43 protein-coding genes and 1 riboswitch (1 of these 44 running past the window's edge) are annotated in these 57,671 nt (G+C 37.4%); of the genes, 33 read left to right on the top strand and 10 right to left on the bottom strand.

The features are described 5' to 3' along the window. Nucleotides 1-25: the 3' end of a cysteine synthase CysM gene (gene cysM / locus ASE74_RS13340; protein WP_055909915.1), read on the top strand. The gene continues 848 nt to the left of window position 1, outside the view; only the last 25 of its 873 coding nucleotides appear in the window; its start codon lies beyond the left edge, outside the window; its stop codon occupies nucleotides 23-25. Nucleotides 26-187: 162 nt separating this feature from the next. Next, nucleotides 188-1,450, top strand: a complete 1,263-nt coding sequence (locus ASE74_RS13335) for an ATP-binding protein (protein ID WP_055909911.1) — start codon at nucleotides 188-190, stop codon at nucleotides 1,448-1,450. Nucleotides 1,451-1,652: 202 nt separating this feature from the next. Here ASE74_RS13335 and map read toward each other — a convergent pair whose 3' ends face one another. After that, nucleotides 1,653-2,453, bottom strand: coding sequence for a type I methionyl aminopeptidase (gene map, locus ASE74_RS13330; protein ID WP_055909986.1), 801 nt, complete (start codon nucleotides 2,451-2,453; stop codon nucleotides 1,653-1,655). A 259-nt stretch (nucleotides 2,454-2,712) separates the two neighbouring features. On the opposite strand from map, the gene ASE74_RS13325 reads away from it, so the two are divergent. The 3 genes from ASE74_RS13325 to ASE74_RS13315 all read left to right on the top strand — a co-directional run bounded on the left by ASE74_RS13325 (nucleotide 2,713) and on the right by ASE74_RS13315 (nucleotide 4,703). Then, nucleotides 2,713-3,288 (top strand): Crp/Fnr family transcriptional regulator, encoded by a 576-nt coding sequence (locus ASE74_RS13325; protein WP_055909908.1) that lies wholly within the window; start codon nucleotides 2,713-2,715, stop codon nucleotides 3,286-3,288. 238 nt (nucleotides 3,289-3,526) lie between these two features. Next, nucleotides 3,527-3,934: an ABA4-like family protein gene (locus ASE74_RS13320; protein ID WP_055909904.1), complete on the top strand. Its 408-nt coding sequence runs from the start codon at nucleotides 3,527-3,529 to the stop codon at nucleotides 3,932-3,934. Between the two features lie 4 nt (nucleotides 3,935-3,938). Further along, complete coding sequence (locus ASE74_RS13315) at nucleotides 3,939-4,703, top strand: hypothetical protein (protein ID WP_055909901.1); 765 nt, start codon at nucleotides 3,939-3,941, stop codon at nucleotides 4,701-4,703. A 14-nt stretch (nucleotides 4,704-4,717) separates the two neighbouring features. Here the strand turns inward: ASE74_RS13315 and ASE74_RS13310 are convergent, their stop codons facing one another. Then, nucleotides 4,718-7,180: a YfhO family protein gene (locus ASE74_RS13310; RefSeq protein ID WP_235526090.1), complete on the bottom strand. Its 2,463-nt coding sequence runs from the start codon at nucleotides 7,178-7,180 to the stop codon at nucleotides 4,718-4,720. Between the two features lie 268 nt (nucleotides 7,181-7,448). Then, nucleotides 7,449-7,967, bottom strand: a complete 519-nt coding sequence (locus ASE74_RS13305; RefSeq protein ID WP_055909896.1) for a sigma-70 family RNA polymerase sigma factor — start codon at nucleotides 7,965-7,967, stop codon at nucleotides 7,449-7,451. Nucleotides 7,968-8,234: 267 nt separating this feature from the next. Between ASE74_RS13305 and ASE74_RS13300 the strand changes: the two genes are divergently transcribed. Further along, nucleotides 8,235-8,921: a DUF2461 domain-containing protein gene (locus ASE74_RS13300; protein WP_055909893.1), complete on the top strand. Its 687-nt coding sequence runs from the start codon at nucleotides 8,235-8,237 to the stop codon at nucleotides 8,919-8,921. A 142-nt stretch (nucleotides 8,922-9,063) separates the two neighbouring features. On the opposite strand, the gene ASE74_RS13295 is transcribed toward ASE74_RS13300, so the two are convergent. Beyond that, nucleotides 9,064-9,294 (bottom strand): hypothetical protein, encoded by a 231-nt coding sequence (locus ASE74_RS13295; protein ID WP_055909890.1) that lies wholly within the window; start codon nucleotides 9,292-9,294, stop codon nucleotides 9,064-9,066. Nucleotides 9,295-9,778: 484 nt separating this feature from the next. Between ASE74_RS13295 and ASE74_RS13290 the strand changes: the two genes are divergently transcribed. Then, a complete protein-coding gene (locus ASE74_RS13290; RefSeq protein WP_055909888.1) occupies nucleotides 9,779-10,240 on the top strand; it encodes a PA2169 family four-helix-bundle protein in 462 nt (153 codons plus the stop codon). A gap of 75 nt (nucleotides 10,241-10,315) precedes the next feature. Here ASE74_RS13290 and ASE74_RS13285 read toward each other — a convergent pair whose 3' ends face one another. Both ASE74_RS13285 and ASE74_RS13280 read right to left on the bottom strand, forming a co-directional pair. Continuing rightward, nucleotides 10,316-11,047: a hypothetical protein gene (locus ASE74_RS13285; RefSeq protein ID WP_157255424.1), complete on the bottom strand. Its 732-nt coding sequence runs from the start codon at nucleotides 11,045-11,047 to the stop codon at nucleotides 10,316-10,318. 12 nt (nucleotides 11,048-11,059) lie between these two features. After that, a complete protein-coding gene (locus ASE74_RS13280) occupies nucleotides 11,060-11,746 on the bottom strand; it encodes a hypothetical protein (RefSeq protein ID WP_235526088.1) in 687 nt (228 codons plus the stop codon). Nucleotides 11,747-12,430: 684 nt separating this feature from the next. Here ASE74_RS13280 and ASE74_RS13275 point away from each other — a divergent pair. From ASE74_RS13275 to ASE74_RS13265, 3 genes are all read left to right on the top strand, one after another. Continuing rightward, nucleotides 12,431-12,832, top strand: coding sequence for a hypothetical protein (locus ASE74_RS13275; protein WP_055909879.1), 402 nt, complete (start codon nucleotides 12,431-12,433; stop codon nucleotides 12,830-12,832). Between the two features lie 196 nt (nucleotides 12,833-13,028). Continuing rightward, entirely contained in the window at nucleotides 13,029-13,409 is a 381-nt protein-coding gene (locus ASE74_RS13270; RefSeq protein ID WP_055909877.1) for a LytTR family DNA-binding domain-containing protein, read from the top strand. A gap of 11 nt (nucleotides 13,410-13,420) precedes the next feature. Next, the gene (locus ASE74_RS13265) at nucleotides 13,421-13,888 is read left to right on the top strand and encodes a hypothetical protein (protein WP_055909874.1); all 468 of its coding nucleotides are present in this window, start codon (nucleotides 13,421-13,423) and stop codon (nucleotides 13,886-13,888) included. 16 nt (nucleotides 13,889-13,904) lie between these two features. On the opposite strand, the gene ASE74_RS13260 is transcribed toward ASE74_RS13265, so the two are convergent. Beyond that, complete coding sequence (locus ASE74_RS13260) at nucleotides 13,905-15,038, bottom strand: sensor histidine kinase (RefSeq protein WP_055909871.1); 1,134 nt, start codon at nucleotides 15,036-15,038, stop codon at nucleotides 13,905-13,907. A 77-nt stretch (nucleotides 15,039-15,115) separates the two neighbouring features. On the opposite strand from ASE74_RS13260, the gene ASE74_RS24735 reads away from it, so the two are divergent. After that, nucleotides 15,116-15,265 carry a hypothetical protein gene (locus tag ASE74_RS24735; protein ID WP_157255423.1) on the top strand — a complete coding sequence of 50 codons (150 nt, stop codon included), beginning with the start codon at nucleotides 15,116-15,118 and terminating at the stop codon, nucleotides 15,263-15,265. Nucleotides 15,266-15,283: 18 nt separating this feature from the next. Here the strand turns inward: ASE74_RS24735 and ASE74_RS13255 are convergent, their stop codons facing one another. Beyond that, a complete protein-coding gene (locus tag ASE74_RS13255) occupies nucleotides 15,284-16,009 on the bottom strand; it encodes a LytTR family DNA-binding domain-containing protein (protein WP_055909870.1) in 726 nt (241 codons plus the stop codon). Nucleotides 16,010-16,132: 123 nt separating this feature from the next. On the opposite strand from ASE74_RS13255, the gene ASE74_RS13250 reads away from it, so the two are divergent. The 11 genes from ASE74_RS13250 (at nucleotide 16,133) to ASE74_RS13200 (ending at nucleotide 31,674) form a co-directional block, all read left to right on the top strand. Next, nucleotides 16,133-16,342: a cold-shock protein gene (locus tag ASE74_RS13250; protein ID WP_055909867.1), complete on the top strand. Its 210-nt coding sequence runs from the start codon at nucleotides 16,133-16,135 to the stop codon at nucleotides 16,340-16,342. 639 nt (nucleotides 16,343-16,981) lie between these two features. After that, a complete protein-coding gene (locus ASE74_RS13245; protein ID WP_055909864.1) occupies nucleotides 16,982-17,566 on the top strand; it encodes an RNA polymerase sigma-70 factor in 585 nt (194 codons plus the stop codon). 146 nt (nucleotides 17,567-17,712) lie between these two features. Continuing rightward, nucleotides 17,713-18,831: a FecR family protein gene (locus ASE74_RS13240; protein ID WP_055909861.1), complete on the top strand. Its 1,119-nt coding sequence runs from the start codon at nucleotides 17,713-17,715 to the stop codon at nucleotides 18,829-18,831. Between the two features lie 275 nt (nucleotides 18,832-19,106). Continuing rightward, the gene (locus ASE74_RS13235; RefSeq protein WP_235526086.1) at nucleotides 19,107-22,469 is read left to right on the top strand and encodes a SusC/RagA family TonB-linked outer membrane protein; all 3,363 of its coding nucleotides are present in this window, start codon (nucleotides 19,107-19,109) and stop codon (nucleotides 22,467-22,469) included. An 11-nt stretch (nucleotides 22,470-22,480) separates the two neighbouring features. Beyond that, entirely contained in the window at nucleotides 22,481-23,947 is a 1,467-nt protein-coding gene (locus tag ASE74_RS13230; RefSeq protein ID WP_055909855.1) for a RagB/SusD family nutrient uptake outer membrane protein, read from the top strand. 16 nt (nucleotides 23,948-23,963) lie between these two features. Further along, nucleotides 23,964-24,815 (top strand): DUF4843 domain-containing protein, encoded by an 852-nt coding sequence (locus ASE74_RS13225; protein WP_162235814.1) that lies wholly within the window; start codon nucleotides 23,964-23,966, stop codon nucleotides 24,813-24,815. A 19-nt stretch (nucleotides 24,816-24,834) separates the two neighbouring features. Continuing rightward, nucleotides 24,835-26,262, top strand: a complete 1,428-nt coding sequence (locus ASE74_RS13220) for a PKD-like family lipoprotein (RefSeq protein ID WP_055909847.1) — start codon at nucleotides 24,835-24,837, stop codon at nucleotides 26,260-26,262. 64 nt (nucleotides 26,263-26,326) lie between these two features. Further along, a complete protein-coding gene (locus ASE74_RS13215) occupies nucleotides 26,327-27,460 on the top strand; it encodes a TlpA disulfide reductase family protein (protein ID WP_055909845.1) in 1,134 nt (377 codons plus the stop codon). A 21-nt stretch (nucleotides 27,461-27,481) separates the two neighbouring features. Continuing rightward, complete coding sequence (locus ASE74_RS13210) at nucleotides 27,482-29,350, top strand: protein-disulfide reductase DsbD domain-containing protein (protein WP_055909842.1); 1,869 nt, start codon at nucleotides 27,482-27,484, stop codon at nucleotides 29,348-29,350. A 64-nt stretch (nucleotides 29,351-29,414) separates the two neighbouring features. Further along, complete coding sequence (locus ASE74_RS13205) at nucleotides 29,415-30,002, top strand: TlpA family protein disulfide reductase (protein WP_082458772.1); 588 nt, start codon at nucleotides 29,415-29,417, stop codon at nucleotides 30,000-30,002. 1 nt (nucleotide 30,003) lies between these two features. After that, nucleotides 30,004-31,674: a trypsin-like peptidase domain-containing protein gene (locus ASE74_RS13200; RefSeq protein WP_055909837.1), complete on the top strand. Its 1,671-nt coding sequence runs from the start codon at nucleotides 30,004-30,006 to the stop codon at nucleotides 31,672-31,674. A 501-nt stretch (nucleotides 31,675-32,175) separates the two neighbouring features. Here ASE74_RS13200 and ASE74_RS13195 read toward each other — a convergent pair. Then, nucleotides 32,176-33,447: a peroxiredoxin gene (locus ASE74_RS13195; RefSeq protein WP_055909833.1), complete on the bottom strand. Its 1,272-nt coding sequence runs from the start codon at nucleotides 33,445-33,447 to the stop codon at nucleotides 32,176-32,178. A 136-nt stretch (nucleotides 33,448-33,583) separates the two neighbouring features. Then, nucleotides 33,584-33,690, top strand: a riboswitch (SAM riboswitch). Between the two features lie 318 nt (nucleotides 33,691-34,008). Here ASE74_RS13195 and ASE74_RS13185 point away from each other — a divergent pair. Further along, the gene (locus ASE74_RS13185; protein WP_055909828.1) at nucleotides 34,009-37,215 is read left to right on the top strand and encodes a SusC/RagA family TonB-linked outer membrane protein; all 3,207 of its coding nucleotides are present in this window, start codon (nucleotides 34,009-34,011) and stop codon (nucleotides 37,213-37,215) included. Between the two features lie 11 nt (nucleotides 37,216-37,226). Further along, nucleotides 37,227-38,663, top strand: a complete 1,437-nt coding sequence (locus ASE74_RS13180; protein ID WP_055909825.1) for a SusD/RagB family nutrient-binding outer membrane lipoprotein — start codon at nucleotides 37,227-37,229, stop codon at nucleotides 38,661-38,663. Between the two features lie 362 nt (nucleotides 38,664-39,025). On the opposite strand, the gene ASE74_RS13175 is transcribed toward ASE74_RS13180, so the two are convergent. Further along, nucleotides 39,026-39,226, bottom strand: a complete 201-nt coding sequence (locus ASE74_RS13175; protein WP_055909822.1) for a hypothetical protein — start codon at nucleotides 39,224-39,226, stop codon at nucleotides 39,026-39,028. 333 nt (nucleotides 39,227-39,559) lie between these two features. On the opposite strand from ASE74_RS13175, the gene ASE74_RS13170 reads away from it, so the two are divergent. The 9 genes from ASE74_RS13170 (at nucleotide 39,560) to ASE74_RS13130 (ending at nucleotide 57,153) form a co-directional block, all read left to right on the top strand. After that, nucleotides 39,560-40,582 carry a GntR family transcriptional regulator gene (locus tag ASE74_RS13170; protein ID WP_055909819.1) on the top strand — a complete coding sequence of 341 codons (1,023 nt, stop codon included), beginning with the start codon at nucleotides 39,560-39,562 and terminating at the stop codon, nucleotides 40,580-40,582. 9 nt (nucleotides 40,583-40,591) lie between these two features. Next, nucleotides 40,592-42,184: a solute:sodium symporter family transporter gene (locus ASE74_RS13165; protein ID WP_055909817.1), complete on the top strand. Its 1,593-nt coding sequence runs from the start codon at nucleotides 40,592-40,594 to the stop codon at nucleotides 42,182-42,184. Between the two features lie 386 nt (nucleotides 42,185-42,570). Beyond that, nucleotides 42,571-45,822, top strand: coding sequence for a TonB-dependent receptor (locus tag ASE74_RS13160; RefSeq protein WP_235526085.1), 3,252 nt, complete (start codon nucleotides 42,571-42,573; stop codon nucleotides 45,820-45,822). Continuing rightward, nucleotides 45,822-47,753 carry a RagB/SusD family nutrient uptake outer membrane protein gene (locus tag ASE74_RS13155; RefSeq protein ID WP_055909815.1) on the top strand — a complete coding sequence of 644 codons (1,932 nt, stop codon included), beginning with the start codon at nucleotides 45,822-45,824 and terminating at the stop codon, nucleotides 47,751-47,753. Before ASE74_RS13160 ends, ASE74_RS13155 begins: the two co-directional genes overlap by 1 nt. Before the next feature lie 18 nt (nucleotides 47,754-47,771). Continuing rightward, entirely contained in the window at nucleotides 47,772-49,007 is a 1,236-nt protein-coding gene (locus ASE74_RS13150; RefSeq protein ID WP_055909813.1) for a DUF5000 domain-containing lipoprotein, read from the top strand. A 28-nt stretch (nucleotides 49,008-49,035) separates the two neighbouring features. Continuing rightward, nucleotides 49,036-50,256, top strand: a complete 1,221-nt coding sequence (locus ASE74_RS13145; protein WP_055909812.1) for a DUF4998 domain-containing protein — start codon at nucleotides 49,036-49,038, stop codon at nucleotides 50,254-50,256. Between the two features lie 254 nt (nucleotides 50,257-50,510). Further along, on the top strand, nucleotides 50,511-52,850 hold the full coding sequence (locus ASE74_RS13140; RefSeq protein WP_055909809.1) for a glycoside hydrolase N-terminal domain-containing protein: 2,340 nt from the start codon (nucleotides 50,511-50,513) through the stop codon (nucleotides 52,848-52,850). 2 nt (nucleotides 52,851-52,852) lie between these two features. After that, entirely contained in the window at nucleotides 52,853-54,895 is a 2,043-nt protein-coding gene (locus ASE74_RS13135; protein WP_055909806.1) for a hypothetical protein, read from the top strand. 47 nt (nucleotides 54,896-54,942) lie between these two features. Next, complete coding sequence (locus tag ASE74_RS13130) at nucleotides 54,943-57,153, top strand: alpha-galactosidase (RefSeq protein WP_055909803.1); 2,211 nt, start codon at nucleotides 54,943-54,945, stop codon at nucleotides 57,151-57,153. The last annotated feature ends 518 nt before the right edge of the window (nucleotides 57,154-57,671 follow it).

Genomic DNA, 57,671 nt, shown 5'->3' with positions numbered 1-57,671 from the left:
CTTAAGCAGTGATCTTTTTGGTTAATATTTTAGTTGCTTTAGGATTTTTGATTGTATGCCAACATTTTAATTGACCTAATCAAGTATTTATAACAATAAATTCTACATTGAGGATGTTTAAAACTTATTTCTACGCTAACTTTTAGGATAAAAATAATATGATATATTTGCTAATTAAATTAGCATCATGTCGGTAAAGGTTAACATTACATCCAAAGGAATTCAAAAGGTACTTAAAAACTACAATGAAAAACAAGCTATCGCTGAATATATCTGGAATGGCTTTGATGCCAATGCAGATACCATCAGGATAGATTATGTTGCCAATCCGCTTGGCCTTTTAGAAAGCCTTAGTGTTGCTGATAATGGTTATGGAATTAACTTCGAACGCTTACAACAAAAGTTCGATCCCTTTTTTGAATCCGAAAAATCGATTCAAATTGTTGCGCCAAAGCATACTTCAAAAATGCATGGACGTAATGGCGTTGGCCGGCTTACCTTTTTTACTTTCGCGCATGATGCCGTTTGGCGAACCTCTTACAAAACAGAGCAGGGCTACCAGCAAGGCGAAATAAAAATCAGTACTGGTGGATTGAACAGTTACAGTCATGATTTTACCGAGACAACTCATGCTATTGGCGAAACAGGTACAACTGTTGCTTTTAGTAACTTGAAAATCAGCGTGCAAGATGTTGAAGAAACCGTGCTTCCATTTTTGATCAACGAATTTTGTTGGTTTATTGAGCTTAACAAACACAAAAACTACGCAATTATTGTAAATGGCGAGGCATTGGATTTTAGCAGCAACGTTAAAATTTTAGAAGAATTTAATCTTTTTTATCCCGATTCTGCGGTTACATTTAAGGTGAAGTACGTTCATTGGAAAGAAAACCTGCATCGAGAGTTATCCAAATACTATTTTTTAGCGGGAGGCGAGGAGATATATAAAGATTATACTACGCTTAACAAAAAGAGCGATGATTATTTTCACAGCATTTATATTGATAGTGATTTCTTTCGTGATTTTGATTTTAAGAGTTTCGAAAATGAAGGTCAGGTAGCCATATTTGGTGCTGCAAAATCTTCTCCTGAATATCGGTTCCTGATTAAAGAGCTTACCGAATACCTGAAACATAAGAGAAAGCCGTTTTTAAAAGAATACGCCAGCCGTTTGATAGAAAGTTATGATCAGGATGCCATATTTCCAGCTTATTCATCTCCAACGGAAACAGCACAACATAAGGAACCATTGGTTAATTTAATAAAGGCATTATACGAAATAGAACCAAAGCTGTTCAGTAGCTTAAATACCGACCAAAAAAAGACATTGGTACGGTTGATTGATCTGCTGCTGCGCTCGGGTCAACATAGCCAACTGTTGGAAATGTTTAATGGATTGATTGAACTGGAACCTGAAGAGCAAAATGAATTGCGTTTGCTGCTGAATTAAGGCGATTCATTATAAATTATATAGAAAATAAGTTAATATGGGTCTTCGACTCCGCTCAGACTGACAAATTTCAAAAAAAATAGACATCACTGAAGCAAAGCGTAGTGTATAGATCTATTACAATTGAATTTCTGCGTATTATTCCGTTATTATTGGAAAGTGGGCAAAAAAAAGCCACAATTTGTGTTGTGGCTATATCCAATTAATAATATGAAGTATTCAAATTGCTGTTCTGCTTTTCTGCGGCCTCAATTGGTGCATAATCTGATAGAATAAGTGCTTCACCTTTTTTAACGCAAACATCATGTTCGAAATGTACTGATGGACTTCCATCAGCCGTTCTGATGGTCCAGCCATCTTCATCCAGAAAAACATCTTTTTTACCCATATTAATCATGGGTTCTATGGCCAGAACTAAATTTTCTCTTAGCAGCAAACCGTTGCCTTTGCGACCGTAGTTTGGTACCTGTGGATCTTCGTGCATATCCTTACCCAAGCCATGTCCAACCAAATCACGAACAACGCCATAACCTTGTTTTTCGTTATGCATTTGGATTGCCGCACCGATATCTCCGATGCGTTTCCCAACTACGGCTTCTTTAATGCCTAAAAACAAAGATTCTTTAGTGGTTTTAACAAGATTTAAAACCTCTTTAGAAACCTCACCAATTATGAATGTATAAGCGTGATCGCCATGAAAACCATTTTTGATTGTGCCAACATCAACAGAAATAATATCACCGTCTTTCAACTCATCTTTTGTCGGAAATCCATGCACCACAACATCATTTACGGACGTAATGATGTGAAAAGGAAAACCGTTAAAATTAAAAAAAGAAGGAACTGCACCATGATCAAGTATATATTCATTGGCCAGTTTGTCAATCGCCAAAGTGGTAATGCCTGGTTTTAATATTTTGGCTATTTCTGCTAGTGTATCGCTCACAAGTAGTGCACTGATTTGCATCAGTTCTACTTCTTCGTTGGTTTTGTATAAAATCATTGGTGCAAATTTAATAAAAGAAGTTGGAAGGCTGAAATATTGGATCAGTGTAAGATTTAAGCTATTATGAGATATAAACAAACTAGAAATTAAACCCACTGGAATAATTTTAAGATACTTTTCTAAAAAAAAATAATGGCTGAGATTTTTTTTAAGCGAGCTGTCAATCATTTGTTTTACCTATTATCTGATAGCATGATATATTGCGGTAAAACCTTAAAATATTGTACTAAATTTGCCCTTCGATACCCATTTCAGCATGTACGAAATTATTACGCAATCGTTAAGTAAACTGGTCGATTTTACCGAAGAAGAGCTTTTTTTATTTATGCAACGCCTTAAACCTTTAAGTTTAAAGAAGCACAGCTTCTACCTAAAAGATGGTCAGGTTTGCAAAAGCATGGTAATTGTTTACAAAGGCGGCATGCGGGTTTTTACACGTAATGAAAAAGGCGACCAAACCTTAGGTTTTGCCTTTGAGGGGGAATGGATTGGCGATTATGAAAGTTTTTTACTTCAAACACCTTCCGATTTTTTTATTGAGGCCTTGGAAGATTGTGAAGTATTTACTTTAAGCTTTGCTGATATGCAGTCACTTTATTTGCATAGTCAGCGCTTTGAGCGTTTTGGACGGATTATAGCCGAAAATTTATTTATTGAAACCGCAAAGAGCAAACGTAACCTCATGGCGCAATCTGCTGAAAACCGTTATCTTAACCTTATTGATACTAACCCGCATATTTTAGATAGATTGCCCCAACATTTAATTGCTTCGTATTTGGGCATTCAACCACAAAGCCTGAGCAGGATTAGGGCGAAATTGACCAAAAAGTAGTTTTAAGTTGGTTAATGGTTTCTAAATGCATACTTATTTGGTTAATTAAAGCTATACTACCTCCTTTAAACGCTTCCCACAGATCAATACCTTAATGTTCTTGCTGTAAAACATTATTGCGGTTTAATCTTCACCTATGTTAACGATTTCGTTGTGTTTATTAACGCAATATCATCTTTAACCCAAATGATTATCGGCAGCTTTGTGCTATTAAAACATCTGAATCTTTTTAAATCATATGGATACACCACAGGTTTTCTCTATTGCCAGTGCGCTTGCTGCCTTGCAATGGTTGTTATTAATCTTTGCTCCAAAATGGAAGGTAACCGTATGGCTCGTTCGTTTTGCAGTTATACCTTTAGTGCTCGCTATAATTTATAGCATTTATATTATAGGCTTCTTTAACATTGAAGGTGGCGGATTTGGCTCTCTAAAGGAAGTACGTACACTTTTTGCAAATGATCAACTTTTACTAGCAGGCTGGGTACATTACCTCGCTTTCGACCTCTTGATTGGTTTTTCCATTATAAAATCGGCAAATGATAAAAAAATTTCCCATTGGCTGGTCATTCCTTGTTTACTCCTCACTTTCATGTTTGGCCCCTGCGGTTACCTGCTTTATCAAATTATTAAAAAAACAAAATAATAACATGAAAAATCTTTTCACGCGGATCAAGATTGGTAGTCCTGCTTTATATTATTGCGGTTTAGGTCATTTAATTTTATTTCTGCTGATGTTGCTTATTGCCTTATTTGATCACAGGCAGTTAATGGGCATCAATCTCTGGATTAAACCCATTAAATTTGCAATTTCTATCGCCATATATTGCCTAACCTGGCCACTCTTTTTACAATATTTTCCTTTTGAACGGTTAAAAAAATACTTCGCTAACTTTACAGTGTTTGCCATGTGTTTCGAAATGATTGCCATTGCTACCCAGGCTGCAAGAGGAGAGTTATCTCATTACAACATTACAAGTACTTACAATGCTCTAGTGTTTGGTACCATGGGTATTGTAATTGTTTCGCAAACGCTTTTCGCCTTATTAATTGGCTTAACGTTTTTTAAAGTAAAGGCTGTTGCCATAAATCCGGCTTTACTGTGGAGCATCCGTTTAGGCATAATCATGACTGCCGTTTTCGCTATGGAAGGTGGTATTATGGCTTCCCGCTTGGCTCATACCGTTGGGGCAGCAGATGGAGGAGTGGGGATACCACTGCTCAACTGGAGTAAGGTTGCCGGCGATTTACGCATTGCCCATTTTATGGGACTGCATGCTTTACAGGTTGTTCCGCTGTTTGTTTGGTTAACAAAAGTTAAAACAGCCCGATCAGCTGTGCTGTTTTCGGTGATTTACTTTTTTTTGATATCATTTTTGTTTTATAATGCATTGATGGGCAATCCTTTACTTTAATGGGTTGCAATGATTTAACTCAATGTTGATCGCTTTTTGAAGTTTAGATAAATTCCGGTGCCAATTAACAACACAAGTATAAAAGATGCTGCGAATGAGATTTTTTCTCCAACATAATAAGCGTTTGGATGGAAAATAAATTCGATTTTATGCTTTCCGGCAGCAATTTGTGCACCTCTTAAAATATAGTTTACGCTAAAATAAGGCTTTTCAACACCATCTATAAACATTTTCCAACCTTTATTATAGTATACTTCCGAAAAAACAGCGGTATTGGCCTTTGGTGCAGTGCTTTCATAAACAAGTGTATCAGGCGAATAACTGGTCATCTTAATCTGTCCGGCAGGCAGCTCATTGTTAGGGGTTTCCTGGGTGATGAGGCTTTTGTATTTTTCATTGATAATTACATCTGTTTGTGGCACTAGCGTACTTAGTGCATCCATTTCTGCATCAGCGTTTTTTACAAAAGTAATATGGTTCACAAACCAGGCGTTGCCGCAGGCTTTTGGATTGGCCATTACCTTAAGCTGTTGTGCAGAATCGGCTGTAATTATATACTTGGTATTCAACATGCCCAGAATATTAAGATTAACACCTTTTTTAAATTGTATTTCTACAATTTCGTTGAATTTTTTTAGCCTTGCTGCAGAATAACCACCTATCGATTTGTGAAAATACGGTGTGGTTGCATCACTTAAAATGTCTTTGGTTAAATCGATAACCTTATAATTCAAGTCGCTATCTTTCCATATTTCTAAATCAACAGTTCTAGGCTCAGGGGTATTGGTAATGGATTTTACCACAAAACTTTCTTTATTTACGTACCGCTTATCAACCGTGTAAAGGTCCGTTAACATAATCAATGCTATAGCAATTGGAAAAAATACCGGGTTTATTTTATCTTTAAGGTATAACCACAGCAATGCAAAGGCCCCTATAATGTAAGCCAATGATCTAATGGCATCGCTTTGTGCTAGCCATTTACGGTCTTCAACTAGTGCATTTCCGATTGTATTGGCTTCGGGTGCCCCAATTTTAAATGCTGTAGCAATCTGATTAAGCATTTCATTATGGTTGGCACTCTTAAATGATAAAAAGAGGGTAGGCACTAGGGCAATCAATAATGTAAAACCAGCTGTTATGTATAAAGCCGGAAATATTTTCTTTAGCAATATTTTTTTATCGCTGGTATTCATTACTTCTTGCAGGCTTAATATCGCCAGCATCGGGAAACATAGGCCAGCCACAGCAAGGATAGATTCTACCGCCCTGAATTTGTTATATAAAGGTATATGGTAAAAAAACAGATCGGATAAAAATGGCCAATTTTTGCCAAAAGAAAGTAGCATGGTAAAAATAACAACTGATAACAGCCACCATTTAATACTGGATTTAACAATGAAAAGGCCTAGTACAAAGAAGAAAACAATGATTGCACCAAAATAAAAAGAGCCTTCAGTAAAAGGTTTTTCGCCCCAATAAAGTGCCGGCATACTTTGGGCAATGCCTAATGCCTGATTTTCATCAGCTCCTAAGGTTCTGAGTGATTTAATAAGGTTAGACTCCGGATTTGTATTCGGTCGGGAACTTCCGCCATACGCATTTGGAATTAAGAAAGTAATGCATTCGCCAATACCCTGGCTCCATTCATATGCATAATCTCTGGGCAATCCGGTTGTTTTTTTAGTGCTTGTACTACTCAGCTCCGAAGTACCCCTGATGGTTTCTTTTCCATACTCATAAGTGCTCCATAAAGAAGATGTATTTACCAATATGGCCAACAGGGTAGCCGCGGCTGAAAATCCCACTGATTTTAGGAATAATGGAATCGATTTATCAATAAAAGCTTTATAACATTCAACCAATACGAACAGCAATATTGCCATCATTAGATAATAAGTCATTTGGATATGGTTTGCCCTAATTTCCATAGCGAGAAAGGTGCTCAATAAAATTGCACCCTTAAAGTATGATCGTTTAAAAATTAGAAGAACCCCTGCTAAAACGGGGGCAAAAAATGCGATGGCGAAGATTTGGCTGGAGTGGCCGGCACCGATAAGTATAATGTTGTAAGATGAAAAGCCAAATGCAAGCGCTCCGGCGAAAGATAGCCATGGATTGACTTTTAGCACACAGAAAAGCAAGTAGGTGCCGAGCAGCAATACCATAAAAATTCCCGTCGGGGCAGGCATGGCATAGCTAATTACTTTAACAATCCAAGTTGTAATATTTGCCGGGTAGGGTGCCCATATCTGAAAGGTGGGCATACCCGCATGGATTTGATTCGTCCATAAAATGGTTTCTCCTTTTTCTTTGTAGTGGTTAATTTCGGTTTGGGTAGATTGTGCCCGGGTTACATCATTTTGTCCTAATGTTTTACCCATAAAAGATGGACTAAAAAAGAGAAAGCAAACAACAAAAAGTAAAAATACAATAAGGAAATGTATAGAATTATTGCTCAACCAGTTTTTCATCATAACAGGAGTGTTTAGAACACTAAAAATATGATTTTCGATTGAAAATGAATGAATTATTAACTAAGGTATAATACTTGAATTGCAATATCCATCTTTTAAGCTGAATTGGAGGGCAAAATTCTTGCGAGAGTAATATCCATGCTCTTGTTGATTACTTAAATAGCCCACATTGATTAATGCAGGCTATTTGTTAAGCTTTTTAGAAATGTAAAATCTATAAATGCAAAAACGGGTTGTAATGGATAATTTTAAGAACTAACCCGTTTGCTTAAAGCTGATAGTTTCCACGGTAATTTTTCAAATATTTCTTAAGTTCCAGTCGGGCCTGGTGAATGCGTGTTTTTACTGTCCCCAACGGCAAATCAAGTTCTTCGGCAATTTCATGGTATTTATAGCCTTCAAAATACCTTTGAAATGGAATACTAAGCGCGGGTACTACGCTATTAAGTGCCCGTTGAATATCGTTGATCACAAAACCGGATTCGGCAGCATTCCGGGTGGAACTTTTTAGCAAATGTGCACTGGAAATTTCTTCCTCCGTAGTAACCGTTTCACTGCGTTTTTTGTTCGAACGGTAGTTATTGATAAAAGTATTGCGCATAATTACATAAAGCCAGCCTTTAATATTTGTACCCTGATCGAAATTATGACAGAAACGGATGCCTTTTAGCAACGTATCCTGTACCAGATCTTTAGCCTCGTCGGGATCTTTTGTAAACTGCATGGCATGCGAATGAAGTGCTGTTGCATGAGAATTTGCCGCTAAGCTGAATTCATTTTGATTCATTGTTTTTTAATGTTTAAGATCTTAACTATCAATTTGGTATGCCAGATCTATTGTGTAATATACTTTAACTCCAATATGATCACTTGAAGGAGCAACAAAACAAGTTAAATTTGGTTTACCCATAACTGGTTTTTTTATCAGATAAGCTTAAATAGGGTATTTATACGAGGGAAAAATTATTGATTTTGAATAATTGAATGTGAATAATTGAGGAATGGAAAACCTTATCTTTGAAATTAAATATTTTGTAAATTCAACAAAAAATCAATGCCTGCAACGCCTATAAAAATATATCCCTCATGTATCGGTTTTTTGGAGAAACTGAAAAGTAACAATAACCGCGATTGGTTTAATGCACATAAATCCGAATATCAGGCAGAACAGGCCCACATCGAAAATTTTGCTTCAGGATTACTAGCAGCACTCAATCTGCACGATGTAATTGAAACGCCTTCGGGCAAAAAGAGTTTGTACCGCATTTACCGCGATACCAGATTTTCTTCAGATAAAACACCTTACAAAACACATTGGAGCGGAAGTTTTAAACGTGCAGGTAAAAGTAGGCGTGGAGGCTATTACTTCCATATTGAAAAAGGAAACAGTTTTATTGGTGGCGGATTCTGGGGGCCATCTCCGGCTGATTTAAAGTTAATAAGGGATGACATTGCTTTTGATGATCAGCCGCTGCGCGATATTTTAAATAGTAAAAGCTTTATGGATGCCTTCGGCAATTTAGGAGGTGAGCAATTAAAAACAACACCAAAAGGTTTCGAAGCCGAACATCCAGCTATCGATCTTTTACGCTTTAAGCAATTTCTACTGATTAAAAGATTTGATGACGAAACGGTATCAAAAGATGATTTTGTGCATCAAATGGGAAAGGGATTTAAAGATATGAGGCCATTTTTTGATTACATGAGCAGTTTACTGAGTGGTGATGCAAATGGCGAATAGTTGGTTGTTTAATTGCCCCGAAAATAACTCGACAGGTTAAACATTATTCTATATCCACTGAATAACATTAAATTGTTATCCAGTGGATATGAAAATCAAATTAATAAATCCAGATGTTCAACTTCTGGTAAAAAAATCTTGTTTAGCTGTTTACCACTTCAAAACCGCCATACATGGCCATTTCTGCAGAATGATGAACCGTTAACTTTAATTTCATACGTTCAATCAGTTCTTTAGCAAAAGTGATACTGCGGTGTACATCATTATTGCCTCTTATTTCAATTCCGCGCGCCAATAACTTAAATTTATTAGGCTCGAATTTTTCGATAAACTTTTCTAAGTCTGTACTAATTTGAGTATTCGTGTTTTTCATATTGATAGTTTAATGCTCTATACAATCTGATAACACAGGCAAATGTTTTAAATGATTTATCAACAAACACGGTGTTTTACACAAAAGTTGTTGTTAATTTATGTAAATAATTGATAATTAATTATTTATAGTTTTTGCGCGCCTTATATATTTCTTACAACCTCGCCGATTTCTGTTCTCGTTTGAATCATTATCCTTGGAAAGCTGCCATTATAATAAATAAAAAATTTTGTATGATTTTTTAAAACAATTTAAAACCAGTTGCGTTTAGTATGTAGTTTGTTTGGTTAGTTTTATCGGTGGATGCTTATAAAACATAATTATATAGCCTCATAGTAATATGGGGCTTTCTCTTTTTACACGTTTTTTTTGCGATGTCTCCGCGAATTTCCATTCAATAATTTAAAATAAATTTGGTTGTAAAATAACTTAAACTATCTGTTCAATTTGCTGTTGTTACTTTAAATTATCTACAATATATATTATGGAAAATCAAGAAAAAACAGTAGAGGTACTTAACGACCTGATTCAAATTAACAATGATAGAGCAGATGGCTTTGATAAAGCAAGTGCAGATTTAAAAGATGTAAATATTGATTTAAAAGCAACTTTTGATAAGTTTTCATCTGATAGTAGGGCTAATGTAACCGAACTTGCCGGTTTGGTAGGACGAAACGGTGAAAACCCTGATACAGGCAACACCATCTTAGGCAGCTTACACCGTGCATGGATCGATATTAAGGCAAGCTTTGGTGGCGACGACAGACACAGTATTTTAGCTGAATGTGAACGTGGTGAAGATGCCATTAAAAAAGCCTACCGTGATGCACTTCAGGAGAATGAGCTTGGCGAAGCAATCAGAACTGTATTGTTGAAACAACAAGAAGGAATTAATGCCAGTCATGATGCAATTAAAGCATTGAGAGATGCACATGCTGCATTGTAAGATTGAGGATATAAATAAAGAGCCGTTCAGATTTCGAATCTGAACGGCTTTTTTTTGCAGTTTCAATTTAATTTATTAAAAGTTGCAGGCTGCAGGCATATCAATTGTTAAATTATAATTTGTCTGGTCTATCTTTTGCGTTACCCTATAAGTTTCGGCACCATATACAATCTGAAATTCATATGTTCCGTTCTGTTCAAGTAAATTTGTGCTAATTTTTCCTTTATCCATATAGCCCAGGTATTGAAAAGCAGCATTGCTCCCCGATTTTTTAAAGTATACATAAACACTCGGTCTAATTTCCAAATCTGTACGGTTTGGGCATCTGCCGGTGAAAGTGAGTGCTACATTATTATACACTGGTGGCGGTGGCGTTACAATTGGAGGCGTGGTTGAGCCAATTTTTGTAAGCTGAATATTTACCACCTGCTGTTTGTTCTCTGCTTTAAAAATAACCTGCCGCGCTTCTTTATTATAACCTGGCGCATTAATTTCTACGTTAACATTAATGGGTTGATCGGCCGTAGGGGCAATGGTAGGTCGAAGGCCAATAGTTACGATTCCCGAGCTGAGTTTAATTTCTTTATTACCCGAAAGTTCGTAAATGTCTTGCGCAGCAGCACCCGAAAGTGTGATTGTAGCGTTGGCAGGAGCAGGATTGCCATTTTCTCCATCGGTGACATTTATCAATGCGGTATATTTTATTACGTCAGTATCGACAACTATTTTAATGTTTTCTGTAGGCTTTGTGCAGGCAGCTAATGTTAACATAATTAACCCCATTTGCAGTTTTTTGATTGTAAACATAATCCATAGCATTTATAGTTTATAACTGAAATTGACCTGAACGATGGGCAGCGACCGGTAATCTTTAATATTTGATTGAAACTGCGGAGTTTGAGATGAATTACCTTCCAGCAAGCCTGTACCTGTAATATCGGCTTTAGGTTTACTGAGGTAGTATGTGCCCAGATCGAAATTAACATTAAACCTATTCTGCGGGAAAGTGTGTGCAAACGCTACCCCAAGGTAGGGGGCAATCCCTTTCCAGTTCACATTTAAATCAACGTAACCAATCTGATCGTCCGTAAGTACCAGATCACCGTATTTGTAATCATCAGAAGGGATTATCCGAAGGTCGCCTTTTGCTTTAAAGAAATAACCAAAACCACCGACCAATCTAAACCAGGTTGCTTTCTTAATGGGAACATAATCTGCTAGTTCATGCACATTATAGAAATCGGCAGATAAATTAGAAGTAGAATTGAATCCCGAAACTTTAAAAACGTCGTTTGCTTTAAAAGGAATGAAATTAAATCCACCACGGAGGGAAAGTTCAGGTAAAATACCATAAGCAAACTCGGCACCTATACCTTGCGTACCCACATTAAGCTGAACAGATTTTTGGTTTAGAAGCGAGGGCGCTGATGAATTTATTTGTGCGTTTAAATTTCGACTGATCAGAAATAAAAACAAAATCAACAAATAGCGAGCTAAGTACATCATAAATAGGATTAAGGTTGATAACTATTGGACAATTTTAGCAACGATTAATGTAGATCTTATTAGGGAACAGTATTCCTTTAAAGAAGTTTAAATTATTTTCAGCTGAACGGGATGAACAGCATTGTATTGAATTAGAATGACTTATATACACCAGTTTAAAATGGTTGGTATTATAAGTAATCTTTATAACCAAGTTTCTGTGCTATTTTTTGGCTTAATTATATTCACTTTTAGCCCTGCATTTTGTGAAAAATTAAAAATCAATCGGTTTATAACAAAATTGTTACTTTAAATTTGCTTGGATCCCCTGTGCTTTAATTACGATAATAATTCATTAAAAATCACTTTACCGTTAAAATGCTTCTTTTTTATTTTAAATATTGAATTTGAATGAATTCCTGAAGCTGTAAACCAATAAAAAATGTACTTTTTTCTGAAATTCTAATTTTTTAGCTAAAGTTTTCGAAAATGATAATATTTCCGCAAATCCAATAGAATAACTATTTTTGTCATCAATCAGGTCAACCTGATAAAGTCTATTATCCCGTCCTAATTACCAAAAATGCGAACAAACAATGTTTATCGTATTCAAGCGCTAATAGCTGTTTTTTATAAACTGCAATACATCACGCGGATAACTTTATTTGTACCTGTATTTCAAACCGTTTATATGATCCCGATGCTATGAGTAGTTTTACATTCGAAATCCACAATAAAAAAAACGATCAAATTTCAATTATAGATGTTACAAGCTCTGGTGGAGCATATTCTATCAACATTGATGATGTGTTTAGCGGCACCATGATAGAAGATAGCGAAGCCCCAACAGGATATTTCACCACAGATAAAAATCTTTTTCCCTTTATTGAACACATTGCCGAAGGCTTAAACACCCATAAAAACAGAATTTCCCTCAATGAACTGTTAGCCGCAATGGTTGGCATTTTACAATTAATTTCTTTCCTGTTTGGTACGGTGGTTACATTTAAACTGAAAAAACTTTTTAGTAAGGCTAAATTGGGAATGCTATTACCTGCAATACTAGAATTTATAGGTTTAACTGAAGGATCTGTTAGTGGATTTTAATACTTAAATCAAATCCACCATAAATGCAACCTTTTTAAAGTAAATTTTAAGTATAAATACCTAAAGTAAATCTGCACAAATACTTTATTGGGTTTAATAAGACATCCATTACCGTAATATTACCTTTTCTTTTCATAGCTATTGTAATTGATATAGATTTTAGCAAGATTTGCAGAGTCTATTTTAATTTACAAATATGTATTACAACTGTTCTATAGTTGATGATGAGCAGCATGCAATTGAGGCTTTGAACGATTATATCAAAGAGATCGACTTTTTAAAGGTTACCAGTATATTTAATAACCCGCTAGATGCTTTAAATACAATAGGGAAAGGAGAAATGATCGATTTTCTTTTTTTAGATATTGATATGGATGGAATGGCAGGTACCGAATTATCAAAACATTTAAGGGATAAGGCCCGTTTTGTGATTTATGCTTCATCAAACTTAGAGCATGAGGTTAGAATGCTCGATTCTAGCTTCGAATGTTATCTTGGCAAACCAATATCTATGAAACGTTTCGCCAGCACTATCGAAACACTTGTACGCATCAACAATCTCCCGATATCGAACTGATACAAAAACATATGATCGAACTTAATTACGTATTTAAACAAGAAGGTTTAGCAGATACATTATATCAGTTAATCCGTGCCAGCATGGAAGATCCATGGCTGGTGCTCTCCGGCAATAATGTACTTGGTATTATTGATCGGGTAGATAATTGTTGGGTGCAGATAGCGGGCAACGAAGTTTCTGAAGCGGCAATAAACGGTATGGGTAACTTCATCAGCAAGCAGCAGTTTAGTTGGTTACCCGGCTTAGTTAAAAAACAATGGCTGGATTACGTTTTGGAAGTAACCGTTATAAGCAAAAACAACTATGAAGTTATTTGCAAAGAAAATATTTGCATTAAACGCTTTAAGCAACGGTTTATTCCAGGAATACATGCGCTGGCCAGAAGGGAAGAAGAGATTGTTTTCAAAGTATCTTCCTTCAATAAATCCAGTTTTTATGAGGTAACCAAAGCCCCTGCAATTGACAGGTTTGTATAATTATTTTTAAAATGAATTAATAAGTTAATGCTTCCATATTGGTAGGGAATGCTTCCTGTAAAGCTTTTTCTTTAATCGCTATTGTTAAAGTATAAAAACCATCTTCATCAACATAAGTATTCATTTCTGCTTGGTTACCATAGGTATAATTCAATCTTGTTCTGATATTATCTAAACCTGATCCAAAACCCACTTTGCTTTTTACCGATGCAGGCAAATTCCTGCTTTCAATTTTTAAGGTATCGTTATCCATATACAGATCGATAGTGGCTTTATTATCACTATCAAACAAATTACCATGTTTAAACATGTTTTCCAGAAGCGTTAACAATACCAATGGAATAAATTTGATATCCAGTACATCAGGTGAGGAAGCCATTTCTATAAAAACCTGACCTTGGGTGAGCTGATGAAGCTTTATCAGGTTTTGGCATTGCGCTATCTCATCACTTAATTTTATATAACCATCATTATGCTCTGTATTGGCGGCAAAACGCATCATATCCGATAAATAAACCATAACCTGGGCATCCTCAGGATCATATTGTCTTATTTTTTGGTGAATAAATTCTAAGGTGTTAAACAAAAGGTGGGGATTGATCTGTGCTTTCAAAAAAGCATTTTTAGACATTAAAAGTTCTTTATCGGTTCTTTCTTTATCAATAAGCATTTTAAAACGCTGTTTTTCAACACGTTCTTTTTCAGCTCTTTCGTTTAAGTAACGTTTTATGAAGAAGTAACCAGTTGAAAAGAGCATAAAATATGTACTTCTATAAAGGAGTTTAAAGATTCTAACGGTAAGTGTTGGAAGAGTCCCTGTTAATATATTAGTATATACATATAGTAAGTGGTCAATTCCAAAAATCAATCCAATATAAATGCATATTTCAAGTGCAACAATAGGTAGGATTTTCCATAAGGAACTGTTGGGGAAAGCTGTTACCTTTTCTAACAACCATGTATGTGCGTAAAATAGAAAGATATTAAATGAATAATGTATAACGTAATTACTAAACGTTCCTACAGCTCCAGCAAAAGCAAAAACCATAATTGTTTCCCAAAATATAAATACACACCATGAAATCAGGTGTATTTTATATTTACTTAGCCAGTTTACTAATGAGCTTTTCCTCGCGTTTAAACTATCCATAAAGAATTCTTTACTATATATGTAATCTATAACGTTACAGCGCTTCTACACTTCTAGTTTTCATAAAAAAAAATGATATGAGAGCTAAGAAGATTGTTAAAAGAACACTATTTGTATTTAAAAAAAATGTTTATTTCGATATCAAATCTGATCCCACTACATCTGATCCTACAGGTACCTCCACAACTTCATTAACTGGTATTTATAATCTAAAGCATTGCAAATAATATTACTATCAGCAGCCGCTATTTTTTACGGCTGCTGATAATGAGTTTTTCTGAGATAAAATCACGAAAATCGTTGTGATAAATATCCCCTACAGAAAATGTAGTCTGGTTTGATAATGTTATTCGTGTTCCATCTATATGTGTAATGTGTTCAATTGCAATTATATAGGCCCTGTGTAATTGTATAAATCCCTTTTTAATGCTAAGCTGTTCTTTTACATCTTTTAAACTCAGGTAAGCAATAATTACTTTATCTTTTGTGTGGATTTTGATGTAGTTATGAAAACTTTCGAAAGCGATAATGTCCGCATAACGCACCAATACCGCCTTATGGTCTTCTGCTTTATTTTTTACCAGGAAAAAGGTATCCTCTTCAGCATTTTCCATTTCTTCGCCAAAAAGCCTGTTAAGGGTTAGTGCAAACTTGGCATAGCCATAAGGTTTTAGCAGGTAGGCATCTCCTTCAGCTTCAAATGCTTCAAAAGCATATTCCTGGTGCGAAGTTGTGAATATTAGCTTCCGGGTTTTTGATCTCACTGCTTTTGCCAGCTCCAAACCAGAAATTTGCGGCATCTGCACATCCATAAAAATCACATCCACAGTTTCTATTTTTTGCAATTCTCTTAATGCAGTTAATGGATCTGTATAGCTTCCTACAAGTCTCATATTTGGCGTTTCTTCAATGTATTTTTCAAGTCCCGCTATAGAACTTAACTGGTCATCAATGGCTATACACTTAATCATCTCCTAATCGTTCTTTTGCATCCATAACGAAATTACACCTTTTCATAACGAAAATAGTACGTTTTATCCTCATTAGTTTCAAAATTTCATTTTCCTGGCTAAATTAATGTAAAAAAGTGTCTTATGAAATATACAGGAATTATTAAATGGTATAACCCCGTACGCGGCTTCGGGTTTATAGAGCTTGAAAGTGGTGCAGAGATGGTTTATGCCGACAATCAACAGCTGAAAGGAATTTTTAAACCATTATTATTGGTGGGTACAAAAGTGCGTTTTAACCTTAAAAGAGGTAATATTGGCTGTCAGGCTACCAATATTGTGGTACTAAATTAAGTTACTAACTGGTAATTTAACCGATTTATAACGAAAATATACCGATCTGTGTAACCAATTTCTTAAAATGTTTTTTGCAAGCGATATTCGCTTTCGGTTTTACAGATAAACAAAATAATCTAACCGAAACCTCTGTTAGGCTAAGCTTAACATAAATAATGCTCGCTCAACATCTACCTATCAATACCTAATTAATGTGCTTTCCTATCTAAATTGATACTCTCCTTTTAGATATGGATATTGGCAAAAATTGAAAAGCCAATGGTTCATTCTTTGAGTATTCGCCGCTCGGCTTCACTATGGTTTTATGAAGAATAAACGCAGCTTTAACAGTTGAGGATATTTCTTTTGCATTAATATCTTTGATTTTTCATTAAAAGTTTTAATTCCTGATTTTTTGGATAATTTGAATACGAATTACGCAACACGGAGGCTGTAATTTTATCATACCAATGTTGTGTTTAGTTATTTATAGACTTATTCCAATTACAAAAGCACTAATAACTGTAGAACTTAATTATTTCACCGGATATTCTACATATTTCTTATTGAAATTTGCAAATATCAAGATATAAGTAAGATAAGCCCCAAATAACGCAATGAAACCGATTGTATTTATATTATCTTTGTGTTATCCCTATGCGTATTTACAGTTCATATTCTGACAGCGAATTGGCATTCTTGTTAACTCAAGGTGATGAACTGGCATTTACCGAAATCTACAACCGCTTTTATGGGCTTCTTTTTATTCATGCCAGCAAACGGTTAAACGACGAAGAAGAAGCGAAGGATGTGCTCCATCAGTTATTCGAGTCGCTTTGGGTAAAACGCATGCAGGTAGCACCCGACGGTAATTTATCCGCCTATTTATATACTGCCGTCCGCAATAGGGTTTTAGATGTGTTTGCCCATCAAAAGGTAGAAAATAAATATGTCGATTCTTTACAGGATTATATCGATCAGGACCATGTTTTGACGGATTATCTTGTTCGCGAAAAACAAATGGCTTTATTAATCGAGAAAGAAATTGATGCTTTACCGCCAAAAATGCGCGAAATATTTATTTTAAGTAGAAAAGAGAATAAATCGCATAAAGAAATTGCTATTCAATTAGGGCTTTCGGAGTTAACTGTTAAAACTCAGGTTAAAAATGCATTGAGAATTCTTAAAACCAGGTTAGGACTGGTTGTTTACGTTGCTTTACTGTTTAAAACATACCGATAGCTATAATACTTCCTTATCATAGTGCTGTTTTTTCTACAAAAAAGAGTAAAATCAAATTATTTATAAATAAAAATGATTTTCGCCTACCCCCAGCGTTATGGCTTCGCCGTATATACAATAATCAACCAAACTAGATTTCTTTTTTAATGGAGAAAAACGCAAAAAAGCTTTTAGATAAATATCTTATGGGCAACTGTACAGCAGAAGAAATTGCTGTGGTAGAAGATTGGTATCTCCAACTGCGTAATGAAGCTGTTGCTCCGGCACATACAACCATTGAAAACAGTAAAGCAGAAGTTTGGAATAGTTTAAATCCACGCCCTAAGGCATTAAAGTTAATTACGTTCAAAAATGTTGCCATTGCAGCAAGTATTGTTTTATGCTTTGCTATTGGAACTTTTTATTTCATTCAGCATAAGGACGCGCCTTTAGTGGCCAAAACGGAACTGAAAGATATTCAGCCTGGCGGTCAAAAAGCTATGTTAACACTGGCAGATGGTACTGTTGTTGATTTGGACGATGCCAAAAATGGTCAGATTGCCAATCAGAATGGTATCATTATCCGTAAGGCTAAAAATGGTCAGCTCGAATACATTATTAAAGAAAATCCAAACGCATCCACTGCAGGGGCAAATACAATTAGCACACCTCGTGGCGGGCAATACGAGGTAACCTTGCCTGATGGTACAAAAGTATGGCTTAATGCTGCCACAAAACTTACTTATCCTTATGCCTTTGCTAAAAACGAAAGGGTGGTATCGTTAAGTGGTGAAGCATATTTCGAGGTTTCAAAAGATCATACACGTCCTTTCAGGGTTAAAACAGATGCACAAACGGTAGAAGTTCTAGGAACACATTTCAATATTAACGCTTATGGGGATGAATCGACCATAAAAACTACCTTATTAGAAGGTGCGGTAAAAGTGAGTGCGGCTACAGGTATAGTAAATTTACATCCTGGAGAGCAATCGCAATTTTTTCCAAACAGCGCAAAGTTAACGCTTAATGCGCAAGTGGATACAGATAAGGAAATGGCCTGGAAAAATAATATTTTTTCGTTCGATAATGATGATTTACAGAGTGTTATGCGTCAGATTTCGCGCTGGTATGATGTAGATGTGGTTTACCAGGGCAAAATTGCGCCTGAAAAATATGTGGGAGAGATACCAAGGAATAGCAACCTGGCCGAGGTTTTTAAAATATTGGAGCTTAACCACGTGCATATTGAGGTAAAGGGCAAAGTACTTACGGTATCAGGAAATTAAATAAGAAGGGCTTTTCTATAAACAGCCAAGAAAATCAACCAACCAATTTACAAACTAACTAAACTTTATGATGAAAAAACTACCAGAAATTTAGCATTATACCTTTAATACAAACCGAAAGCGCGACAACGCTTCCGGTAGAAATTTGGACAAGCAGCTTGCTTCGAACCCAGCTGCTATTTTTTAACCTCATTCATTACAAAGGTATGAAATTAACTACCCTTTACAACCCCGCATGCGAAGTGCGGAGGGTAAAGATTAAATTTTTATTGGTCATGAAATTGACTACAATCTTATTACTTGTTGGTGCCTTACATGTGTCGGCAGCCACTTTTTCTCAAACCGTTACCATATCCCGGAGAAAAACTTCGTTAAAAAAGGTTTTCAAAGAGATTAAAAAGCAAACGGGTTATTTCTTTTTCTACAAAGGCCAGGTTTTGGAAGATAAACCTGATGTTACTGTTGAGCTGATTAAGGCTTCGTTAGTGGAAGCACTTAATACCACTTTAAAGGATCAGAACCTGAGTTACAATATCGTAAACAAAACCATCGTAATTAGCGGCAAGGAAAATTTACCAGCTGTTGCAGTACGTGCAGCCGTAAAAGTTGAAGTAAAGGGTGTAGTTACTGATAAAGCCACTGGCGAAACAATTCCTGGTGTAAATGTTTCTGTTAAAAATGGAGCAAGTGTTGGCCTAACAAACGATAAGGGTGAGTTTAAGGTTAATGTTGATGAAGGCAGTATTTTGGTTTTCAGTTATGTAGGTTACGATGTATTAGAAGAAAAAGTCATAAGCGGTAAAACGTTTAACATTAAGCTTAGCCCTAAATTAACACAGATGAACGATGTGGTGGTTACGGGTTATCAAACCATTAAAAAGGATAATTACACCGGTAATGCGATTACTATCAAAGGCGAAGATTTAAAGAAAAACAATCCACAAAATTTATTGAAAAGTATCCAGAGTTTTGATCCATCATTCAAGGTTTTGGATAATAATTTATTTGGTTCAGATCCAAATGCTTTGCCAAAAATTAATGTAAGGGGTGCAACTGCGCTTCCATCTATAGAGGATACGGAAAACATACTAGATCGGAATAATCTTTCCAGTAATTACAATCTTCCGGCCTTTATGTTGGATGGTTTTGAAGTTACGCTGCAAAAGGTAACTGATCTTGATATTAATAGAATAGAATCGGTAACGTTATTAAAAGATGCTGCCGCAACGGCAGTTTATGGATCTAGGGCCGCTAATGGAGTAATCGTTATTACGACTAAAGCACCCGTAGCCGGAAAATTACAGCTTTCCTATAACTATGAACTTACTGTAAATGCTCCTGATTTAACCGACTATCATGTTTTAAACGCCAGCGATAAACTTAACTACGAAAAATTAGCAGGCTTATATGATGCCAGTAATAATGCGGGCTATAATCAAGATCAATTGGATGCAGAATATTTTGCCAGGTTAAAAAATGTAGCGAGTGGGGTAGATACTTATTGGTTATCGCAGGCACTAAGGAATGCCTATCGGCAAAAACATTCCCTTTATGTACAGGGGGGGGATCAGAAATTCAGATATGGGGTAGATCTTCGTTATGAAACTACTCCTGGAGTAATGTTGAAATCAGATCGTAACCGATATAGCGGAGGAATGAACTTTACTTACAATCCAACATCAAAGTTGCTTTTCCGGAACGAGGTTACCATTACACAGGTAGATGGTAACAACTCTCCATATGGCGACTTTTCTACCTATGTACGTATGAATCCTTACTATCCTAAAACAAATGCAAACGGAGATATGATTCAGGAACTTGCCACCTGGCAAGTGGATACACACGACGGTAACAACGGGCCACAGATTAAACCGAGATACGTATTTAATCCACTTTACGAAGGTAACTTAGCCAGCTTTGATAAATCATCAAATTTGGAAGTTATTGATGCCTTTTCTGTGGATTGGAAATTGAGCCCTAGTTTAACCTTCAAAAGTCAGATTAGTTTAAATAAGAGCAAAACCACTGGTGATAAATTTGTTTCGCCCTTAAGTAATGTGTTTTTCGAGTATGCAGCAGATAAATTGAATAATAAAGGATCTTATACTCTTGTAGAAAGTGATCGTTTGGCTGTTGATGGGAAAGCTACTTTGGGATACAATAAACAGGTGGGAGATCAATACTTCAATCTGGTTTTGGGTACAAATGTGGTAACCTCAAGAAGTGATGATAAATTGGTTGAAGCTCAAGGTTTCTCTAACGATCGTTTTACAAATATTGGTTTCGCACGTATTTATAAGGAAAATTCGGCACCAGGGGGCAACGTTTCAGAAAATCGATTGGCTGGTGCTTTCTTTTCAGGCAATTACTCCTTTAAAAATAAATATCTTTTAGATGCTTCCTTCCGTTATGAAGGTTCATCAGCCTTTGGCTCAAATAAACGCTTTGCGCCTTTTTGGTCAACAGGTATAGGTTGGAATATGCATCGTGAGGCTTTTCTTGCAGATTCTAAAGTAATCAGTCAGCTGAGATTAAAGGCCAGTACAGGTATTGTAGGTTCGGTATCATTTCCGGCCTATTTATCACGCTCAATTTATCAATATGATCCATCAAACTGGTATTCTACCGGTTTGGGTGCGCAAGTATTAGGTTACGGCAACAGCAACCTGCAGTGGCAAAAAACAAAAACTTATGATGTTGGCATCGATTTAGGCCTGTTTCAGGACCGCTTTGTAATATCTCCACGTTACTATTATAAGTTGACCAAAGGTTTAATTACAGATATTGATCTTTCTCCATCAACTGGGTTTACTACATATAAGGAAAACCTCGGCGATATGGCAAACGAAGGCTATGAACTTTATTTAACTGCTAATGCTTATCGATCACAGGATTTCAATATCAACATTACTGGAAATTTAGCACATAACGTAAATACTTTAGTAAAACTTTCCAATTCGTTAAAAACTTTAAATGATAAAATTGACCAATATCAGACGAACCCTGATAAAAAAGCACAATCTACACCTTTATTGCGCTATAATGAAGGCCAATCCCTCTCTTCTATATATGCAGTTAGATCATTAGGTATTGATCCTCAAACCGGAAAAGAAATTTTTGTGAAAAAAGATGGGTCAATTACCTATGACTGGGACGTAAAAGACATTATGCCTGTTGCAGATGGGGCACCTAAAGCCGAGGGTAATGTTTCTGCAAATATTGGTTACAAGAGTTTTATGCTAAGCTTAAGCTTTTATTATCGTTTCGGAGGATATACCTACAATCAAACATTGGTAGACCGGATTGAGAATGCAGATCCACGTTTTAATGTGGATAGCAGGGTATTAAACGAACGATGGATTAAACCTGGAGACCAGACTTTTTTTAAAAATATAGCTGATTTGTCCATTACAAATGTATCCTCAAGATTTGTTCAAAAAGATAATCTGATGGAATTACGTTCCATTTATCTTTCGTATGATTTTAAAAGGGAAATGATCAAAAAGTTTGGCTTCCAAAATCTCCGTACTGCTCTGACTATGAACGATATTTTCAGAACCTCCAGCATAGAAATGGAGCGGGGAACGAGTTACCCATTTGCCAGAAGTTTAACTGTTTCATTGCTGGCCTCATTCTAAACATTAAGAAAATGAAAAAATATTTGTTAATCATCTTTGCCATCATTGCCTGCACATCGTGTAAGAAATTTTTGGATATTCAGCCGGAATCCGATGTATCTAAAGAAGAATTATTTACAACTGAAGAGGGTTTTAAGGAGGCTTTAAACGGAGCTTACGTTGGTTTTGCTAGTCCAAATTTATATGGAGGCAACTTAACCGTGAGCAATTTGGATATAATTGCACAGAATTATCAGTTTAACGATGCAATTTTGCAAAAAGTAGCTGCATTTGATTATACCGTTCCTGCATGGATGAGCAAAATCAGCATCATTTGGAACAATTCTTATAAAGGAATTGGTAACGTAAATCAGATCCTGGAGGTTATAGATGAGCGAAAAGGCATTTTTAGGGATGGTAATTATAATATTATTAAAGGTGAGGCACTGGCATTACGAGCATACATGCACTTCGATCTGTTGCGTATGTTCGGGCCATCCTATAAGAACAACCCAACTTTTAAGGCAATCCCTTATGTTACTACAGTTTCGACCAAAACCACACCATATTCTACTGTAAGTGAAGTTATTGATCGGGTTATTAATGATTTGCAACAAGCAAAAGCTTTGCTTAAAACCAGCGATCCAATTATTCCAGCTTCTTATGTGGTGGGCTATCCTAAAGGCGAAAAGGCAACTGAACTTAAAAATAGCTCTCTTTTTCTACAAAATAGGAGGCACCATATTAATTATTATGCTGTAGCCGGAGAATTAGCAAGGGTGTACCTGTATAAAGGAGATCAGACAAATAGTTTAAGCAATGCAAAAGAAGTAATAGAGTCTTTAAAGTTTCCATGGACGGTTAAAGAGGATTTCTTTGCGGCTGATGTTGCCAAACGCGACCGGATATTTTACAATGAGATTTTGTTTGGCTGGTTTGCATCTAAAGCATCGATAGATCAGGCTAACGGATTATTTGCAAAAGATAATCCCGATTATTCGGCCACAACAGACCAGATTAATACCATATATAATTTGGGCACTGTTGGTGCAGACGATTGGCGTTATAAACAATGGTTTAGATTAATAAAAGCAGCGAATGTTTCCGATCGGTTCTATCTTCAGAAATATGTGGTTAATTCTTCTCCGATAGAAAACCTGCACCCTATGGTGTTACCTGCTTTGCGTTTGAGCGAAATGTACCTTATTGCTGCAGAAGCAAGTTTTGATACAGATGCTATAAAAGCATTAGACTATTTTAATACACTTAGGGTTCACCGCGGTATCGGAACAGGATTATCAGCAGGTATTTCTAAAACAGATTTTGTAAAGGAACTTGAAGGAGAATACCGCAAGGAGTTTTATGGTGAGAGTCAGAACTTTTACATGCATAAGCGCTTAAACCTTAATATCGTTACTACTTCAGGATTGATATATGCTCCTTCGGATAAGCTTTTCGTTTTTCCACTTCCCATTGATGAACAGGCTTACAGAAATTAATTTAACAGACACAAAGATGAAAAATAATATTATTTATATTTTGCTTTTGAGCATGACTTTCTTTGCCTGCAAAAAGAACGAAATGTTGCCTTATATTTCTAACGACAACGTTTATTTGCATTATCTAGATAAAGATGGCAATCAGGATACCACCACACTCAGTTATTCTTTTGCCTATCGGCCAGGTTTGGCTCAAGATACCATTTGGGTACCAATTATTGTTACTGGTCCAAGGGTTTCTCACAGCCGCCAGTTTTCACTGTCTATCGTAGATTCAGTTACCACTGCAATAAAGGGTACACATTATGAGCCATTAAAGCCATTTTATACATTACCTGCAGATTCAGGTACCCTTAAGATTCCTATTATACTGAAAAATACTGATGAAGCTTTGGCTAATAAATCAGTTCGATTAGGCTTCAGTACTATTGGTGGAGGTGACTTTCAGGCAAATCTTCCTTTGTATTTACGCAGTAAAAAGGTGCTTTTTTCTAACCGTTTAGAAAAACCAAGCTGGTGGATTTACTGGGAGTCTCAACTTGGCGAGTATGGAAGGTTAAAGCATCAATTGTTTTTAATTTCGTCAGGTACTGTCGATCTGGTTGATATGTCTAAACCCAATGCTTATTTAGAAATTCCCCGTACACTTTACTACATCGAAAATTTTCGAGTTTTCTTGAAAGACCCAGCTGCCTGGATTTTAAAAAATCCTGATAAAGGTTTCGTATTTACACCAAAAACTGATGGGAGCAAAGATTACGATTTCTACAATACGTCCTCGCCGAGCAAACGTTATACCGTAAAATATTTTTCATTGGTAAATGGTTATTTTTTTATTGATGAAAACGGCAAACAGATTATTATCTAACAGCTAAAAAGAAATGAAGATGAAATTCAAATTGTTTTTTTTACTGGCCATATTGGCCGGTTTATACACGGCCTGTAAAAAGGATCTTGGTAATTATGATTACCATCCGCCCTCAGAACCTACCCTTAGTAAATTTAAGGATTCTACTTTTTCAGCCCTTTTGGGTGATTCATTGATCTTAAATCCGAAAATCATATTGGCAGATGCCGATCCATCAACTGATTTGTCATATGAGTGGAAAATCAATGTTCAGGAAGAAGCAAGAGAAGCGGTATATACTGGTTCTCCATTAAAATTGGTTTACAATCTTGGTCCAGGTTTGCGCTCTTCAAAATTGATTATTACCGATAAACGCAATGGGTTAAAGTATGTTATTCCTTTTAACATTATGGGAAGTACCGAGTTTACCAAAGGAAAAATTGTGTTGAGTGATGATAACGGAACCACCAAACTTTCATTTGTGAAACCAGATAACAAGACTGTTATTGCGGATATATATAACGCCTTTCATAAAGAAACTTTACCATCAAACCCTGTAGAGCTTTATTTTGCCGATCCACTTCCTTACCAACCAATTACACAGCAACAGTTTTGGGTATTATGTAATGATCAAAATAAGAAAAGTCCCTTCTTGGATGCAAGTACTTTGTTACGGAAAAGCTATCTCAATGATCAGTTTTTTACCCCCCCAGCTACCATCTTTCCCGGACATATAGAATCTTACCAGGGAACTGTGCCAACAGGTGTAATAAACGGCAAAATGTATGTGGGAGTGGTTTCTACCGCACCTTTTGCACCAGATTATGGCAAATTTGCAAATGAACAGGCGGGTGATTATAATTTATCTAAATATTTTACTTTCACTGGCGCATTCTATTTTGCCTTTGACATCAAAACTAAAGGGTTTGTAACTTTTGCCGGTGATGGAAGTTATCTTGGTAAGGATTATGTTGTGGATCCTGCCGGAACCAGTTTCGATCCTAAAAATATTGGTATGGATTTGCTTTACATGAAAACTGGTCCAGCAGGTACATATTATGCATATTTCAAAGCAACAGATGGTACAATCTATGAATTAAGCTTCACCTATCAGTTCGATTCCGTTAATAGAAAAATCAAAGCAGAATATAAACGCGTATTTAAAGGGGCTTCACTTGTAACAGTAGATACTAAATGGCAACGTAATAGTTTAAATGTCTTTTACTTTACCTCCAATGATAAAATATATCGTTATAACCCACTTAACGAAGAATTACGTGCACTGGATGCTGATTTTGGCGGGAAAAAAGTATCAATGTTAAAAATCAGTAATGATGATAACACCCTTACAGTTGGCACAACCGGTTCAATTTACACCCTTGATGTTAGTGTAGGCAAGAACGGGATTATCACACAAACCATTACCGGAATTCCAGGTGCCCCTGTAGATATTATAATCAGAAAATAACTATTTCATGCCTGAGTACCTTAACCCTTAGGCATGAATTTACTCAACTTATAAAAACATATAGATGAAAACTATAAAATTATCACTATTGGCGTTATTGTTCCCGGTTTTGCTGTGGGCGCAAACACCTAATTTTAGCTTAACAGGCAAAATAGGCACTTTGGGTGCCCCTGCCAAAGCCTATATCGATTACATGGATAATGGCGTAAGCCATGAAGATTCTGTAGCACTGGTAAATGGCAACTTTAAATTTTCGGGCCATATTACTGGCAATGCCTATGCGCGTATGGCGTTAGATCATACTGGTGGTGGCAAAGGAAAGGCCGTTTATACAGGCGATGTGATTTATTTTTATTTTGGAAAAGAACAGGTGACCATTACTTCTAAAGATTCGCTGGATAATGCCGTATTTACAGGTTCAAAAGTTTACCAGGAATACGATGTTTACAACAAAGCAATTGGAGGTACCATTATGGCACTTACCAAAGCTGTAAACATCGATTTTAACCGTGGCACACCCGAACAGCAAAAAGATACCGCTTACATGAAAGCGGTAGATATGCGCTATAGAAAAAACATTCAGAACAGAACCGATAAACAGTTTTTGTTTGCAAAAGAACACCCAACTTCATTTTTCTCATTAGTAGCACTATCAGAAGCTGCCGGAACTAAGGTTGATGTAGCTAAAGTTCAGCCGCTGTTTAATGCCTTGAATAAAGAATATCGCGAAACTGACATGGGAAAAGAACTGGCGCAGCGCATTGCCGCAAGTGGCATTACGGCAATTGGAAATGCAGCACCACTTTTTACACAAAATAATGTTGTAGGCAAACCAGTTTCATTGGCCAGTTTAAAAGGTAAAGTAGTTTTGGTAGAGTTTTGGGCAAGCTGGTGCAGTCCATGTAGAGCAGAAAACCCAAATCTGGTAAAGCAATATCAGACTTATAAAGATAAAGGCTTCGAAATTATTTCAGTTTCCCTTGATAATGTAAAAGAACGTTGGCTTGAAGCCATTGAAAAGGATGGTTTAGACTGGATCCACGTATCAGATTTAAAAGGCTGGAACAACGAAGTGGGCCGTTTATATGGTGTACGTGCAGTTCCTGCAAGTTTTTTGGTTGATGCCCAAGGTAAAATTATTGGCAATGGCTTACGTGGCGAACCTTTAAACAAGAAACTGGCAGAAATATTTAATTAAATCAGGGACAAACAAGTAAAGATGAAAAAGATACTGACGGTATGCCTCATGTTAATTTCGCTGCTCACATTTGCCAGCGGAAAACGTCGTGATAAAATTGCTTTAAGGGTTTTGTACGTTGGGTATAATCCCGATAAACCTATGCCCGAAAATGTGGTTTACTATTCTACCACACCAGGTATAGTAGATAAAGTTTACAAAACAAGAATGGCAGATTTTAAAGCTTTTCTTGAGCAGCGGTTTACTGAAGTAAGCGTGGTGGATGTGGCTGATTATAAGGTAGAAATGTCTGATGAGGTTGATGTTACCTTAATGGATGCTGGTCCGGTTGCGCTGCCTGCAAATTTTAACCGTCCGATGGTTTTGATGCATGCCATGGCACCGAATGTAGGTTTGCCCTTAGGTTTAAAATTTGATTGGTATTGCCAGTGTCTGGATAATGAAGCGTTGAACATTAAAACCAGTCACCCTATTTTTAATACGCCAAACGCAGTTAAGTTAACTTTAGTAAAAAAAACAACTCCCGGTTCTTTTTTTAATGGGCACCAGGCTGCCACAACGCCAAAGCAAATGGATATGTGGCAGGTGGTAAAGCAGGGTTTTTCATCCAAAGAGCCTTATTTAATCGGGATGGTTTCGCATGGCGAAGGCTTTAACGATTCTCCTGATGCTGAATCGATTTCGGGAGGGGTTTGCCTTAAAAATGCTGAAGCCGTGGCATTGGGTCGCCAGGGAAATTATTTTATGTGGGGTTTTGCAGGTTCGCCTGATTATATGACGGATGAAGCGAAGGATGTTTTTGTAAACAGCATTTGTTATATTAAAAAGTTCGATCATTTATCAGCTATTGTTAAAAAGGTACAGATTGAAACCAGGAGTGGGATTGATGAATTGGTATACCGCCTGAACAAAGACCTTTATAATCAGGCTATAGTATCCCGAAAGGAAGGTAATCTTCGGATGCTAAAAATGCAACAGGAATTAAAAGATAAAAAGGCAAAAGGTGAAGACATTGGCCATGGCAACGAAATGTTTTTAAAAATGCCGATCACCAACGATACGCAATCGTTCGAAGATTATGTGAAAGGTTTTGCTGGCGATAGTTTATTCAACATTTATGGTACCAATATCAATCAATACCACCAATATTACCGCCAAAATTATGAATATTTTTATCCTTCGGGTGTGTACAGCTTGCAATTGGATCGCGATGCACAAAAGTTGGGGATTTCCAACCGAAAAGTTGCCCTTTTGGATAAATGCGTAAGCCTGCTCGAATCCAATACAGATGTTGCAATGGCCCAACGCCTTTTGGAGCGTTATACTGTAGAAAAATTTAATAAGGCAGCAGATTGGCGAAAATGGCTTGACCAAAACCGCAACAATCTGTTTTATACCGAAGCAGGTGGCTTTAAATTTATGGTAAACACATTCGGCAAAAATGTTTCTCAAAACCAGCTGCAAAGTTATCACTTACCAAAAGAAATTTTGAGTGCAGAACCCACAACGGCTGATCCTGTGGCTGTTTCTGCAAAGTTTATTCCAGGTAATGGCGATAAAAAAGGTAGTTTGCTAATTGAGGCCAAAATTTTAAAAGGCTGGCATATCTATGCTTATGTAGCAAAAGATAATCCTTTTGTAGTTACCGAAACCAGACTCGAACTCCCTGAAGGTGCAGTAGCAGATCACGAATGGAAAACAACAGCAGCTGTGCCATACCCTGGTAATGAAGGTATGTTTATTTTTGAAGGAAAGGCAGGCTTTAGGATTATGGTGGATTACAGCAAGGCAAAAGCCGGTACTAAAATTAAATGTGGTTTGTATTACCAGGTATGTGATGAGACCAAATGTTATCCACCGAAAGAAAAAATATTGGAAATAATTATTTAATCTACCTATGCGCTCGGCATGGCCGGTAAAATGGCCTTGCCGTTTTTAAATTCCTTAATCAAATATGAAATTCTCATTAAAGCCTTACTTTTTAGCCTCGCTGTGCCTGTTTGTATGTTTTTCAGCATTGGCACAAAGCCCGGTAAATAAATCCGATTCCTTACGAAATAAGCTTTTATCAGAAATGATTGCAGAGCCAGCACCTGGTTTCACTTTAAAAGACCTGGATGGAAATGCCGTATCACTAAAAGATTTGAAAGGGAAGGTAGTTGTACTCGATTTTTGGTCTACATGGTGCGTGCCCTGCAAAAAATCTTTTCCAGCCATGCAATTGGCTGTTAGTGCCTACAAAAACGATCCCTCAGTGAGGTTTCTGTTTATCCATACCTGGGAAACGACCAAAACCCCGCTCGAAGATGTAAAAAAGTATATAGAAACATCTGGTTTTAAATTTCAGGTGCTAATGGATCTTAAAGATGGTTTGGGGCACAATACCGCTGTTGAAGCTTATGGCGTTAATGCCATTCCCGCAAAATTTGTAATCGATGGCCAAGGGAATATTGTATTTAAACTTACCGGCTTTACCGGAACAGATGCCGCTGCACTTAAAGAAATTTCTGAAAGGATCAGCCTGGCTAAAAATCATAAGTAAAATGAAAAACAACATAAGGGCAATCGCATTAAGCGTATTGCTATTGATTAATTTCAATGCTAGCGCTCACAAGAAACAAGTTGCTAAATTTGAGCATACCATAACCGAAGCCCTAAAAAAAGCGTACCCGGCAAGTGTGAGAATGTGGGGTTTTGATGTGCAACAGAACCAAAGAACCAGCGGCCAGTTTAGTGGCGTGGTGGTAAGTGCCGATGGCTATATTTTAACAGCCGCACACACCATTTTACCTGGAAAAAACTATAAAGTGTTTTTCCCTGATGGACGTGAATGCATTGCGCTGGCTTTAGGTAAAATCGACAAAAAAAATACGCCCGGCATACCTGATGTAGGCTTGATGAAAATAACAGATAAGGGTGTTTATCCCTTTGCAGAAATGGGTTACTCGGCAAGCTTGGTCAAAAATGAACCTTGTATCAGCATTTCATATCCTGAAAGTTTGAATCAAACTAAGCCAACTTTAAGGTTAGGGGAAGTTGCCGAAGTAAAAAACGAATATGGCTTTATCCGCTCAACCTGTAAAATGGAACCCGGCGATTCTGGCGGACCGTTATTTGATTATTATGGCCGGGTAATTGGTTTGCACAGTGCCATTGATGTTTCAGAAGATATGAATTTTGAAATCCCTGTTGATCTTTATCGCCGTTATTGGACAGCCTTAAACCAAGAGGTATTTTACACTGCATTTCCGGATAAAAAAGATAGTGTTGACGTTGATCCTTTAGCAAAGGTGCTTCAAAAAGATACCAAACAGAAGGCGTTGCACCCGGATTTCGATTCACCCAAAATTACTAATAGTACGTTTTTAATAAAAAGTAAATTAAAAGGGATTGAACAGGAAGGAGCAGGCACATTATTGAATATTAAAACTACGGCTGGAACCAAAAAGCAATTTGTTTTAGCTAAAAATACTTTAATTGGTGAAAATCCGCATTTTTTTATAAACGGAGTTGCTGTGATACTAAAAACAATTGAGAAAGATCAGGAAAATGATCTTGTTTTACTGGAAATGGAACAAAAAGTGTCTGGCGGTATCGAATTAAACTTGGCTGATTCTGTTAAAATAGAAATGGGTACATTCCTTTTTACCATTAACCATGATGGCAAGCTGATGCAAAGTATTTTAGGTAGTTCGCTTTTTAATTTGCCAAAAATAAATAGCCAGCCGTATTTAGGTGCAATGGTGGTGTACAATTCTAGTCCAGCTCAATTCTCATTAATTAAAGAGGGAAGTCCGGCAGAAAAAGCAGGTATAAAAGTTGGAGATGAACTGATCAGCATTAACGGAAACATTGTAAATACCGCTAAGGAATTTGCACCTGAAATGTCTAAATTTTGGGCAGATGATGAAGTTGCTTTTGAATGGAAAAATGATACAGGTAAAATGCATAAAACGGTTAAGCTGGATGGCCGGGGCCAATCGGTTTTCAATCATCCGGCAGAAAAATTTGAAGGGGGTAAATCTGTGAGGAGAGATGGTTTTAATGCTATTTTTACCCATGATGCAGCCATTAAACCGAACCAATGTGGTTCTCCGGTATTCGACTGGCAAGGTGATTTTTATGGAGTCAATATCGCAAGGTTTAGCAGAACAACCACAGTTGTGGTGCCTAAAAAGACAATTGTTGATTTTATTGCAAAGGTTGTTCAATAGGGATTTTGTGAAGGATCGCAGAACCTGATTTGGAATTTTAATGCTATATAATGCTAGTGTTGTAAGATCCCCGCCTGCGCGAGGATTACGGAACGGGATAAAATACTCGTTTATTGATCATTTTGACCGTGGTGGTGAAATCTTTAGACATAGTTCAAAGATTTCTCGGCTACGCTGTGCTTCGCTCGAAATGACGATTGAAAATTAATTGTCATTCCCACTAGATTGGGAATCTTAATGCCCTTTAATGCTTTTGTTGTAAGATCCCCGCCTGCGCGAGGATGAGGGAACAGGATAAAATGGCGACTAAAATTAATCGTCATTACAACCCGATAGCTATCGGGTTGATTGGGAATTTTAATCCTCTATAATGCTTGTATTGTAAGATCCCCGCCTGCGCGAGGATGACGGAACGGGATAAAATACTCGTTTACTCGTCAATTCGACCATAGGAAGAAAACTTTCTCTAATGGTCGGTGTCCCACCGACCATTTATTAATGCTATTTCTTCAATAGCGTATCAATCTCCGTAGTAAATTCATTCACAAACTCATCATAAAATTTCCCTGTTGCAGGGCCATTAAAACCGGTATGTATCTGTGCTACATTACCTTGTTTATCAATAATGATTGTGGTTGGGAAAGAGAGAAAAGAATCGAGGGCTGGCAAAGATTCAGATACCACCTGTTTATCAGCAGTACCGGCGAGTACCTGATCGTACTCAATACCAAAGCGTTCGCGGAAGCGGTTCATTACTTTTTTAGCATATTCAGGCTCGGTAGAGCGCTCGTAATGCAAGGCAATTATTTCAACACCCCGTTTTTTGTTTTCTTTATACCATGGTGCAATAAAAGTAGCTTCATCAACACAGTTAGGACACCAGCTCCCTGTTATTGTTAATACCACAACTTTATTTTTGTATTTTTCATCCTTTAGTGAAATCTTTTTACCATTTACATCAGGGAAACTAAAATCGAGTGTTTTATAACCCTTTTTAAGGTAAGTAAGTTTATAAGGATCGGGTAGGGCAGCATCCTTATTTTTAGTTCCTGTAAATGGCTGACTTCCTCTTGCACCTAAAATCTCGCCTGTTAAAGTACCATCAGGTTGGAAAGTTCCTTTGTAGTAAGCTGGTGAAGAACCAATAAAGCTGGATAGCTGAAATTCATTTCCTTCTACTACGCCTTCAAGAAATCGCGAATCGCCGGTTACACGAAGAAAAGTACCTGTAAGTTTATTGCCTGTTTGCTTAAATAGCCCTACAGTTTTTTCTTCTTTGCCATTAGGCGATTTAAAAACCACATCGTAACTGCCAGAATAATCTGCTGTGGCGGGTTTATTATTGGAATTAAATCGGAAGTTTTTGCGTTCAGCAATAATTGTTAAAGGTTTACCTGTTTTATCCTGTTTCCGTAATGTACCATTTAGCTGGTCACCATCAATCGCAAAGGCCAGTTCGTTATCAAATTGATCAAGTTTAACAAAAAGAGAATCTGTAGTTTGCGTTACAACACCACCTTCGAAACTTTCTTCGGCATTGCGAAAATATAATTTCTGCTGACCGCCTTTTTCATTAATCTCAAAGTTGAATGGAATTTCTAATCCTTCCTTTACTTTGGCTATTCCGCGCCAGTTACCCAATGCTACAAAGGCTTTAGTTGCTTTTGCGTTGGTTTTTAGCTTTTGGCTATTTGCTAAAGCGGTATTTTCCTGAGCGTATGTAAATGATGTTGATGTGGCCAATAAGGCTGATAAAATAATTTTCGAATTCATTAGGAATGTTTTAATCGACTAAATTAGTCGACAAATATACAGGTATATTGAGCAAAGAAAAAATATTTCAATAAAAATCTATAAAAACTATAGGATAAATGGAATTAGTTATACCTTTGCTGCAGTTATTTTAAAATACTTATCAAGAAAGGCGGAGGGAATGGCCCTATGAAGCCTTAGCAACCAGCTATTTGTTAGAAATGGTGCTAATTCCATCCCGGATGAATCTGGGATAGTTAAGTCAGTTGTTTGCATATCCTTATCAAAATATATGGGGCACTTCTGATTTAAGAGGTGCTTTTTTTGCTCTGCTGCATTCTTGATTAGTAAAAATGTTATAAATAAAATCATCCAAATGGAAAAAACAGACCAGCAAAAATTAAATTATTTAAATCCTTGCACATATACCCGGATGTGTAAGCCCTGTTAGCACTGCTCCAGGTTAACAGGCTTTTTCTAGGCTAACCAATCCTTTATTAATTTGAAAATTAACACGGTTTAATCGTGGTGGAATCGTTTTGCCCAAATTATTATCCCTTTTACTAATTATTAACTACACACATGTTTAAATTTATTAAATCAACAGCGTTTATTCTGCTGCTCTTTATAGCACAGCAGCTATCCGCTCAAAATGCAACGGTTTCCGGTACGGTAAAATCGGCAGATGGTGAAACACTTCCCGGTGTTTCCATTCTTATAAAGGAGACCAAGCAAACATCAATTACTGATGGTAAGGGCGCTTTTTCTATAAATGCACCCGATAAAGGTACTTTAGTATTCTCTTACATTGGTTTTAAAACCCAGGAAATACAAATCAGCAAAAATGGACCGATTTCGGTTGTATTGCAATCGAGCGATAATGCACTTGATGAGGTAGTGGTAACTGCGTTGGGTATTTCGCGACAAAAGAAATCTTTAGGTTATGCCGTTCAGGAACTTAAAGGACAGGATTTGGCTGAAGCGAAAGAATCTAACCTGGTGAATGCATTGGCAGGTAAAATTGCCGGTGTAAGGGTAACCAACAGTCAGGGCAGCATGGGTTCTTCGCGGGTGGTAATCAGAGGTGAAACTTCAATTGCAGGTAACAACCAACCTTTATTCGTGGTGGATGGGATTCCTGTAGATAATTCGCAGTTAAATTCGGCCGGGGCAAGAGATTATGCCAATACCATCTCGGATATTAACCCGGAAGATATAGAATCGATCAGTGTTTTAAAGGGCCCCAATGCGGCTGCTTTATATGGCTCAAGGGCTGCTGCAGGGGTGATTTTAATTAAAACCAAAACCGGGAAATCAAAAAAAGGATTGGGGATTGCCATTAACTCAAACGCTGTGTTAGAAACCTTATTAACGCTCCCTGTTTATCAAAATGCATTTGGTCAGGGATCGGAAGGTAAATTCAGCTATGTAGATGGTGCGGGCAAAGGCATTAACGATGGGGTAGATGAAAGCTGGGGGCCAAAATTGGATGGAAGATTAATTCCTCAATTCTTTTCTAAAGGAGTTGCTGTTCCATTTGTTGCACACCCGGATAATGTACGCGATTTTTTTCAAACCGGATATTCATTAAACAATGGTGTATCAGTTGCTGATGCAGGAGAAAAATACGATTACCGGATTTCGTACAATAACCTTAAACAGGTAGGCATAGTGCCAAACTCAGGTCAGGGAAAAAATTCATTTGTATTAAATACATCTCTAAAAATAACACCAAAGCTTACGTTAACGGCTAATGCCAATTATAGCAAACTCAATTCAGATAATTTACCTGGCACAGGTGGTTCACGATCAACAAGTACGATGTTGCAGTTTACGTGGTTTGGCAGGCAGGTTGATATTAACCAGTTGAAAAACTATTTAGACGAAAATGGAAAAACGTTTAACTGGAACAACAGTTACTATAGCAATCCATATTGGGTGGCTTATGAGAATACTGTTTCGCAAAACCGTAACCGGATTATTGGAAGCTTGGCACTGAATTATAAAATTATCGATGGCCTTGATTTTAATTTCCGATCGGGTACCGATTATTATACCGACAGGCGTAAAGTAAGAATTGCTTATGGTACCAATGGAACGCCATTCGGCTCCTATACAGAAAGTGCGTTTGCGGTGAATGAAAATAATACCGATGCAACATTAAACTTCAACAAACAGCTAAATGAAGATTTTAGTCTGGAATTGTTGGGTGGTGGTAACATCCGTAAACAATCTATTGAACAAAACGATCAGAGTGCGCCTAAATTGGCCATTGCCGGATTGTACACGCTTAAGAACTCACGCGATCCTTTAATTTCTTCAAATAATTTATCGCGTTTAAAATCATATAGCGTTTATGCATCCGGGCAGATAGGATTTAGAAATTACCTTTTTGCCAACATCACCGCCCGTAACGATTGGTCATCTACTTTACCTGCACAGAACAGATCTTACTTTTACCCATCGTTTAACGGAAGTTTTGTAGCTACCGAAGCTTTTGATATCAAAAGTGAAGCCCTTAATTATTTAAAAATCCGTGGAGGTTGGTCTAAAGTGGGTAAAGATGCAGATCCTTACCGATTGATTAATACTTATGCATTTGGTGCGCCATTTAATATCGATCCGGAATTACTTAAGTTATACCCTGATATTGTAAGTGCTAACCCTCAGTTAAGCCCTGGATCGATAGATTTAAATCCCAATTTAAAACCAGAAACTACAACTTCTACCGAACTGGGTGTTGAAGCTGTGTTTTTTAACAAAAGGTTACGTTTCGATTTAAGTGCTTATAATACAAATAGTTACAATCAAATTTTGGCGGCCGATGTAAGTCAGAGTACAGGTTTCAGTTCAAAACTACTTAATGCCGGAAAAATTAACAATAAAGGGATCGAAGCACAGTTGGGTATTACACCAATAAAAAAAGCTTTTACATGGGATATTGATTTCAACTTTGCAGCAAACAGAAGCAGGGTAATAGAATTGGATGCCGAAAAATTATTAACCAACTATGTTGTGGCATCAAGCACAGCGCAGGTAATTGCTACTGTTGGGCAGCCTTATGGTTCGCTTTTCGGAACAGCCTTTTTAAGGGATGGAAACGCAAACATTATTGTTAATGCTACAGGTGCACCTGCTACAAATCCTAATAAACAGGTACTTGGAAAATATACACCAGATTGGATTGGTGGAGTATACAATACTTTTACTTATAAAGGTTTAAGCTTAGGTGTTTTGGTTGATGCAAGCATTGGTGGTTCTATCTACAATGGTACTTACTCAACTGGTACCTATACAGGTGTATTGGCTTCTACATTGCCTGGCAGGGCGGCAGAATATGGTGGTATATCTTATTATTATCCGGATAACAAGAAAGAGAATGGAACAGTTAGGGTAAATGGAACTGCACCAGCGGGGGTTACTGTTTATGATGATGGGGTTATTTTTGATGGCGTAACAGCTGATGGTAAGCGCAACGAAAAGATATTGCCCGCTCAACAATATTATAAATCATTCAGAAATATTGATGAATCAAGCATATTCGATGCTTCTTATGTTAAACTTCGTGAGGTGAAGTTAAGTTATAACCTGCCCGCCAAATGGCTTCGTCCGCTAAGTTTACAAGGCGTTTCAGTATCGCTTGTTGGCCGTAACCTGTGGATCATCCACCGCAATACAGTAGATATCGATCCAGAAGTGGCTTTTAATACTGGTAACGGTCAGGGTTTAGAGAGTTTATCTAATCCCAGCACACGCAGTTACGGCATCAACTTAAATGTTAAATTTTAAATATTTCGATCATGAAAAATAAAAAACTATATATACTCGCCATTTTAGCTATTGCATTTGCATCTTGCAATAAGGAGCTTGATGAAGTAAATATCAATCCGAATGCTCCGGAAATTCCATCACCAGATTATTTATTAACGGGAGCCATCAAAAACACGTCAGATACTTACTGGGGAACTACCAATAATCTTAATTCGAGTTTGCTTTTCGTACAACATTGGGCTAAAGTTCAATATACAGAAGAAGATCGGTTTATCTATTCGAACAGCAGTTTTACCGCCTTATGGGCTACAGGATATGCGCAGAGTATAGCAGGTTTAAATAAAGTAATTGAGCTGGGCGATGCACAGGCGAACCCGAATTATAAAGGTGTGGCACTTGTGCTTAGATCATGGGTGTTTTTATTGCTTACTGATGCTTATGGCGATATCCCTTATACCCAGGCCGGCAAGATTAAACAGTTTGTTACGCCTGTTTATGATAAACAAAGGGATGTGTACTTCAATATCTTAAATGATTTGAAATCTGCACAAAGTGTATTGAACGCTACTTCAGGTGCTCCAAAAATTTCTGGCGATATCCTTTACGGTGGAAACATTACACACTGGAAAGAATTTGCCAACTCATTACGTTTGCGAATTGCACTGCGTATTGCAGATAAGGAACCTGCAAAATCCAAAGCAGTTATCGACGAGATTAATGCCGAAGGAGGAAGCTATATCAATAGTAATGTTTTTAATGCAAAACTAGTTTACCAGGCTTCACCACAACAAAATCCGGTGGCTGCATCATTCGAAACCCGTAATGATTACAGGATCAGTAAAACCATTGTTGATAAACTTATTGGTTTAAATGATCCACGATTGCCAGTTTATGCCAGTAAAACGGAAAATGCGCCACAAGGATATGTTGGTATACCGAATGGCTCTACCAACTCTGAAGCGAGTGCGATTGGTTTGGCAAACTCTTCAAAACCAGGTGCTTATTTTTTAAACCCACTTGCGCCAGCAGTAATTATAAGTTATGCCGAAGTGCTTTTCGATAGGGCAGAAGCAGCAGCACGCGGTTTTACTTCAGAAAATGCAGCAGACTTATACAAACAGGCCATTATAGCTTCGTTTAACCAGTATGGCATAACAGGAAGCCCTGTAGATGCTTACCTTAACCAAGCAGCAGTACAATACGATGCTGGTAACTACAAAAAATCTATCGGTGAGCAAAAATGGATTGCTTTATTTGGTCAGGGTTTAGAAGCCTGGGCAGAACAAAGAAGATTGGATTATCCGCAGTTAACGGCTTCTGTAAATACGGTGTTGAACGGTAAAATTCCGGTACGTTTTATTTATCCAGGTACCGAGCAATCGTTAAACGGTCAGAATTATAAAAATGCAGTGAGCAACCAAGGACCAGATTTATTAACCACCAAACTTTGGTTTGATGCTTTTTAATTAAATGATGAGTAACATGAATATCTTAAACAGATAGGTTTACGTCATTAAGAGGAGCGAGGCAATCTTAATGCGCTGGCTAGTAGCGATCGTTTTATGATTGCTTCTACGTTTCTCCTCGCAATGGCAATAGCTTTACCACTGCAAACAGCTAATAATATAGTGTTGAAGGGTTTGTTATAAGATTTCTCCGCTTTGCTTCGGATAAAATAACGATTGATGGATAGATTTTATCAATGAGAGGTAACAGGAGAATTTCAATAAAAAAAGCGTTCCAAAATTAAATCGGAACGCTTTTTTTTATTTAATCTTCAAAGAAAGAGATACCTCACTTCTGGAGATTCCTCTTTTTTTCGAGGTATTCATCTCGCTAAATCTTCAGCAGCATTGCTCGCCCTATTTTTTAAGTCTTCAGTATATCCTTTTGCTTTATCAGCCCATTGCGGTGCTTTATCCAATAATTCATCTACGATTGATTGTCCAGTGATTGGATCTTTCTTAGTGATATATTTAACGCCTGCATATACTGCAGCGCCAATAATTGCTGTTTTTAAAATTCCCATGTTCTTTTCTTTTTTTTTATAATTAACATTTCAGAATCACTAAAAGTTTTAGATGATTTTGAAGCCTAGTTGTTACAAAGTTTTATCTTACTGGCAATTAATAGCCATTAGCATAGCATTATATAGGCTACATTTAAAATAATCGGCAGATACCATGGCGTTGGTTATAGCAGCATTAAATTGTAAATTACTATTTAAAAATTAATGATCATTTTATAGATCAGCCTTGAAAGATCGGCTTGCATGATAAATATTACATACATAATCATGATTAAATTTATATATTTCGGCCTAATTAACCTCCTATAAATCGATTAAACCAAATATTGCTGCATGAATAAGGAAAAGCTGTTCAATGAAATCAAAGAGTTGAGCATCATAAATTCTTTCTCGAAGCACGAACAGCTTGTACAGGGAATCATTAATGGCTTAAACCATAAGTTAATTGCCAAGGGCGATATTTTGCCTTCGGTAAACGAAATGATGAGAGAAACCGGTTTCGCTAAAGAAACCATCGGTAAGGCCTATAAGGAGCTGATTAACAGGGGTATTTTGGAGTCGAAAAACAGGATGGGTTATTTTGTAGCTACTGACGATACCGAGCAACACCTTAAAGTTTGTTTGTTAATTTATGCATTTGATACTTTTCAGGAGACTTTTTACCAGAATTTTCGTGATCATTTAGGCGAAAACATCCAGGTTGATGTATATTTCCACCATAACAATTTTAGTGTATTCGAATCAATCATTAACAGCAATAAAGGGCAGTACGGCCTGTATGTTGTAGCCCCGATAGAAAGTGAGGCTGCCAAAGCGGTATTGGAACAGTTACCTAAAGAAAAGTTGCTCATCGTAGATCGGTACATAGCACTTAAAGGCGAATATTCGTACATCGTTCAAGAATTTAAGAAAGCATCATACAACGCTTTTTTACAACTTGCCTCCAGGATCAAAGAATTTTCTCAGTTTGTTTTCTTCTTTAAACCATCATCGGCCGAACCGAATGAAGTACTGCTTTCTTTTAAACGTTTTGTGAAAGAATTTAAAATTAACGGGGTAATTAAAAACAGTTATGAACCGGGAAGCATTGAGCGTGGAAAGGTTTATTTTACCATTCACAACCTCGAACTTTGGGAAATGCTTAAAGATACCAAGGTGAAAGGATTGAAAGTGGGCAAAGATTTAGGCATTCTCTCTCATAACGATGATAACGTAAAAGAGATCATTTTTGATGGAATTACCACATTTTCGATTGATTTTGCCGAAATGGGCCGTTTAGCAGCCGAATTTGTGCTCAACCTGAAGCCTATAAAACATGTAATGGAAAATAAACTTATCAGAAGAAATTCTCTTTAACACCATCGCGTGGGTACTACAGCAATCATTAGCTTTATTTTGTTTACGGTACTTGCCGCAACAATATCCTATTTCAAAACAAGGAAAACACAGCGCACCACCATCACTGGCTTTTTCTTCGCCAACCGAACAAACGGCTTTATTATTATTGGGGCTTCGCTTTTTTTTAGCAACATCAGCGCCAATCAGTTTATCGGCGAAAACGAATCGGTTTACATCAATAACATGTCGGTAATAGGGTGGGGAATCTCATCTATTCTGGCCATGATCATTGTATCCGAATTTTTTATTCCTATTTATTTCAAAACAGGCATCCGTACCATTCCCGATTTTTTAGAGAAACGTTACGACAAGCAAACCAAAACGCTCGTGTCGGTCGTATTTCTTTTTAGTTACATCATAAACCTGCTTCCATCGGTACTTTATGGTGGGGCCGTTGCTTTTAGTAACCTGATTAACCTTTCGGGTTTTCACTTGTCGTATTGGGAAAGTATATGGATATTTGTATGGGTAATGGGTCTAATCGGTTCGGTTTATACCATTTTAGGTGGTTTTAAAGCAATTACCATTTCTGATACTGTGCTGAGTGCCGGTATGCTCATTTTAATTGTAGCCCTGCCTTATTATGGATTGCGTTATTTGGGAAATGGCGATTTCTTTGGTGGACTTTCTACCGTACTCTCTACCAAAAAAGAACACCTTAACTCAATTGGGAATAACAGTGATGCCGTACCATTTTCGACCTTGTTTACAGGAATGCTGATTGTTAATCTATATTACTGGGGGATGGAGCAGTACATTATTCAGCAAGTGCTGGCGGCTAAAAGTTTGGAAGAGGGGCAGAAAGGAATTGCTTTAACCTGTTTTGCCAAATTGCTGTGTCCGTTACTGATTAATATACCCGGTTTAATCGCTGTACACTTGTACCCCGTTTTAAGCAATACCAACCAGGTATTTCCGCTGCTGATTAAAGATGTGTTGCCTCCGGTTTTAACCGGTTTATCGGCCTGTGTGCTTTTCGGTGCTGCCATTACCACTTTTAATGCCGGGTTAAACAGTTCGAGTACTTTATTTCTTTTAAATTTATACAAACCCTTTAAAGAAAAACAAGGCCAAACCCTTTCAGATAAAAGTTTATTGCGTACAGGGCGGTTGTTTCAAATTGCGGTTTCACTTTTTGCAATGGTTTTTGCGCCATTTATAATTTTCTCTAAACATGGCTTTTACGAGTACCTGCAAAAAATAAGCGCAATATTTAGTCTGCCAATTTTTACAATCATTTTTTTAGGGTTTATTACCAAAAAAATGCCACCCATAGCGGCAAAAATCGGAATGATTTTCTTTATCACCTGTTACGTATTAAGCGAATGGGTATTTACCATTCACCTTCATTACCTGCACACACTTGCCATTATTTTCTTAATCACCATCGCATTAATGCTGATTATTTCTAAAATGCATCCCAATCAAAGTCCTTACACACTTGTTCTGGATAATAAAATAGAAATAATTCCATGGCGCAGCAGGCATTATTACCATGCAGTATTAATTTCGCTCATGGCACTCGTCTTTTTCATTTTTTCAAGCTACATACTGGCCTAAGCTGATTGATTATTCTTAAACGTTTTATTTAAGAAACTTGGATTATTAATTATTTTGTTTATCATTGTATCAGAAAATAATAGGATAGGATAGGATAGGTCAAAAACGCAATTGGTGATCTTTCTTTAACCATTTTGTTTCTCCTTAAAAAAAGGGCATGGGCAAATAAGATGTTTAAGTAACTGTTCTTCAATCCTAAGCATATTTTCTATTAACCAAATAATCCAAAATTATGAGAAATTTTACTACATGTGCAGCAATGCAAACCATTGCTTCGATTGCAAAAAGATGGCGAACAGAATTACAAAATCTTACAAGAGATTAATTCCTGTCTATTCACATCTATCTACAATTTTTTAATTCATCATTTAAAAGCTAATTGGCAAATGAAGCAATTATTTTTGTTTTTTAGGCACCTTTCGGTGTCTGGCAGGCTAAAAAATGCATTGGTATCGGCAGGTACGGTACTTGTATTTTTCCTGATTTTTATGCCTGTAAAAGGTTATTCCCAGGTGGGAAAGAAAACCATTACAGGTAAAGTTACGGATACTTTGGGAGTAGGGCTTCCGGGTGTAACCGTGGCAGTAGTGAACAAGGTTAATGTGGGTACCCAAACCGATAATAATGGTAAATATGTACTCGACGTAGCTCCGGGAGAAATCCTTCGGTTTTCATACGTGGGTTATCGCGAACAAAGAGCCACTGTTGGTACAGCTAACGTACTAAACATTAAATTGGCAGAAGAAAACATGCTTTCTGAAGAGGTTGTTATTACCGCCCTTGGCCAAAAGCAACGCAAAGAAGCTTTAGTAGGCTCGGTTACTACAGTAAAAGTAGGTAACCTTAAAATCCCTTCAAGTAATTTAACCAATGCACTTTCGGGACAGATTGCAGGTGTAATCGGTTACCAGCGTAGCGGACAGCCGGGACAAGATAATTCGCAGTTCTTTATCCGCGGGGTAACTACTTTTGGTTATAAACAAGATCCGCTTATTTTAATTGATAACGTTGAACTAACAAGTTCTGACCTTGCAAGGCTTCAGGTAGATGATATTGAAAGTTTTTCTATCCTTAAAGATGCAAGTGCTACAGCTTTATATGGCGCAAGAGGAGCAAACGGCGTAATTTTGGTTGCAACTAAATCTGGTAAAGAAGGGAAGGCGAAAATTAGTTTCCGTTTGGAGAATTCTGCATCCCAGTCAGTTCAGAGTTTACAACTTGCAGATCCGATTACTTACATGAGGCTTTTTAATGAAGCCACTATTGGAAGAGGAATGGATCCTATGTTTACGCCAAACCAGATTATCAATACACAGGCTACCATTAATAAAAGCCCTGGTTACAACGAATATGTTTACCCAGCGGTTGATTGGCTTGATATGCTGTTTAAAAAACGCACGAGTACGCAAAGGGCTAATCTTGGTATAAGCGGAGGCGGTGGCGTAGCCCGTTATTATATTGCAGGCTCTTATAACCTTGATAATGGTATACTTAGAGAAGATGAGCGGAATAACAACGATAATAATGTGAAGTTCCGCAATTATCAACTTAGGTCTAACATTAATATAGATTTAAGCAAAACAACAGAAATGGTGGTGCGTTTATCCGGTAATTTCAGTGAGTATAACGGACCTTTGGCTACAGATGGCGGTTTTTCTACCGATTTATACAATATCGCTGTACATACAAGTCCGGTTTCATTTCCCGCATTTTATCCAGCTGATGCGGCCAATCAGAATGCGCAGCATATTTTATTCGGAAATAGAGGTGGGGCGGGAGTTAACAGTATTCTGGATAATAATCCCTATGCTGCTATGTTACGCGGCCACAAGAATTCATCCGAATCGCGCATGTCTGCCCAGTTTGAAGTTAACCAAAAATTAGATTTTTTTACAGAAGGTCTTTCATTCAAATCTATTTTTAGCACAAACCGGTATTCTTATTTTGATTCGCAAAGAGCCTATTCACCTTTTTACTATAATATTGGTTCCTATGATAAACAAAGCAATACCTATGTTTTAAATTGGCTTAATTCATCTGTAACTGATGGTGCACCCAATATTGCACAAGAATATCTGTCTTATAACCCAGGCAATACCAATATCAATACTTTCCTGTATGCACAGGCATCATTAAATTATGATAAGGCTTTTGGCAACCATAATGTAAGTGGCACAGTAATCGGTACCGCACAACAAACTGTGTTTAGTAATGCAAGTTCATTACAAAATTCGCTTCCCTACCGAAACTTGGGTTTAGCCGGACGCTTAACTTATTCGTACAAGAGCCGTTATTTTGTTGAAACCAATTTTGGCTATAACGGATCTGAAAGGTTTTCGGAAGATCATCGGTTTGGTTTTTTTCCAACCATTGGTGCAGGATGGGTGCTTTCTAATGAAGAATTCTGGAAGGGTGGAATTTCCAATGTAGTTAATCGCTTAAAATTAAGAGGTAGTTATGGTATTGTGGGTAACGATGCTATTGGAGCACAACGTTTCTTTTATATCTCTGATGTGAATTTAAACGGTGGCGGAAATTATGCTCAGTTTGGTTTCAATGGTGGCTCTAACCGCAGTGGGGTATTTATTAAAAATTATGAAAATAAAGATGTTACCTGGGAAACATCACAACAAACCAATTTAGCTTTGGAAGCTACACTATTCAAAAACCTGAATTTAATTGCAGAGGTATACAATAACTATCGTTATGATATTTACATGAGCCGTGCAAATCTGCCAACTACACTTGGTTTAGAAGCCAGTGTGGGAGCAAATGTTGGTGAGGCTAGATCGCGAGGTATTGATTTATCATTAGATTACAAGTTTAATGTAAATGCGTTTTCTTTCGCTGTACGCTCTAACTTAACTTTTGCTAAAAATAAATACATTAATTATGAAGAACCGCAATGGGCAGAATCTTATAGATATACTACAGGGCAACCCATTAGCAGGAACTATGGTTACATTGCCGAACGATTGTTTGTTGATGATAAAGAAGTACAAAATTCACCCACACAAATCTTTTCTGCAAATGGTAAGGCTCCTCGTGCCGGCGATATTAAATACCGAGATTTAAATAATGATGGTAGAATTGACGAGGCGGATAAGGCTTATATAGGTTTTCCTCAATCTCCGGAAGTAGTATACGGTTTTGGATTTAGTTCATCATACAAAGGTTTCGATCTTTCTGCTTTTTTTACTGGTCAGGATAGAATGACTTTCTTTATCGATCCAACACGGGTAAGTCCATTCGTTCCCAGTAACCAGCAATACATTATAGGAAATACCCAATTGCTTAAAGATTTTGCCGATAATCACTGGTCGCCAGAAAACCAAAATCTTTATGCCCTTTATCCAAGATTGGCTGTAAACAGTGCCGATTTAGAAAACAATGCACAAACCAGTACTTGGTGGATGAGAAACGGGCGGTTGATGAGGTTAAAATCAGTGGAGTTTGGCTATACCCTCCCTCAGCGAATTTCATCAAAAATTAAGCTTAATTCCTGCCGGATTTACTTCAATGGACTGAATCTCCTAACCTGGAGTCCATTTAAAATGTGGGATCCCGAACAAGGTGGAAACGGCTTTGCCTATCCGATACAAAAGGTATTCAATGTTGGTCTTAACGTAACGTTATAATGAAAACGATAAAAAAATATTTCAAATACAGCTGCATTGTTTTAATCCTTTGCAGCACTGTATCCTGTAAAAAATACCTGGATGTAACCCCTGATGATATTGGTACGCTTGACTATGCTTTTAGGAATAGAAATGAAGCAGAAAATTACCTTTACTCATGTTATGCCTATTTACAAAGGATGAACGATGTAGCTTCAAATCCAAGTTTTACCACATCATCAGAATTGATATATTCCAATACCCTTGATAATTTCCAAGGATTTAACAGAACCGGCTTTAATTTGCTGCGCGGAACTCAGACAGCTGCAAAACCAGGTTTAAATACCTGGGATGGCGAAGAAGGAAGCTATAGCCTTTGGCGCTCCATCAGGATCTGTAATATCATGCTGGAGAATATTGACAAGCCAATTGATTTAGGTGCAACAGAAAAAAAGCGCTGGACCGCCGAAACTAAATTTTTAAAAGCCTATTATCATTATGTTTTGTTTAAAATGTATGGTCCAATACCGCTGATTAAAAATAATTTAGCTATAAACAGCACTACTGACGAGGTAAGAATCAAACGTGCTACAGTTGATGAATCGGTTGACTACATCGTATCGCTTTTAGACGAAGCAATTCCTGATTTACCAGCAGTAATTAACAGCCAGGCTACAGAGTTGGGGAGAGTAACCAGCGTAATTGCACTTTCGGTAAAGGCAGATGTGTTGGCAACAGCAGCTAGTCCACTTTTTAACGGTAATCCTGATTATATAAGCTTTAAAGATAAAGAAGGAATAAGTCTTTTTCCATCTGCTTATGATGCACAAAAATGGAAGAAAGCCGCTGATGCTGCCAAAGTTGCCATTACTGCAGCAGAAGCACAGGGAATTAAGTTATATACTTTCACTTCACCATCAACCGTTGGCAAATTATCTGATTCAATAAAAAGACAGCTTGATGTACAGAATGCTGTAGCAGAAAGATGGGAGTTAAACTCAGAAATCATCTGGGCATCAAATCCCGAATTTAATTACCAGGGATTTGCAACACCAAGACTTACAGCTAAATCAGCAGTAAATAATTTTTCAAATCCTTCCACTTTTTCTGCTCCAATAAGTACGCAAGAGCTGTTTTATACCGTAAATGGTGTGCCAATTACTGAAGATAAAACATGGGATTATGCAGGTAGAAACACCATAAAAGTAGGTGATAATGTCAGTAGATACTATATACAACAAGGATATGAAACGATAAAAGGTCATTTTGCAAGAGAAACCCGTTTTTACGCAGATGTTGCTTTCGATGGCGGAATTTGGTTTGGAAATGGACGAAACAATCAGGATGATCCTTCAAATCCCTTATACTATGTATCAGCAAGAGGTAACGGTTTTGCAGCACCGAGTGATAACATCAGATTAAACATTACAGGTTACTGGCCTAAAAAATTGGTAAGCTATGCTTCAGTTTATGATGATGGTTTTCAGCCTTCTGCCTTCCGTTTGCCATTGATTAGATTAGCAGGATTATATCTCCTTTATGCTGAAGCGTTAAATGAAGTAAACGGACCAACAGCAGAAGTATTCACTTATATTGATAAGGTTAGGCAAAGAGCTGGTTTACAAGGTGTACAGGCCTCATGGACCAACTTTTCAAGAAACCCCAATAAATTTAGTACCAAAGATGGTTTAAGGCAGATTATTCACCAGGAAAGACGGATTGAATTGTGCTTTGAAGGCCAGAGTGGCTGGGATTTAAGAAGATGGAAAGAGCTTCAGGCGGTATTGAACAACCCGATTCAAGGTTGGAGCATTAATAATGCCGAAGCAATTAACTATTATCGTCCAACAACACAGTTTATTCCGGTTTTTGGCTTAAAAGATTATTTGTGGCCAATTAAAAGCTACGATTTGGTGGTTAATCCAAATTTAGTTCAAAACCCTTACTGGTAGTTTAAAATATTTAAAGACATGAAGAATATTAAAAATAGTATTTACTTAGTCCTTATAATTTCCATGGCATTGAGCATTGCTGCCTGTAAAAAGATGGAAACCTATAACGATCCTGCTTCTTCAGATATGACGAAACCAGGTGTAGTATCCAATATTAAAGTTGAAAATTTTAATGGTGGCGCAAACATTACCTATGCATTGCCAAATTCCAAAAATCTGTTGTATGTACTGGCCCGTTACAAAATAAATGGCGTAACCACCAGAGAAACAAAATCGAGTTATTACTCTGATTCGATTATGGTAGATGGTTTTGCGAAAAAGCAAGGCTATGAGGTTACTTTGTATGCGGTAAGCAGGGCAGAGGTTAAATCAGATCCTGTTGTGGTAAAGGTAAATCCTGATACACCACCATATTTGTTAGCCAAACCAACCATTAACGCTGAGGCAGATTTTGGCGGGATAAAAATTACCGGCTTTAATCCATTAAAAAACAATCTAGGGGTTATTGTTTTAGGTGTAAATGATGCCAATGTATCTGATGTGATTGATCAGCACTATGGTAAAACTGATACAATATCCTATTCGGTAAGAGGTTATGCACCAATTCCAAAGAAAATCGGCTATTATGTTACCGATAATTTTGGAAATATCTCTGATACAACGTACAAAACCATTACCCCATTTTTTGAAACCATACTTGATCGGAATAAGTTCTTTCAATATAAACTTTCTTCGGATGGTGAGATTGCATATGGCTGGGATCTTCCTTATTTATGGGATGGTAAAACAGATGGCAACTCGAACGGATGGCACACCGCGCCAGGTGGTGCAATGCCTGCAATAGCCACCTTTGGCTTAGGCATCAGTGCAAAATTAAGCCGATTTATTTTATGGGAGCGGCCAGATGGTGGAGATAAATATGCCTACGGCCATGGAAACCCAAAAGTATTTTCAATTTGGGGATCTGATTTATCCAACCCTCGAGATGCGCAACTGCCATTATCAGCACCTGTTGGTACGGTAATCGGAGATTGGGTTAATATGGGCAATTATAATTTCCCAAATCCACCTTCGGGCTTAGCTCCTGTAGCACACACCACCGCAGATAATGATTTTGTAAAGGCAGGTGTAAGTTTCAATTTTCCGCTTACCGCCCCTAAAGCGCGTTATATCCGTTTGTCTGTAAGCACAACATGGTCTAACGGTACTTTTGCTCACGCAATGGAAATGGCATTTTATGGCGATCCACGGTAATAATGAATACAAAAGATAAATTTCAGTTATGAAAAATATATATAAAATTAGTGGGTTGCTATTGTTGCTGATAACAATAATCATCAGCTGCACAAAAGATGACCTTGCCTTTAAAGACTATTTAAAAGATGGTGAGATCGTTTATCCCGGTCGCGTAGCCAATATTGTAACAAAACCAGGTAATTTAAGAACAGCTTTATGGTGGAACCCAAGTCCGGATCCAAGCATTAGTAAATATGTGGTTTACTGGAACAACAATGCCGATTCAGTAGTGGTAAATTCTGGTAGCCACAATCCTTTAGATACCATTAAAGTAACCATTCCCAACTTAAAAGAATATACATATACTTTTACGGTATATTCTTACGACGCACAAGGCCATAAATCGATCCCGATTGAAGCCAGAAACGTTAGGGTATATGGCCCTTTATATCAATCAGGACTATTAAACAGGCCTTATAACGCAACAAATCCCTATGTTCTAAATGGAAACGGATCTGTACAGTTGAATTTTAAAACGCCAGATACCATTAATGTAAATACCATTGTTCGCTATACCAATACCACGGGTGCTACCATAGATAAAACACTTTTGCCTGCAGATACAGCTCTTACGTTAACCGATTATAAAGCAGGAACAAGTATATTGTACAAATCATCTTATATTCCAGGTAAGGGATCATTAGATGTGTTTGCCGTAAGCGATTTTTCTACCTTTCCTCAAATTTTTACTTATGTACTTTGCGACCGTTCGCTTTTTGCAGAAGTACGTTTGCCTGGCGATGCACAAACTTATGAGTCTGGCACAAGCATCAGCAAACTTTGGGACGGAAGCGTTGGCCCACAAGGTTATCCTAATATTTTTCACAGTGCAGGTAACAGCGGTATGCCACATGTAATTACCTTCGATTTAGGTAAAATTTATACTAATTTATCGCGTATAGAAGAAACCGGAAGAGATTGCTGTAATAATCCCGATCGCTTCGAAGTTTGGGGCACAGCCGATTTAAGCAACGCCACCACAACATTATCGACAAGTGATAATGGCTGGCCTGCACAAGCAATAAGCAAAGGATGGACTTTATTAAAAGATGTAACCAGAACCGATGACGGGAAAAATGCTTTTACTGCTGAGTTGGACAATGCAGGTAAACCGATTCGTTATATTCGCATCAGGATTAAACATGTAACAACTGGAGATGGGAATTATAGCAATATGAGTGAAATCAGGTTCTGGAACAAACAGTAATACCACAAGCGTCGTCATTTCGACTGTAACGCAGCCGGATGTTAAGATAGGAGAGAGCTATCTTAATAAATTTCTCTTCCTCGTTTCACTACGGTCGAAATGACGATTGCTTTAGTAGAAGGGATTAATTAATTGTAGTTACCTTGAATCTATTTCTGGGTGTACGATATATTATAGATGCTGAAATGAATTCAGCAAGAGGGTTTTTATTAACTTAAATCCATTACAAATTACAATAACACACAAATTCAAATATGCATCGAAAGTTACTGATCATTACTTCACTATTCTTCTTTTTAACGGCTAACTATGCAATGGCGCAACAAAAGCCGCTATTGCTTTGGTACGATAAACCTGCCAAAATATGGGAAGAAACCCTTCCTTTAGGCAATGGTAAACTCGGTATGACGCCTGATGGAGGCGTCGATAAAGAAAACATAGTACTTAACAACATTACCTTGTGGAGTGGAGGAAAACAGGATGCCAATAATTATGAAGCCTATAAGAGTTTGCCAAAAATCAGACAACTCATTCTTGAAGGCAAAAATGATGAAGCGCAAGAATTGGTTAACCGCAATTTTGTGTGCAAAGGGCAGGGCTCAGGAGGGGCAAACTGGGGTAAATATCAAACTTTGGGCAATTTGCAGCTTGAGTACGAATATCCTGGAGTTAAGGAAACAAAACCCGAAGCCTATAAAAGGACTTTATCACTCGATCAGGCAGTAGCTGTTACTGAATTTACGCTCAACGGTGTGAAATATAAGCGGGAATATTTTTGCAGTTTTGATGATGATGTTGCTGTTATCCGCATAACATCCGATCAGCCTAAAAAATTAAATTGCAACATTTCCATTAACAGACCCGAAAAGGCAACACTTGCCAGCCAGGGCAATGAATTGTTGATGTTCGGTCAGTTAGATAACGGAACCGATGGGAAAGGCATGAAGTACATGAGCCGGGTGAGCACAACACTTAAAGATGGCACGGTTACTAGCCAGGGCAACATACTTAAAATTAAAGATGCAACCGAAGTTATCATTTATGTTGCCGCTGAAACTGATTTTATTCATTCTGATTTCGAATCAAACGTAAAAAATATACTTCAGGCAGCAAAGAAGAAAGCTTTTGCAACTGAACTAGTCAATCATCGTGCAAACTTTGGTAAGTTATTTAATCGCTTAAAAATTAATTTGGGTGAAGGTGAAGCAGCAAAACTGCCTACAGATGTTAGGTTAGAACGCTTTTATAAAGATTACAAAAATGATGTATCGCTTAGTGCATTGTTTTTCCAGTTTGGCCGGTATTTAAGCATCAGTAGTACCCGGGTTGGGCTTTTACCTCCAAATCTTCAGGGTTTATGGGCAAATCAGATCAACACACCATGGAACGGAGATTACCACCTGGATGTTAACGTACAGATGAACCACTTCGCTATTGAGCCTGCTAATCTTTCTGAGCTTAATCTTCCACTGGCAGAATTGGTACGAAATTTAACTGCAAATGGTGCAAAAACAGCAAAAGCTTATTACAATGCTGATGGGTGGATTGCACATGTAATTACAAATGTTTGGGGATTTACGGAGCCCGGAGAAAGTGCATCTTGGGGTGCTTCAAATGCAGGTTCGGGTTGGTTATGCAGCAACCTTTGGGATCATTTTGCTTACAGTCGCGATTTAAAATACCTGAAAAGCATTTACCCAATTTTAAAAGGATCGGCAGCATTTTACCAGAGTGCATTGGTTAAAGATCCGAAAACGGGCTGGTTGGTTACCTCTCCATCGGTATCGCCCGAAAATAGCTTCTATTTACCAAACGGAAAAACAGCAAGCATTTCAATGGGACCAACCATTGACAACCAAATTGTGAGGGAGCTTTTTAATAACGTTATAACCGCAGCAAAACTGCTTAAGGTAGATGCAGCATTCAGTGCATCGTTACAAGAAAAACTAAAATCTATTCCACCTGTGGGTGTAATTAGTAAAGATGGCCGTATACAGGAGTGGTTGGAAGATTATAAGGAAACCGATCCACAGCACCGCCACATTTCACACTTATATGGCGTTTATCCGGCCGGATTAATTACACCAACATCAACGCCGGAATTGGCCGAAGCCGCTAAAAAAACACTCGAAGTAAGAGGAGATGACGGCCCAAGTTGGTCTATTGCCTATAAACAGATATTTTGGGCAAGATTACAGGATGGTAACCGTGCATTTAAACTTTTTAGAGAGATTTTAAAACCTACTTTACGCACCGATATCAATTATGGAGCCGGTGGCGGTGTTTATCCGAATATGTTATCAGCCGGACCACCATTTCAGATTGACGGAAACTTTGGTGCCACCGCGGCCATTGCCGAAATGCTGATCCAGAGTCATGATGGTTTTATCGAATTGCTACCTGCCGTACCTGATGCTTGGAAAACATTTGGCGAAATAAAGGGATTAAAAGCCAGAGGCAATTTTACAGTGGATATGAACTGGAAAAATGGTAAAATCACTTCTTATAAAATAGCTTCGGCATTACCCCAAAAGGTAAAAGTTAAAATAAACGGAAAACTGACCACCATAACATCGGTTAAACTTTACAACTGAACATGATTTTTAAATTTTTATTCAGGCATAAGTCGCTTTTAATATTAAGCATATTGATCTTTCTAATCAATCCGGCTTTTGCAACGGTTATAAATTATGGCAAAGCCGGAAAAATAGATTATAACCTGCAAACCGGTACTTTTAATGTGTACAATGGAAGCAAAAGCCTGTTGTTAAACGGTTTTTCTCATGCAAATATTAATCAAAAGATATTGAGCTCGAAAGAATACAAACAAATTAGCTATACCAAATCTTCAATTAAAGATGGTTTTGGAAAAGGTTTTAAATATAGTTTTCATTTAAAGCAGAAAGGTTTACCCGATATGCTTCAAATATTTTATACTTATAGCAATGCTGATTATTTTTTGATCGAAATCACATTAAAAGGAGATGATTTATCGAGTAACCACATGGTACCTTTAAGTGGATCGCTGATGGATGACGACACTTTGGATACACCCACAAGTTTATTTGTACCTTTTGATAACGATACCTTTATTTCGTACAATGCCAGCCCGCTGAAAAGTAATACAAGCAATCAAAGTGCAGAAGTTACAGCTTTATACCATGATTTATCTAGAAAAGGTATTGTAATTGGCTCAGTAGAACATCAGAATTGGAAAACTGGCATCATTACGGCTATGGATAAGGATAAAAATATAAGTCTGCAAGCCATTTCCGGCTTTACCGATGAGAAAATTACCCGCGATAAAATTGAACATGGTTATTTAAAAGGGAATGCCATTAGTTCGCCAAAGGTATTTTTTGGTGTTTTTGCTGACTGGCGCGAGGGAATGGAAACTTATGCGAAAGCAAACCGTATAGCTGAACCACCAATTGTTTTTAAATGGAAAGCGGCCACACCTGTAGGCTGGAACAGCTGGGGTGCCATGCAAGAAAAGATAACCCTAGAAAAGGCGAACCAGGTTACAGATTTTTTTGCCGATAGTTTGAAGGCCTTCAGAATTGGTGATGTGGCATATATCGACCTGGATTCGTATTGGGACAACCTTTTAAAAGGAGGTTTACATGGCGATTACTCAAAACTTAAAGCCTTTGCTGACCATGCAAAGGCTAAAGGATTGAAACCCGGTATATACTGGGCACCTTTTGTTGATTGGGGCTTTGCTGCGGGTGGAAAACGTGTAGCAGATGGCAGTTTTTATACTTTTGAGGGCATGTGGACAAAAGTTGGTGACGCATACCAAGATCTTGATGGTGCCCGGGCATTGGATCCCACACATCCGGGTACCCAACAGCGCATTAAAACCGTAATTAATAAGTTTAAGGAATGTGGTTTCGAAATGATCAAGATTGATTTTTTAGGTCATGCCGCAATAGAATCAGACCGTTTTTACGATCCCAAAATTACAACAGGTATGCAGGCTTACAAAGCTGGTATGGAATTTCTGCTCAAACAGCTGGATGGTAAAATGCTGGTGTACGCAGCCATATCGCCAAGTTTGGCTTCGGGACGATATGTTCATGTACGCAGAATTGCCTGTGATGCATTTAAATCAATAAAAGATACCGAATACACATTAAATAGCGTGAGTAACGGCTGGTGGCAAACTTACCTTTACGATTATATTGATGCCGACCATGTGGTTTTTGGCGATCAATCTGAAGGTGAAAATACAGCAAGGTTTTTATCGGCCATTGTTACCGGAACCTGCATTACCGGCGATGATTTTTCGCGCAAGGGCAAATGGACCAACACCGCACAGCGTTTGCTGAACAACAGCGAAATTTTAGATGTTTTGAAAAATGGAAAGGCATTTGTTCCCGTTGAAGGTAATAGCGGTAAATCTGCTTCGCAACTTTTTATAAAGGATACTAGCGGTGTAAAATACCTCGCTATTTTTAATTACGAAAATGAAGCGAAAGGTTACAAAATCGATTTTTCGAGAATAGGCTTAAATGCAACAGAAGTTTACCTTTCAGAAAACCTTTTAATCAAAGAAACTAATCAGCTTAAAAATAACCAGGTAATTAACCTAAAAGCCAAAGATGCTGTTATTTTTAAAATAAAACTTAAGCCCTAAAATCAACCAAATATCTATAAAACATTATTGAATTACTATTGAAAGAAATGAACAGATTACATCAACTTACCTATTATTTTAATCATGGCGCAGTGGCAATCGCCGTTTCACTTTTTACCCTCGCAACTGTTAATGCGCAAACCATAATTCCTATTGAAACCGCTCATAATGCGTTGGTTTTACAGGCAGATGCAAAAAAAGATCTTAAAACTATTTTCTTTGGTAAAAAACTCGCCAATAAAGAAGAATATAGCCAGGTTAGCGGTCAATATAAGCAAACAGACGATTACAGTGAACAACTTAATGCTGCCTACACCCCTTCGGGATCGAGAAACCTGGTGGAGCCTGCCATAAGTGTTACACATGCAGATGGCAATAATTCACTTGATTTAAGTTACGTTGATCATACTGTTACTGCCATTGATAATAATGTAAACCTGTTAAAAATCCGGTTGAAAGATCCTGCATACAATTTTGAGGTAACATTATTTTATAAATCCTTTTATAAGCAGGATGTAATTGAACAGTGGACAGAAATTAAACACAGCGAGAAAGGCATAGTGACATTAAATAAGTATGCTTCAGCCAATTTGCACCTTAAATCGCCACATTTTTGGCTTAACCAGTACCATGGTGATTGGGCAAAAGAAATGCAGCCTGAACAAAGTGAACTTACACACGGCATTAAAACATTGGATAGTAAGCTTGGTACAAGGGCCAATCTTTTCCAGCCATCGGTTTTTATGATTTCGCTTGATAAACCTGGGGAAGAGAATGAGGGTAATGTGTTATATGGTGCTTTGGAATGGAGCGGAAATTTTAAAATCGACCTGGAGCTTGATTATCAGAATAACCTGCGCATTATTGCCGGAATGAACAATTATGCTTCACCTTATAGCTTAAAACCTGGTGAATTATTTACTACACCAGCATTTTTATACACTTTTTCCAATCAGGGTAAAGGAGATGCCAGTAGAAAATTACAAAACTGGGCACGTAACTATAAAATACTCGATGGTAAGGGCAGTAGATTAACACTTCTGAACAATTGGGAAGCTACTTATTTCGACTTTAACGAACAGAAGCTTGCTGATTTATTAAAAGATACTAAAAAATTAGGTGTTGATTTGTTTTTGCTCGACGACGGATGGTTTGGAAATAAATATCCAAGAAACGACGACCATGCGGCCCTGGGCGACTGGCAGGAAAACAAAAAGAAATTGCCAAACGGCATCTCTTCACTGGTAAAGGAAGCAGATAATGTTGGTACTAAATTCGGTATCTGGATTGAGCCTGAAATGGTAAGCCCAAAAAGCGAACTGTATGAGAAGCATCCAGATTGGGTAGTAAAACAACCTAACCGACCAGAACATTATTTCAGAAACCAATTGGAACTTGATCTTTCGAACCCCAAAGTACAAGATTTTGTTTTTAGCGTGGTTGATGGTCTGTTTACCAAAAACCCTAAGTTGGCTTATATAAAATGGGATTGTAACGCGGTAATTTACAATGCCTACTCGGCACATTTAAAAAACCAGTCGCATTTTTATATAGATTATGTAAGGGGATTGTATACTGTATTACAACGCATTCGTGCAAAATACCCAACCATACCAATGATGTTGTGTTCTGGTGGTGGCGGCCGGGTAGATTATGGTGCTTTACAGTATTTTACAGAATTTTGGCCGAGCGATAATACCGATCCCTTAGAAAGGATTTTTATGCAATGGGAATATTCTTATTTCTATCCTGCCGTGAGCAGTTCAAACCATGTTACCGATTGGGGCAAACAATCTATCAAGTTCCGAACAGATGTAGCCATGATGGGAAAGCTGGGTTTTGATATTGTAGTGAGTAAATTACCCGAAAAAGAACTTCAGTTTTGTCAGGAAGCCATTAAAAATTACAACGATGTGAAAGCAATCATCTGGCAGGGCGATCAGTACCGTTTAGCCGATCCACGTTCCGGGAGTGTAGCATCAATGTTATATGTTAACGAAGAGAAAACCGAAGGTGTAATTTTTAATTACCAGGTGAATTACCGTTATGGTGAAAGTAGCAAATATCCGGTTAAATTAAACGGTTTGGATGCCAATAAAAAATATCAGATTAAGGAGATTAATCTTTTTCCGGGAACGAAATCGCCAATTGATGGAAGTAAAACTTATACAGGAGATTTCTTAATGAATATAGGTTTTAACCCAATTTTAAACACGGATAGGACCAGTGTAGTGCTGAAGTTTGAGGAAGTGAAGTGAAATTGAGCGATTGTCATAGCCAGGAGAACGATGAAGCAATTTTTCATGCTAGTAATTGTTTTAGAGATTGCTTCCGGTGTTGAAAAGGCTTTCTGAAGAACGATTTGGCTAAGGCCCTTCGACTACGCTACCATTGACAGATTCTAATAAAATGCGTCGTCATCTCGACTGGAACGCAGTGGAATGGATAGATCTATTACGTTAATTTCTCGGCTACGTTGGAGCGGTCGATATTGTGAGGCATGAATCAATCTTTCACGTTTCTTTACTCAATTTATTATTGGATCAATATACAAAGAGATGCTAAATTTTATTTAGCATCTCTTGAGTAAACTATCTTGTTTCAATATTTAACCTCTTCCAGGATAATACGTTTTCACATAATTAATATCGCCTTGCGAAATTGTGGTGTTGCTTGGTGTGTAAGCTCCCCTGTTTTTCAGACCATTCAAAAGTATAATTTTGTCCTCAAATTTCCTGTAATAAATCTACAGGAGATTTGAAGTTCAATGCTTGAT

The organism is Pedobacter sp. Leaf216 (genome assembly GCF_001421515.1).
Lineage (GTDB): Bacteria > Bacteroidota > Bacteroidia > Sphingobacteriales > Sphingobacteriaceae > Pedobacter.
Note: the sequence above shows the minus strand (reverse complement) of the source record. Positions and strands in the feature narration are given on the sequence as shown.

Coding starts and splice junctions, on each gene's coding strand:
- ASE74_RS13335 (WP_055909911.1), top strand. CDS start 188: ATGTCGGTAAAGGTTAACATTACATCCAAAGGAATTCAAAAGGTACTT.
- map (WP_055909986.1), bottom strand. CDS start 2,453: ATGATTTTATACAAAACCAACGAAGAAGTAGAACTGATGCAAATCAGT.
- ASE74_RS13325 (WP_055909908.1), top strand. CDS start 2,713: ATGTACGAAATTATTACGCAATCGTTAAGTAAACTGGTCGATTTTACC.
- ASE74_RS13320 (WP_055909904.1), top strand. CDS start 3,527: ATGGATACACCACAGGTTTTCTCTATTGCCAGTGCGCTTGCTGCCTTG.
- ASE74_RS13315 (WP_055909901.1), top strand. CDS start 3,939: ATGAAAAATCTTTTCACGCGGATCAAGATTGGTAGTCCTGCTTTATAT.
- ASE74_RS13310 (WP_235526090.1), bottom strand. CDS start 7,180: ATGATGAAAAACTGGTTGAGCAATAATTCTATACATTTCCTTATTGTA.
- ASE74_RS13305 (WP_055909896.1), bottom strand. CDS start 7,967: ATGAATCAAAATGAATTCAGCTTAGCGGCAAATTCTCATGCAACAGCA.
- ASE74_RS13300 (WP_055909893.1), top strand. CDS start 8,235: ATGCCTGCAACGCCTATAAAAATATATCCCTCATGTATCGGTTTTTTG.
- ASE74_RS13295 (WP_055909890.1), bottom strand. CDS start 9,294: ATGAAAAACACGAATACTCAAATTAGTACAGACTTAGAAAAGTTTATC.
- ASE74_RS13290 (WP_055909888.1), top strand. CDS start 9,779: ATGGAAAATCAAGAAAAAACAGTAGAGGTACTTAACGACCTGATTCAA.
- ASE74_RS13285 (WP_157255424.1), bottom strand. CDS start 11,047: ATGTTTACAATCAAAAAACTGCAAATGGGGTTAATTATGTTAACATTA.
- ASE74_RS13280 (WP_235526088.1), bottom strand. CDS start 11,746: ATGATGTACTTAGCTCGCTATTTGTTGATTTTGTTTTTATTTCTGATC.
- ASE74_RS13275 (WP_055909879.1), top strand. CDS start 12,431: ATGAGTAGTTTTACATTCGAAATCCACAATAAAAAAAACGATCAAATT.
- ASE74_RS13270 (WP_055909877.1), top strand. CDS start 13,029: ATGTATTACAACTGTTCTATAGTTGATGATGAGCAGCATGCAATTGAG.
- ASE74_RS13265 (WP_055909874.1), top strand. CDS start 13,421: ATGATCGAACTTAATTACGTATTTAAACAAGAAGGTTTAGCAGATACA.
- ASE74_RS13260 (WP_055909871.1), bottom strand. CDS start 15,038: ATGGATAGTTTAAACGCGAGGAAAAGCTCATTAGTAAACTGGCTAAGT.
- ASE74_RS24735 (WP_157255423.1), top strand. CDS start 15,116: ATGAGAGCTAAGAAGATTGTTAAAAGAACACTATTTGTATTTAAAAAA.
- ASE74_RS13255 (WP_055909870.1), bottom strand. CDS start 16,009: ATGATTAAGTGTATAGCCATTGATGACCAGTTAAGTTCTATAGCGGGA.
- ASE74_RS13250 (WP_055909867.1), top strand. CDS start 16,133: ATGAAATATACAGGAATTATTAAATGGTATAACCCCGTACGCGGCTTC.
- ASE74_RS13245 (WP_055909864.1), top strand. CDS start 16,982: ATGCGTATTTACAGTTCATATTCTGACAGCGAATTGGCATTCTTGTTA.
- ASE74_RS13240 (WP_055909861.1), top strand. CDS start 17,713: ATGGAGAAAAACGCAAAAAAGCTTTTAGATAAATATCTTATGGGCAAC.
- ASE74_RS13235 (WP_235526086.1), top strand. CDS start 19,107: ATGAAATTGACTACAATCTTATTACTTGTTGGTGCCTTACATGTGTCG.
- ASE74_RS13230 (WP_055909855.1), top strand. CDS start 22,481: ATGAAAAAATATTTGTTAATCATCTTTGCCATCATTGCCTGCACATCG.
- ASE74_RS13225 (WP_162235814.1), top strand. CDS start 23,964: ATGAAAAATAATATTATTTATATTTTGCTTTTGAGCATGACTTTCTTT.
- ASE74_RS13220 (WP_055909847.1), top strand. CDS start 24,835: ATGAAATTCAAATTGTTTTTTTTACTGGCCATATTGGCCGGTTTATAC.
- ASE74_RS13215 (WP_055909845.1), top strand. CDS start 26,327: ATGAAAACTATAAAATTATCACTATTGGCGTTATTGTTCCCGGTTTTG.
- ASE74_RS13210 (WP_055909842.1), top strand. CDS start 27,482: ATGAAAAAGATACTGACGGTATGCCTCATGTTAATTTCGCTGCTCACA.
- ASE74_RS13205 (WP_082458772.1), top strand. CDS start 29,415: ATGAAATTCTCATTAAAGCCTTACTTTTTAGCCTCGCTGTGCCTGTTT.
- ASE74_RS13200 (WP_055909837.1), top strand. CDS start 30,004: ATGAAAAACAACATAAGGGCAATCGCATTAAGCGTATTGCTATTGATT.
- ASE74_RS13195 (WP_055909833.1), bottom strand. CDS start 33,447: ATGAATTCGAAAATTATTTTATCAGCCTTATTGGCCACATCAACATCA.
- ASE74_RS13185 (WP_055909828.1), top strand. CDS start 34,009: ATGTTTAAATTTATTAAATCAACAGCGTTTATTCTGCTGCTCTTTATA.
- ASE74_RS13180 (WP_055909825.1), top strand. CDS start 37,227: ATGAAAAATAAAAAACTATATATACTCGCCATTTTAGCTATTGCATTT.
- ASE74_RS13175 (WP_055909822.1), bottom strand. CDS start 39,226: ATGGGAATTTTAAAAACAGCAATTATTGGCGCTGCAGTATATGCAGGC.
- ASE74_RS13170 (WP_055909819.1), top strand. CDS start 39,560: ATGAATAAGGAAAAGCTGTTCAATGAAATCAAAGAGTTGAGCATCATA.
- ASE74_RS13160 (WP_235526085.1), top strand. CDS start 42,571: ATGAAGCAATTATTTTTGTTTTTTAGGCACCTTTCGGTGTCTGGCAGG.
- ASE74_RS13155 (WP_055909815.1), top strand. CDS start 45,822: ATGAAAACGATAAAAAAATATTTCAAATACAGCTGCATTGTTTTAATC.
- ASE74_RS13150 (WP_055909813.1), top strand. CDS start 47,772: ATGAAGAATATTAAAAATAGTATTTACTTAGTCCTTATAATTTCCATG.
- ASE74_RS13145 (WP_055909812.1), top strand. CDS start 49,036: ATGAAAAATATATATAAAATTAGTGGGTTGCTATTGTTGCTGATAACA.
- ASE74_RS13140 (WP_055909809.1), top strand. CDS start 50,511: ATGCATCGAAAGTTACTGATCATTACTTCACTATTCTTCTTTTTAACG.
- ASE74_RS13135 (WP_055909806.1), top strand. CDS start 52,853: ATGATTTTTAAATTTTTATTCAGGCATAAGTCGCTTTTAATATTAAGC.
- ASE74_RS13130 (WP_055909803.1), top strand. CDS start 54,943: ATGAACAGATTACATCAACTTACCTATTATTTTAATCATGGCGCAGTG.